Below are 57066 nucleotides of genomic sequence, written 5' to 3' on the forward strand. Positions count from 1 at the left end.
ACGCCCGGTTACATTCCGAACCCGGAAGCTAAGCCTTTCAGCGCCGATGGTACTGCAGGGGGGACCCTGTGGGAGAGTAGGACGCCGCCGAACAACCCGCCCTTTTAGCTCAGTCGGTAGAGCGTCTCCATGGTAAGGAGAAGGTCAACGGTTCGATTCCGTTAAAGGGCTCAGAGAAAAGGCCCCCGCCTCTGGCGGGGGCCTTTTTGCGTTGTCCCGGAAGGCGCGGAGCAGAAATGCGAGGCGGGACCCGGACGGGGGTGGTGCCTCCTCGGTCGGGAGACACCACCCCTGACATCAGCTCGGGTCCGGTTCCTGGAGGCGCATCGTCAGGATGGCCATGTCGTCCGACGCGGGATCCTGGGCGAAGCGCTCGACCGTGCGGAGGATGCGGCCGCCGACCGCGCCGGCCGTCAGGCCCGTACACGTACGAAGAGCGGCGGCGAGACCGTCGTCGCCGAGCATGCGCGTGCCCTCGCGGCGCTCGGTCACCCCGTCCGTGACGCACAGCAGGACGTCGCCCGGATCCAGCGTGAAGGTCTCCTCGTACAGCTCCAGATCCTCCATCACGCCCAGGAGCGGCTGCGGCTCGGCGGCCGGGACCACCGTGCCGTCCGGGCGGAGGCGCAGCGGAAGCGGATGGCCGGCGCAGACGACCTTCAGGACCGCCGAACCGTCGGGCTGCGGGCGGAGCTCCCCGTACAGAAGGGTCAGGAAGCGGCTGCGGGCGCCCTCGTCGAGGATGGCCGCGTTCAACCGCTCCAGGACCGCGGGACCGCCGAAGCCCTCGCGGGCCAGCAGGCGCAGGGCGTGCCGGGCCAGACCCGTCACCGCCGCGGCCTCCGGGCCCGTGCCGCAGACGTCGCCGATGGCGAAGCCGTAGACGTCCTCCCTGATGGGGAAGACGTCGTAGAAGTCGCCGCCGACCTCGTTGCCCTCGCCGGCCGCCCGGTAGATGACGTCCACCTCGACGCCGGGGATCTTCGGGAGGTCCGGGGGGAGGAGGCTGCGCTGGAGGGACTGGCTGATGGCGTTGCGCTCCGAGTACAGGCGCGCGTTGTCCAGGGCCAGGGCGGCCCGGCGCGACAGGTCCTCGGCGAGCTCCAGGATCTCCTGGCGGAAGTGGTCCTCGGCCGGACGGCCCAGGGTGAGCATGCCGATCACGCGGTTGCGGGCCACCAGCGGCAGGACGACCGTCTCGCCGGCCACCGTGCCGGCCGTGGCCAGGGCGGTGTCGATGCCCGACGAGAGCGGGCCGCCGAGGTGTTCGAGCTCGCGGGCCGAGGCGGCGAGAGCGGCCCGGTGGGCGGCCTCGCCGGGAGCCGGCCAGAGGCGGGCGCCGGGCGTCGGCACCGGGTCGGGCGGGGCGATGGAGCCGAGGAGGGCCTTCAGGCCGTCGATGCGGTCCTCGTCCTCGTGCAGCACGTACGAGAGGTACGGGTCGGAGGCCGGGTCGGCGATCGTGTAGACGGCGCACCAGGTGGCCAGGGTGGGGACCGTCATCTGAGCCATCAGGGCCAGCGTCTGGTCGCGGTCGAGAGTGCCGGCCAGCAGGTCGGAGGCCTCGACGAGGAAGCTGAGGGAACCGCGGCGGAGCCGTTCGAGCTCGCCCAGGCGGGCGGACTCCACGGCGAGGGCGATGCGGTCGGCGGCGAACTGGAGACGGAGGGCCTCCTCGTTCGAATAGCGGTTCGCGGCCTCGGCGGCGACGCCCAGGGAGCCGGTGAGACGGCCCTCGACCTTGAGCGGGACCGTGACCACCGAGCGCATGCCGGTGCCTTCGAGGAGCGGGACGGCGCCGGGGACGGCCGCCAGGTCCTCGTGGACGGCGGGCATGCGGGCGGAGCCGTACCGGCTGGCGCCGGTCTCCACCGGGACGCGGGCGAAGCGCTGGCGCGCGGCCGGGAGCCCGGTGGTGGCCCGCACCTCCAGCTCCGTCTCGTCGTCGGTGGCCAGGAGGAGGAAGGCGGCGTCGCCGTCGAGCATGTCGCGGGCCCGCTCGACCGTGCGCTGGAGGAGTCCGTCCAGGTCGTCCGGGGCGGGGGAGCCGATGAAGACCTCGAAGGGATCCGTGGTGCGGCTCTCCGAGCCGGGGTCGGCGGCCGGGCGCTGCGGGGTCTGGAGGACGGCGCGCTCGTCCTCCCGCACCAGCAGGCAGACGGTCGAGGGCTCGCCCTCCGCGTTCCGTACTCGCAGGTGGGAGGCGTACACGGGGATGACGCGGCCGTCGGCGCGGCGGAGCCCGTAACTGCCCTCCCAGCGGGAGTGGCGGAGGGCCTCGGCGAGGCCGGTGCCGATGCCGGGGGTGTGCGGCCAGGCGGCCAGGTCGCCCAGGGGCTTGCCGGTGACCTGCTCGGGGGCGTACCCGAAGAGCTCCTCGGCGTCCTCGTTCCAGGAGGCGATGGCGCCGCCCCGGTCGATCTGGACGACGGCGACGCGGACGCGGCTGTCCGCGACCGGGAGGACGGCGTCGGGGAGGACCGGGCCGGCGGAGCGGGTGCCGACGGGGCGCTGGGGGAGGGAGAGGTGGAACCAGACGTGCTTGCGGGTCGGGGAGTACTCGACGCCCCAGCGGTCGGCGAGGGCGGCGCACAGGAGCAGGCCGCGGCCGCTCTCCCGGTCGGGGCTCGCGACGGTGCGGCCGCTCTGGACGGGGATCTCGCGCTCCGGGTAGCGGTCGGCGACCTCGACGCGGATGCTGTCCTCGGAGCGCAGGCACAGGACGTCGGCGGCGGTGCCGGCGTGCACCACGGCGTTGGTGACCAGCTCGCTGGTGAGGACCACCGCGTCGTCGACCAGCTCGGGGTGGCCCCAGCCCTGGAGGGTGTCCCGGACGAAGGCCCGGGCGGCGGCGACGGACCGGCCGACGGGCTCGAAGGTGGCAGTCGCCCGCGCGGTGATCACAGCACTCCTCGTACGCGTCTCGACGCCCGGCTCTGCCATGCTCGGTCTGTCCCTCCCGCTGCCCGGTGGTCGTACGCTCCACACCGCCCCCGCCGGGCGGACCGGGGCGGCTGGACAGCCGGATGCCAGGTTACTTACCTTCGGCGTCCCCGCGGAGGCCGGTCTCCGCTGTTTCCGCCCTCCGGGGGTGGGGACCTTGTGCGAAGCTGCCGAACTGTTATCGCCTGGTCCGGTCGCGGTGAAACACTGGGGATGCTTCGGCGGGAGCCGGAGTGGAACGGTCGAACCCCTTTCGGGAGGGACACGGTGGAGTCTGGCACGGCGGCGCGGCGCGGCGGCGGCAGCGGTACGCGCACGAGGGGCGGGCGGTCCCGTGGGGGGACGGTGCAGGTGGACGCGGCCGCGCTGGAGCGGTTGCTGTCCGCGCTGGTGTCCATGCGCGACGGGAACCTGCGGAGGCGGCTGACCGTCTCCGGCGACGGGGTGATGGCGGAGATCGCGGCCGTCTTCAACGAGGTCGCGGACCGGCAGATGCACGTGACCGGGGAGCTGTCGCGGGTGCGGCGGGTCGTCGGGCGCGAGGGCAAGCTGTCCGAGCGCCTGGAGGCGGGGGTCACCGAAGGCGCCTGGGCGGCGGCGATCGAGGCGGCGAACGCGCTCGTCGACGATCTGGCGCGGCCGGTGTCCGAGGTGAGCCGGGTGCTGACGGCGGTCGCCGAGGGCGACCTGGAACAGCGGATGGACTTGCGTTCGGAGGGTTCCGACGGGACGGTGCGGCCGCTGCGCGGCGAGTTCCTGAAGGTCGCGCGGACCGTGAACCACCTCGTCGACCAGCTGTCGGTCTTCGCGTCCGAGGTGACGCGGGTGGCCGTCGAGGTGGGCACCGAGGGCATCCTCGGCGGGCAGGCGCACGTGCGGGGCGTGTCCGGGTCCTGGAAGGACCTCACGGACTCCGTCAACACGATGGCGAACCAGCTGACGGCGCAGGTGCGGGACATCGCCCTGGTGACGACGGCGGTCGCCAACGGCGACCTGTCGCAGAAGGTCACGGCGAACGTGGCCGGCGAGATGCTGTCGCTGAAGAACACCGTGAACACGATGGTGGACCAGCTGTCGTCGTTCTCCTCCGAGGTGACCAGGGTCGCCCGCGAGGTGGGTACGGAGGGTGAGCTCGGCGGTCAGGCCGAGGTGGCGGGGGTCGCGGGCGTCTGGAAGGACCTCACCGACTCCGTCAACACGATGGCGGGCAACCTCACCAGCCAGGTGCGGGGGATCGCGGAGGTGACGACGGCGGTCGCCAACGGCGACCTGTCGCAGAAGGTCACCGTGAGCGCGCGCGGTGAGATCGCGCAGCTCGCCGACACCATCAACCAGATGACGGACACCCTGCGGACCTTCGCCGGGGAGGTGACCCGGGTGGCCGGCGAGGTCGGCGGGGAGGGTCTGCTCGGCGGGCAGGCGCAGGTGCCGGGCGCGGCGGGTACCTGGAAGGACCTCACCGACTCGGTCAACACGATGGCGAACCAGCTGACGGCGCAGGTGCGGGACATCGCCCTGGTGACGACGGCGGTCGCCAACGGCGATCTGTCGCAGAAGGTCACGGTGGACGTGGCCGGCGAGATGCTGTCGCTGAAGAACACCGTGAACACGATGGTGGACCAGCTGTCGTCGTTCTCCTCCGAGGTGACCCGGGTCGCCCGGGAGGTCGGCGTGGAGGGCCGGCTCGGCGGCCAGGCGCAGGTGCAGGGCGCGGCCGGCACGTGGAAGGACCTCACCGACTCGGTGAACACCGCGTTCCACAACCTCACCGGGCAGGTGCGGGACATCGCGCAGGTGACGACGGCGGTGGCCAACGGCGACCTGTCGCAGAAGGTCACCGTGGACGTCGCCGGCGAGATGCTGGAGCTGAAGAACACCGTCAACACGATGGTGTCGCAGCTGTCGTCCTTCGCTGACCAGGTGACCCGGATGGCCCGCGACGTGGGCACCGAGGGCCGGCTGGGCGGTCAGGCGCGGGTGGACGGGGTCTCCGGGCGCTGGCGTGAGCTGACCGACTCGGTGAACTTCATGGCGGGGAACCTTACCTCGCAGGTGCGGCAGATCGCGCAGGTGACGACGGCCGTGGCGCGCGGTGACCTGTCGCAGAAGATCGACGTGGACGCGCGCGGCGAGATCCTGGAGCTGAAGAACACCATCAACACGATGGTCGACCAGCTCTCCGCGTTCGCGGACCAGGTGACCCGGGTGGCCCGGGAGGTGGGCACCGACGGACGGCTCGGCGGCCAGGCGCAGGTGCCGGGCGTCGCCGGAGTGTGGCGGGACCTCACCGACTCGGTGAACGGCATGGCCGGGAACCTGACGGCCCAGGTGCGGAACATCGCGCAGGTCGCCACGGCGGTCGCGCGCGGTGACCTGTCGCAGAAGATCGACGTGGACGCGCGGGGCGAGATCCTGGAGCTGAAGAACACCCTCAACACGATGGTGGACCAGCTGTCGTCCTTCGCGGACCAGGTGACCCGGGTGGCCCGTGAGGTGGGCACCGAGGGCATCCTGGGCGGCCAGGCCGAGGTGCAGGGGGTCTCCGGCACCTGGAAGGACCTGACCCAGTCGGTGAACTTCATGGCGAACAACCTGACCTTCCAGGTCCGGAACATCGCCGAGGTCACCACCGCCGTCGCGCGCGGCGACCTGTCGAAGAAGATCACGGTCGACGCCAAGGGCGAGATCCTGGAGCTCGTGACCACCGTCAACACGATGGTGGACCAGCTGTCGAACTTCGCCGACGAGGTGACCCGGGTGGCCCGCGAGGTGGGCACGGAGGGCATCCTCGGCGGTCAGGCCCGGGTGCGCGGGGTCACCGGCATCTGGAAGGACCTGAGCGACAACGTCAACCTGATGGCCAACAACCTGACCAGTCAGGTGCGGAACATCGCCCGGGTCTCCTCGGCGGTCGCCAACGGCGACCTCACGAAGAAGGTGACGGTCGAGGCGCGCGGCGAGGTCGCCGAACTCGCCGAGACCGTGAACACGATGGTGACGACGCTGTCCTCGTTCGCCGACGAGGTGACCAGGGTGGCCCGCGAGGTGGGTACCGACGGCATCCTCGGCGGCCAGGCCCGGGTGCCCGGCGGTTCGGGCACCTGGAAGGACCTCACCGACTCGGTGAACAGCATGGCCGACAACCTCACCGGCCAGGTGCGGCAGATCGCCGCGGTCACCACCGCCATCGCCAAGGGCGACCTCACCAAGAAGATCGACATCGAGGCGCGGGGCGAGATCCAGGAGCTGAAGAACACCATCAACACGATGGTCGACCAGCTGTCGAACTTCGCCGAGGAGGTCACCCGGGTGGCCCGCGAGGTGGGCACCGACGGGCAGCTCGGCGGTCAGGCGCGGGTCCGGGACGTCGAGGGCACCTGGAGCGACCTCACCCTCTCCGTGAACGAGATGGCCGGGAACCTCACCCGGCAGGTGCGCGCCATCGCGGCCGTCGCCACCGCGGTCACCCGCGGCGACCTCAACGTCAAGATCGACGGCGTGGACGCGGCGGGCGAGATCCAGGCGCTCCAGGAGAACATCAACACGATGATCGCCAACCTGCGGGACACCACCCTCGCCAACGACGAGCAGGACTGGCTGAAGTCCAACCTGGCCCGCATCTCCGGCCTCATGCAGGGCCGTCGGGACCTCGACGACGTGGCCTCGCTCATCATGAGCGAGCTGACGCCGGTGGTCTCCGCCCAGCACGGCGCCTTCTTCGTGGCGACGCCGACCGGCTCCGCCGGCCACGACACCGAACTCGTCGGCGAGGGCAGCGGCTCGTACGAGCTGCGCATGCGCGGGAGTTACGGCTACTCGGCCGGGTCCATGCCGACCTCCTTCCGCCCCGGCGAGACGCTCATCGGGACGGCGGCGGAGGAGAAGCGGACCATCCAGGTCAACGTGCCGCCGGGCTACCTGAAGATCTCGTCCGGCCTCGGCGAGGCCTCGCCCGCGCACGTGATCGTGCTCCCGGTGCTCTTCGAGGGCAAGGTCCTCGGCGTGATCGAGCTGGCGTCCTTCCAGCCCTTCACCCAGATCCAGCGCGACTTCCTCAACCAGATCGCCGAGCTGATCGCGACCACGGTCAACACCATCAGCGTCAACACCAAGACCGAGGTGCTGCTCAAGCAGTCCCAGGAGCTCACCGAGCAGCTCAAGGAGCGGTCGGCGGAGCTGGAGCACCGGCAGAAGGAGCTCCAGAACTCCAACGCCGAACTGGAGGACAAGGCCGAGCTCCTCGCCCGCCAGAACCGCGACATCGAGGTCAAGAACACCGAGATCGAGGAGGCCCGGCAGGTCCTGGAGGAGCGCGCCGAACAGCTCGCCGTCTCCATGCGCTACAAGTCCGAGTTCCTCGCCAACATGTCGCACGAGCTGCGCACCCCGCTCAACTCGCTGCTCATCCTGGCGAAGCTGCTCGCGGACAACGCGGACACCAACCTCACGCCGAAGCAGGTCGAGTTCGCCGAGACCATCCACGGCGCCGGCTCCGACCTGCTCCAGCTCATCAACGACATCCTCGACCTGTCGAAGGTCGAGGCGGGCAAGATGGACGTCTCCCCGACCCGGATCGCCCTGGTGCAGCTCGTCGACTACGTGGAGGCGACCTTCCGGCCGCTCACCGCGGAGAAGGGCCTGGACTTCTCGGTCCGCGTCTCGCCCGAACTGCCCGCCACGCTCCACACCGACGAGCAGCGGCTCCTCCAGGTGCTGCGCAACCTGCTGTCGAACGCGGTGAAGTTCACCGACTCCGGCGCGGTCGAGCTGGTGATCCGGCCGGCCGGCGCGGACGTGCCGCAGTCCATCAGGGAGCAGCTCCTGGAGGCCGGGTCGTTGCGCGAGGCCGACGGCGACCTCATCGCGTTCTCGGTGACCGACACCGGCATCGGCATCGCGGCCAGCAAGATGCGGGTCATCTTCGAGGCGTTCAAGCAGGCCGACGGCACCACCAGCCGCAAGTACGGCGGCACGGGCCTGGGGCTCTCGATCAGCCGGGAGATCGCCCGGCTGCTCGGCGGCGAGATCTTCGCGGCGAGCGAGCCGGGCCGCGGCTCCACCTTCACCCTCTACCTGCCGCTGAACCCGACCGAGGTGCCGCCGCACGGGTACGGGCAGGGCGAGGCGGACGAGCCTGAGGCGGAGGCCGAGGACGGCCCGTCCGACCACACCTTCCCGCACTTCCCGCCCGCGCCCGCGCGGAGCGAGGCCCGGTCGGGCGCCGGGGCGCTCTTCCGGCACCGGAGGAAGACGGAGGCCGCGGCGGGGACGCCGGAGAGGGCGGCCACGGGGGAGGCCCGGGGCGGGGTCCCCGGGCAGCAGGGCCCGGAGGACGCGCTCGGGGAGACCGCGGGCGCGCAGCCGGAGCGCGGTGCGCGGCCGCCCCGCACCTACTCCTTCGCCGGTGAGAAGGTCCTCATCGTCGACGACGACATCCGCAACGTCTTCGCCCTCACCAGCGTGCTCGAACAGCACGGGCTCGCGGTGCTGTACGCGGAGAACGGGCGGGAGGGCATCGAGGTCCTGGAGCAGAACGACGACGTGACGGTCGTCCTGATGGACATCATGATGCCGGAGATGGACGGGTATGCGACGACGACCGCGATCCGGCGGATGCCGCAGTTCGCGGGGCTGCCGATCATCGCGCTCACCGCGAAGGCGATGAAGGGCGACCGGGAGAAGGCGATCGAGTCCGGGGCCTCCGACTACGTCACCAAGCCGGTCGACCCCGACTACCTGCTGACCGTCATGGAGCAGTGGATGCGGGGCGAGTGACGCCCGGCCGCCGGGTGCCCGGCACCCGGCGGGGCCGGCGCCCGGCGGTGCGCCGGGCCCGCGCGGGACGGCGCCCGGCGGCGTGCCTCCGGAAAGCGCGGCGTACTGTCGACGTCGGCGTGTGAGGGCGCCGGATTCGGGGAACCTTCTCGACCCGCGCCCCGTTTCCGCACTGTGCACAGTGACATCACGGTGACAGGGTGTGGTGACAGGCGGGGTGCGGCTACGATGACCGGCACAAGGGCGGACGGCACCAGGAAGCCGTCCTCCGGGGCGGCGCCCGGTGCTTCTCCCGGTTCCGGCAGGAGTTCCGGAAGCCGGGTCGAGCCGTTGCCGGGACGAGGAGGACGGGGCATGGTGCAGAAGGCCAAGATCCTCCTGGTCGATGACCGGCCGGAGAATCTGCTGGCGCTGGAGGCCATTCTCTCCGCGCTCGATCAGACGCTGGTGCGGGCATCGTCCGGGGAGGAAGCGCTCAAGGCGCTGCTGACGGACGATTTCGCGGTCATCCTGCTCGACGTCCAGATGCCCGGAATGGACGGCTTCGAGACCGCCGCGCACATCAAGCGCCGCGAGCGGACCCGGGACATCCCGATCATCTTCCTCACCGCGATCAACCACGGCCCGCACCACACCTTCCGGGGGTACGCGGCCGGCGCGGTCGACTACATCTCCAAGCCGTTCGACCCGTGGGTGCTGCGCGCCAAGGTCTCCGTCTTCGTCGAGCTGTACATGAAGAACTGCAAGCTGCGCGAGCAGGCGGCGCTGCTGCGGCTCCAGTTGGAGGGCGGCGGCGAGGGAGGCCAGGGCAAGGAGGCCGCCGGGCTGCTCGCCGAGCTCTCCGCCCGGCTCGCCGCCGTCGAGGAGCAGGCCGAGGCGCTCTCCAAGCAGCTCGACGACGAGTCCGCCGACGCGGCGGCCGTCGCCACCGCCGCCCACCTGGAGCGCAAGCTCACCGGACTGCGCCGAGCCCTCGACGCGCTGGAGCCCGGCACCGGAGGCGCACCCCCGCTGCCCGCGCAGAGCTGAGCCCGCGTCACCCGCGGCGAGCCGCGGTGATCGGTCGTCAGCTCCGGGGCGGGGCAAGGACGACACGTTCGGGTGAGGCGGACAGCCCGGCCGCTCACCGGTAACCTCGACACCATGGCTTCACGTACGTCCGGCAAGGGCTCACAGGGCACCGCACCATCGCGCGCCGGACGGACCACGGGCGCGGCGAGGAAGACCACCGCCAAGACCGCGGCGAAGTCCCCGGGCAAGGCGCCCGCGAAGAAGGCGGCGGCCAAGAAGGCCGCGCCCGCCCGGCGCGCGCCCGCGAAGAAGGCCGCGGCGAAGCGGCCCGCGCCCCGGCCCGCGCCGTCCCCGACCGGCGGGGTGTACAAGGTGGCGAAGGGTGCCGCGCACGGCGTCGGCGCGCTGTTCCGGGGGATAGGGCGCGGCGCGAAGGGGCTCGACCCCGCCCACCGCAAGGACGGGCTCGCGCTGCTGCTGCTCGGCGGCGCTCTGATCGTCGCCGCGGGGACCTGGTCCCACCTGGAGAACCCGGTGGGCGACCTCGTCGAGATGCTGGTCACCGGCGCCTTCGGCCGGCTCGACCTGCTGGTCCCGCTGCTCCTCGGCGCCATCTCCTTCCGGCTCTTCTGCTATCCGGAGCGGCCCGAGGCCAACGGCCGGATCGTCATCGGACTCTCCGCCCTCGTCATCGGCGTCCTCGGACAGGTCCACATCGCCTGCGGTTCGCCCGGCCGGGACTCCGGCGCGGACGCCATGCAGGACGCGGGCGGGCTGATCGGCTGGGCGTCCTCCCAGCCGCTGGTCTTCATGACGGGCGAGGCGCTCGCCGTCCCCCTGCTCGTGCTGCTCACCCTCTTCGGGCTGCTCGTCGTCACCGCCACCCCCGTCAACGCGATCCCGCAGCGGCTGCGCGCCCTCGGCGTCCGGCTCGGTCTTGTCGAGCCCGTGTACGAGGAGACCGCCGAGGAGTACGCCGGACACGACCACGACGCGTACGAGCCGTACGACGACGACCCGCGGCGGGTGCCGCCGCGGGCCGCCCGGCCGGTCAGGCGCCGCGGCGGGTCCGCCGACCCGTACGACGTGGACCGGGCCGAGGCGGAGGCCCTGGAGCGGCGCGGCCGCACCGCCCGGCCCCGTACGCCCGCCCCCGACGCGGATCTCGGCCTGGACCCGGTCGACGTGGCAGCCGCCGCGGCCGCCGCGCTCGACGGCGCGGTGCTCAACGGGATGCCGCCGTCGCCGCTGGTCGCCGACCTCACCCGGGACGTGACCGCCGAACGGGACGCCGCCCCGGCCGAGGGGACCGGCGGGGCGACGGACGAGGCCGCCGGGCCCGTACCGCCGCTGCCGAAGACGCCGCCGAACGTGCCCACCGCGCGAGGCGGGCAGAAGCGGCCCGCGGGCGGTCCCGTACCGGATCTGACCAAGCCGGCGCCGGAGCCGACGGAGCTGCCGGCGCGGGCCGAGCAGCTCCAGCTCGCCGGCGACATCACGTACGCGCTGCCCTCCCTCGACCTCCTGGAGCGGGGCGGGCCGGGCAAGACCCGCAGCGCCGCGAACGACGCCGTCGTCGACGCGCTGTCGAACGTCTTCAGCGAGTTCAAGGTGGACGCCGCCGTCACCGGTTTCACCCGGGGGCCGACGGTCACCCGGTACGAGGTCGAGCTCGGCCCCGCCGTGAAGGTCGAGAAGATCACCGCCCTGACGAAGAACATCGCCTACGCGGTGGCCTCGCCGGACGTGCGGATCATCTCGCCGATCCCCGGCAAGTCCGCGGTCGGCATCGAGATCCCCAACAGCGACCGCGAGATGGTGAACCTCGGGGACGTGCTGCGGCTCGCGGACGCGGCCGGGGACGAGCACCCGATGCTGGTCGCGCTCGGCAAGGACGTCGAGGGCGGCTACGTGATGGCCAACCTGGCGAAGATGCCGCACGTGCTGGTCGCCGGCGCCACCGGCTCCGGCAAGTCCTCCTGCATCAACTGCCTCATCACCTCGGTGATGATAAGGGCGACCCCGGAGGACGTCCGGATGGTGCTCGTCGACCCCAAGCGGGTCGAACTCACCGCCTACGAGGGCATCCCGCACCTGATCACCCCGATCATCACCAACCCCAAGCGGGCCGCCGAGGCCCTCCAGTGGGTGGTGCGCGAGATGGACCTGCGCTACGACGACCTGGCCGCCTTCGGCTTCCGGCACATCGACGACTTCAACCAGGCGATCCGCGACGGCAAGGTGCAGCTGCCGCCCGGCAGCGAGCGCGAGCTCAAGACGTACCCGTACCTGCTCGTCATCGTCGACGAGCTCGCCGACCTGATGATGGTCGCGCCCCGGGACGTCGAGGACGCCATCGTCCGCATCACCCAGTTGGCCCGTGCCGCCGGCATCCACCTGGTGCTCGCCACCCAGCGGCCCTCGGTCGACGTCGTCACCGGGCTGATCAAGGCGAACGTGCCGTCCCGGCTCGCCTTCGCCACCTCCTCGCTCGCCGACAGCCGGGTCATCCTCGACCAGCCCGGCGCCGAGAAGCTCATCGGCAAGGGCGACGGCCTCTTCCTGCCGATGGGCGCGAACAAGCCGACCCGCATGCAGGGAGCCTTCGTCACCGAGGCCGAGGTCGCGGCCGTCGTCCAGCACTGCAAGGACCAGATGACGCCGGTCTTCCGGGACGACGTCACCGTCGGCACCAAGCAGAAGAAGGAGATCGACGAGGAGATCGGCGACGACCTCGACCTGCTGTGCCAGGCGGCCGAGCTCGTCGTCTCGACCCAGTTCGGCTCCACGTCGATGCTCCAGCGGAAGCTGCGGGTGGGCTTCGCCAAGGCCGGCCGGCTGATGGACCTGATGGAGTCGCGGAACATCGTGGGGCCCAGCGAGGGCTCCAAGGCGCGGGACGTGCTCGTCAAGCCGGACGAGCTGGACGGGGTGCTCGCGGTGATCCGCGGCGAGTCGGAGGAGTGACGGGGGGCCGGGGTGCGCGTTCGAGACCTGGCCGAGACTCACTCGTAAGGGAACAGTGGGCAACCGTTTCCCCTCGCCGCACGTCAAGTTGGACGGAGGGGAAGAGGATGTCCCCTCAGAGGCCGTCCTCCCGGTGGACCGACCCCCGGAAGACGTCCGCCGTCGGGATGTACAACCTCATGGCGTACAAACCGCACCCGCCCGGTTGCCCCACCCTTTCGTACCACCCATAGACTGAACGTCCAGCAGGTGGCTACACGCTCGAAAGGCGCTCTCGTGTCCATCGGCAACTCCCCCGAAGACGACCGGACGTTCCCGTCAGACGACCGGGAACCGATCGGTCGCACCCTCCAGCAGGCCCGCATCGCCGCCGGCCTCAGCGTCGAAGAGGTCAGCGCCTCCACCCGTGTCCGGATCCCGATCGTGCACGGCATCGAGGAGGACGACTTCTCGCGCTGCGGCGGCGACGTCTACGCCCGCGGTCACATCCGCACGCTCGCGCGCGCCGTCGGGCTCGATCCGGCGCCGCTGATCGAGCGGTACGACGCCGAGCACGGTGGCCGCCCCTCGCCCACCCCCGCCGCCCCGCTGTTCGAGGCGGAACGCATCCGCCCCGAGCCCCGGCGGCCCAACTGGACCGCGGCCATGGTCGCGGCGATCGTCGCCGTGGTCGGCTTCGTCGGCTTCACGATGTTCAACGGCCCCGACGAGCCGAAGGGGACCACGGCCGCCGAGGGCGGTCCGGCCCCGGCCCCGGAGAAGGCGTCCTCCCCGGCCAAGCCGAAGCCCGTCAAGCCCGCCCCCAAGCCGACCGAGAGCGCCATCGCGGCCGTCCCGGCCGACAAGGTCACCGTCAAGCTCACCGCCGACGGCAAGAGCTGGATCTCGGCCAAGGCCTCCGACGGCAAGATGCTCTTCGACGGCTTCCTCCAGGAAGGCGACACCAAGACCTTCCAGGACGACGAGCAGGTCGACCTCGTCCTCGGCAACGCCGGCGCGATCGAGCTCTACGTCAACGGCAAGAAGGTCTCCGGAAAGTTCGAGGACGGCCAGGTGGAGCGCCTCAGCTACACCAAGGGCGACCCCGAGGCCGGCTGACCCAGCGGGTGCGGTGTGACCTCCGTCGCGCAGGTGAACCCTGAGCGACGGGGGCACGTCCGGGACGAAGTAGTCTTGAGCCCATGCCCGAACGCCGTACCGTCGCCCTTGTCACTCTCGGCTGCGCCCGTAACGAGGTGGACTCGGAGGAGCTCGCAGGCCGCTTGGCAGCGGACGGCTGGGAGCTCGTCGAGAACGCCGAGGACGCAGACGTCGCCGTCGTCAACACCTGCGGCTTCGTCGAAGCCGCCAAGAAGGACTCCGTCGACGCCCTCCTCGAAGCCAATGATCTGAAGGATCACGGCAAGACCCAGGCCGTCGTCGCCGTCGGCTGCATGGCCGAGCGCTACGGCAAGGAGCTGGCCGACGCCCTCCCCGAGGCCGACGGCGTGCTCGGCTTCGACGACTACGCCGACATCTCCAACCGCCTCCAGACCATCCTCAGCGGTGGCAGCGTCGAGGCCCACACCCCGCGTGACCGGCGCCGGCTCCTCCCGCTCTCTCCGGTCGACCGCCAGCAGGCCGCCGCCGAGGTCGCCCTCCCGGGCCACGGAGCCGCCGAGGAGCCGCAGAACGTCCCGGGCGACCTGCCCGAGGGCCTCGCGCCCGCCTCGGGCCCCCGCGCCCCGCTCCGCCGCCGCCTCGACCGCAGCCCCGTCGCCTCCGTGAAGCTGGCCTCCGGCTGCGACCGCCGCTGCTCCTTCTGCGCCATCCCGTCCTTCCGCGGCAGCTTCGTCTCCCGCCGCCCGTCGGACGTGCTGAACGAGACGCGGTGGCTCGCCGAGCAGGGCGTCAAGGAGATCATGCTGGTCTCCGAGAACAACACCTCGTACGGCAAGGACCTCGGCGACATCCGCCTCCTGGAGGGCCTGCTGCCCGAGCTCGCGGCCGTCGACGGCATCGAGCGCGTCCGGGTCAGCTACCTCCAGCCGGCCGAGATGCGCCCCGGCCTCATCGACGTCCTGACCTCCACCGACAAGGTCGCGCCCTACTTCGACCTGTCGTTCCAGCACAGCGCCCCCGACGTGCTGCGCGCCATGCGCCGCTTCGGCGACACCGACCGCTTCCTCGACCTGCTCGCGACGATCCGCGAGAAGGCCCCGACGGCCGGCGCCCGGTCCAACTTCATCGTCGGCTTCCCCGGCGAGACCGAGGCCGACTTCGCCGAGCTGGAGCGTTTCATCACCCACGCCCGGCTCGACGCCATCGGCGTCTTCGGCTACTCCGACGAGGACGGCACCGAGGCCGCCACCTACGAGCACAAGCTCGACCAGGAGGTCGTCGACGCCCGTCTCGCCCACCTCTCCCGCCTCGCCGAGGAGCTCACCGCGCAGCGCGCGGAGGAGCGGATCGGGGAGATGCTGGAGGTACTGGTGGAGACCGAGGACGAGGAGGACGGCTGGATCGGCCGCGCCGCCCACCAGGCCCCCGAGACGGACGGCCAGGTGATCCTCACCGACGGTGGTGGCGCGGGCCTCGACCTCGCCCCGGGCCGTATGGTCAGGGCGAAGGTCGTGGCCAGTGAAGGCGTCGACCTCGTGGCGGAGTGTGTCGAGGAGGTGGGCAGATGACCGGAGTCCCGGCATCCGCGACGGGCGGGACCGGCAGGCCGGCGCCCCGCGGCAAGCTGGGCTCGGCGGCCGTGAACCCCGTCAGCGTCTGGAACATCGCCAACATCCTCACCATGATCCGGCTGGTCCTCGTGCCGGGCTTCGTGGTGCTGCTCCTCCAGGACGGAGGGCACGATCCCGTCTGGCGGGCCTGGGCCTGGGCGGCGTTCGCCGTCGCCATGATCACGGACGTCTTCGACGGACATCTCGCCCGCACGTACAACCTGGTCACCGACTTCGGGAAGATCGCCGACCCGATCGCCGACAAGGCGATCATGGCCGCCGGCCTGATCTGCCTGTCGGCCCTCGGCGATCTGCCGTGGTGGGTGACGGCGGTGATCATGGCGCGCGAGCTGGGGATCACCCTGATGCGGTTCTGGGTGATCCGGCACGGGGTCATCCCGGCCAGCCGGGGCGGCAAGATGAAGACGCTCGCCCAGGGCACCGCCGTGGGCATGTACGTGCTCATGCTGACCGGTCCGCTGGCGACGCTGCGCTTCTGGGTGATGGCGGTGGCGGTCGTGCTGACCGTCGTCACCGGTCTGGATTATGTGCGACAGGCCGTCGTCCTGAGGCGCAGGGGGCTGGCGGCCGAGCGGGCCGCGGCCCGCTCGGAGGCGGCGGAGGCCTCGGCGCGATGAGCGCGGTGGCCGCCCGCGTCCTCGGTCTGCTCACGGAGCGCGGCCAGACGTTGGCCGCCGCCGAATCGCTGACCGGCGGCCTCGTGGCCGCCGAGCTCACCGGGACGCCCGGCGCGTCCCGAGCCTTCCGCGGCTCCGTCACCGCGTACGCGACCCCCCTCAAGAACGAGCTCCTGGGGGTGGACGCCGGCCTGCTGCGGGAGCGCGGGGCGGTGGATCCCGAGGTCGCGCTGCAGATGGCACGGGGTGTGCGCGAGCGGCTCGGAGCCGACTGGGGGATGGCGACGACCGGTGTCGCGGGACCCGATCCGCAGGACGGACAGCCCGTGGGGACCGTCTACGTGGCGGTCGCCGGACCCGCCACGACAGGCGCGGCGGCCGGGAAAGTGGTGTCGTTGAGATTGAACGGCGACCGCGCGGACATTCGTAGAGAGAGCGTGCGGAGCGTCCTGGAACTGCTCCACGCGGAACTCTCGGGAAATGCGCGGGCACAGGATACGGAACAGAACGGGGGGAATGGATGTTTGCAGCCCTGAGTGAACACGACATCGCTCCCCGCACGGCCGCGGCGCGAGGCGGTACGGTGGGGCGAGAAGGATGCGGCTACGCGGTCCGAGGAGGGAGCCACCGATGATTCTGCTCCGTCGCCTGTTGGGTGACGTGCTGCGTCGGCAGCGCCAGCGCCAGGGCCGTACTCTGCGCGAAGTCTCCTCGTCCGCCCGAGTCTCGCTCGGCTATCTCTCCGAGGTGGAGCGGGGGCAGAAGGAGGCTTCCTCCGAGCTGCTCTCCGCTATTTGCGACGCGCTGGACGTACGGATGTCCGAGCTCATGCGGGAAGTGAGCGACGAGCTGTCACTGGCCGAACTGGCCGCGTCGGCGGCTTCGAGTGAACCGGTGCCTGCACCGGTCCGTCCGATGCTCAACTCGGTGTCGGTGACGTCGGTGGCCGGTGTGCCCACCGAGCGGGTGACCATCAAGGCGCCCGCGGAGGCCGTGGACGTCGTCGCCGCCTGATCCCCCGAACGGGTCTGAGCCCCGGTCGGTGTCCCTTGACGGGGCATCGGCCGGGGCTTCGACGTGATCGCTCCTCCGTTGACGTGATGTTCTTTCGCTTCGAAGCGATTGTTCGCGCTTCAGGTCCTTTGTTTGAGATGTCGCATTCCGGACAGGCGTGCCATGGTGGGGGAGACGTTCGACTGGTTGGAGATTTCGCATGTCTGTCGTGAAGAGCCCGCTGTCCGAGGCCGACCTCAAGACGGTCGGCGACGCCCTCCAGGGCGCCCTCGTCGACCTCGTGGACTTGGCACTGGTCGCCAAGCAGGTGCACTGGAACGTCGTGGGGCCGCGGTTCCGCTCCGTCCACCTGCAGCTGGACGACGTGGTGGACACCGCACGGCTCCACTCCGACACCGTGGCCGAGCGGGCCTCGGCGCTCGGGGTCAACCCCGACGGGCGGGCGGCCACGGTGGCCGCCGGCAGCGCCATCGGCGCCGTCCCGGAGGGCTGGATCAAGGATGCCGACGCGGTACGGATCCTGGTGGACTCGCTCGGCGCCGTCATCACCCGGATGCGGGAGCGGGTCGAGGCCACCGGCGAGCCCGACCCGGTCAGCCAGGACATCCTCATCGGCCTCACGGCCGACCTCGAGAAGCACTCGTGGATGTTCCAGGCCGAGAGCGCCTAGGCGGCCGCCATGGCGATACGTGGCCTGGGGGCTGCTGACCCGAGCGTGCCCGGTGCCGGGCGCGGGGGCGTCCGCCGGATCGCGCGCGGGGTGTGCGCCGGGGCTGACACCGGTGCGCCCTCCCGCAGGGTGATCCGGCCGGTCTAGCGTCGAGCGCAGGAGGCGGCCATGGTACGGCGACGGGTTCCGCTGGTGACGCTCACGCTGATCGCGGTCGGGCTGGTGGTCGGGGGGCTCTGGTGGTGGGCGGTGCTGCGCCTGTTGCTGGTGCCGGGGGATTCCGGACCGGTCGAGGGGGCGGTGGCCGCGGGCGGCTGGGGGCTGAGCCTGCTGCCGGTGCACGTGGCCGCCTCTTCCCGCTCCGAGCGTCTCACCAAGGCGTGGCGCCGGCGCCGTTCGGGCGCGGAATCGGCCCCGTCATGAACGCGGGAACGACTAGGCGGCGCAGGCGACAGGGAGGACCGCTCGGACGACGTCCTCCGGCTCGCCGCGCCGCCGTGGCGGTGTGTGAGGGGCCCTCGCGTCCTCGGTGCGCTCCCCGTGCGCACTTGGGCCGAGGGCCTGCTTGCGTGACACCGGAACTGACGAGCGGTCAACTTCGGGAAGTGGGGCGGTCCGAGGGGGTTTCCGTGGGGCCGTGCTGGCAGCCCGGACACCAGTAGGTGACGCGGTCGCCGAGCTCCGCCTTGCGGACCGGGGTGCCGCAGCGCAGACAGGGGCGGCCCGCACGGCCGTAGACGTGGAGCGCGGTGCGCGGGTGGCGGGCGGTCGTGGTGCGGCGTTCGGGGCGGTCCTTGTTCGCCTCCAGGAGGCGGTGGGCGGTCGCCATCAGGCGGGGCGGGATCTCGGGGTCCAGCTCGCCGACGGGAAGCCACGGGGTGACGGCCGCCAGGAACGCGAGCTCCGACTTGTAGACGTTCCCGATGCCCGCGAGGTTGCGCTGGTCGAGCAGAGCCTCGCCGAGGGAGCGGGACGGATCGGCGAGCAGGCGGCGCGTCGCCTCCTCCGGGTCCCAGTCCGGGCCGAGCAGGTCGGGGCCGAGATGGCCGACCACCCGGGCCTCCTCGGCGGTCCGGAGCAACTCCAGGACCGGGAGGCGGTAGCCGTACGCGGTCTCCTCCTCGTTCCCGAGCACGGCGCGGATCTGGTACTCGGGGCCGCCGCGCGGGCGCTCCCCGGTCGGGTACACCTTCCACGCGCCGTCCATCCGCAGGTGCGAGTGGAGGGTGAGCCCGCCCTCGATCCGGGTCAGGAGGTGCTTGCCGCGCGGCGTGACGTCCAGGACCGCGCGGCCGGTGAGGTCGGCGGTCGCGAAGCGGGGCACCCGCAGGTCGGCGTGGGTCAGCACCCGCCCGGCGAGCGCGGCGTGCAGCCGGTGGGCGGCGTGCCAGATGGTGTCTCCTTCGGGCATGGGGCCATGATGCCGGTCGGGTGGGAGTTGTGGGTGTGAGGGGGGCGGGCCTGGAGGGGGCGGATCGGACGGCGGGCGTGGGGTGTGGGCGTCGGTGCGGCTGGGTGCGGGCGCGGGTGGGGGTGCAGGTGGGGGTGGGGGTGCGGAGGCGGCGGGTGGTCCACGGGTCGCGGGCCGTGATCGCGGGCTCCGGGTGGGTCAGGGTCTGAGGCGGAGGCCTCGGGGGGTGGCCAGGAAGCCGGCAGCCTCCAGGGGGCGGGCCAAGGGGGAGGTCAGGGACGCCGCGCCGTTGATGCGCTCGACCGTGACCGTGCCCAGGGCGCCCGCACGGGCCGCCTCGGCCAGCGCGTCGGACGCCGCAGCCAGGGCAGGGGCGTCCGGTTCCGTCGGCCAGGACAGCACCGACTTGCCGCCGCGCTCCACGTACAGGGCCAGCTCGCCGTCGACCAGGACGACCAGGGCGCCCGCCTTGCGGCCGGGCTTGTGGCCGGCGCCGGTCGGCGGTTCCGGCCACGGCAGGGCCGCCCCGTACGCGTTCGCCGGGTCGGCGGCGGCCAGCACCACGGCCCGGGGGCCCGCGGCGGCCTCGGCGCCCCGGTCCCGGGCGGTCGCGGCCGCCCGCAGCCGGTCCACGGCCCCGTCCATCGCGAACTGCGCCGCGCCCAGCCCCTCCACGACATAGCCGCGCCGGGCCTGGCCGCTGTCCTCGAAGGCGGACAGGATCCGGTAGACCGCCGAGAAGCCGCCCTCGACGCCCTCGGCGGCCACGGCGCCGCGGGTCACGACCCCGTGCCGGTCGAGCAGGGTGCGGGCCAGCGCGTGCGCCCGATGGGTCGGCTCGGGCTCGGCGGGCGGCAGCAGCGCCCAGCGGCCCGAGACCGTCGGCGGGCCCGAGCGGGAGGCGGGGCGGGTGGCGCCCAGGGTGCCGTACCGCCCGCGCGGCACCGTGCGCCGGGCGCGGTGGGCGGTCGAGCCGGCGGTGCGGCCCGAGCCGAGGACGGCGCGCAACGGTGCCAGGGTGTCGTTGGTGAGCCGGCCCGACCAGGCCAGGTCCCAGAGGGCGTCGGCGAGCTGGGGGTCGGTGGCGTCCGGATGGGTGGTGATCCGGACCTGGTCGGCGATCTGGCGGAAGAAGAGCCCGTAACCACCGGCCAGGACGGTCAGGACCGATTCGTGGAGCGCGGTGAGCTCCAGCGGGTGCGGTGGCGGCAGCAGCAGCGGGGCCGCGTCCGCGAGGTAGAGCGAGACCCAGCCGTCCTTGCCGGGCAGCGAGCCCGCCCCGGCCCAGATCACCTCGCCGGTGGTGGTCAGCTCGTCGAGCATCGCCGGGGAGTAGTCCCGGACCCGGGACGGCAGGACCAGCTTCTCCAGGGCGGACGCCGGCACGGGCGCGCCCTGGAGCTGCTCGATCGCGCGGGCCAGGCCGTCGATCCCGCGCAGACCGCCGCCGCCCAGGTGCTGCCACTGGGGGAGGAAGGTCGCCAGGGCGGCCGGGGGCACCGGTTCCAGCTCGTGCCGCAGCGCGGCCAGGGAGCGGCGGCGCAGCCGGCGCAGGACGGCGGCGTCGCACCACTCCTGGCCGATGCCCGAGGGGTGGAACTCGCCCTGGACGACCCTTCCGGACGCGGCGAGGCGCTGGAGGGCGCCGTCGGTGACGGCGGCGCCGAGCCCGAAGCGGGTGGCGGCCTGGGAGGAGGTGAAGGGGCCGTGGGTGCGGGCGTACCGGGCGAGGAGGTCGCCGAGCGGGTCCTTGACCGGCTCGGTGAACGCTTCGGGGACGCCGACCGGCAGCGCCGTACCGAGGGCGTCACGGAGCCGGCCCGCGTCCTCGATCGCCGCCCAGTGCTCGGTGCCCGCGATCCGCACCGCGATCGCGCGCCGGGAGCGGGCCAGCTCCCGCGCCCAGCCCTCCTCGGCGCCGCGCGCGGTCAGCTCGGCGTCGGTCAACGGGCCGAGGACCCGCAGCAGGTCCGCCACGCCCTCGACGTCCTTGATCCGCCGGTCCTCGGTGAGCCACTGGAGCTCCCGCTCCAGCTCGGTCAGCACCTCCGGGTCGAGCAGCTCGCGCAGCTCCGCCTGGCCGAGGAGCTCCGCCAGCAGCCGGGAGTCCAGGGAGAGCGCGGCCGCCCGCCGCTCGGCGAGCGGGGAGTCGCCCTCGTACAGGAACTGCGCCACATAGCCGAAGAGCAGGGAGCGGGCGAAGGGGGACGGCTCGGGGGTGGTGACCTCGACGAGGCGGACCCGGCGGGCCTCGATGTCGCCCATCAGCTCGGTGAGGCCGGGGACGTCGAAGACGTCCTGGAGGCACTCGCGGACGGCTTCCAGGACGATCGGGAAGGATCCGAACTCGCTCGCCACCTGAAGCAGTTGGGCGGCCCGCTGGCGCTGCTGCCAGAGCGGGGTGCGCTTTCCGGGGTTCCGCTTCGGCAGCAGCAGGGCGCGGGCGGCGCACTCCCGGAAGCGGGAGGCGAACAGGGCGGAGCCGCCCACCTGGTCGGTGACGATCTGCGCCACCTCGCCCTTGTCGAAGACGGTGTCCGCCGCGCCCACCGGCGCCTGGTCCGCGTCGTACGCCGTGTCCTGGTGGCGGCCGGGGTCGACCGGTTCGTGGTCCAGCAGGTCGAGCCCCATGTCGAGGCCCATCAGATCGGCGTCGGGTAGGCGCAGCACGATGCCGTCGTCGGCGTGCATCACCTGCGCGTCCATCCCGTACCGCTCGGCGAGCCGGGCGCCGAGTGCCAGCGCCCACGGCGCGTGCACCTGCGCCCCGAAGGGGGAGTGGACGACGACGCGCCAGTCGCCCAGCTCGTCGCGGAAGCGCTCCACCAGGATCGTGCGGTCGTCCGGCACGTGGCCGCAGGCCTCGCGCTGCTCCTTCAGGTACGCCAGGACGTTCTCCGCCGCCCAGGAGTCCAGGCCCGCGGTGATCAGCCGCAGCCGGGCGTCCTCCTCGCCGAGAGCGCCCAGCTCGCGCAGGAACGCGCCGACCGCGCGGCCCAGTTCGAGCGGGCGGCCCAGCTGGTCGCCCTTCCAGAACGGCAGCCGCCCCGGCACGCCCGGCGCCGGCGACACCAGGACCCGGTCGCGGGTGATGTCCTCGATCCGCCAGGAGGTGGTGCCCAGCGTGAAGACGTCGCCGACCCGCGACTCGTACACCATCTCCTCGTCCAGCTCGCCGACCCGGCCGCCGCCCTTCTTCGGGTCGGACCCGGCGAGGAACACCCCGAACAGGCCCCGGTCCGGGATGGTGCCCCCGGAGGTGACCGCGAGCCGCTGGGCCCCCGGCCGGCCGGTGACCGTGCCCGCCACCCGGTCCCAGACCACGCGCGGGCGCAGTTCGGCGAAGGCGTCCGAGGGATAGCGGCCGGCGAGCATGTCGAGCACGCCCGTGAAGGCCGATTCGGGGAGCGAGGCGAAGGGGGCGGCGCGGCGGACCAGCGCCAGCAGGTCGTCCACCTGCCAGGTGTCGAGGGCGACCATCGCGACCAGCTGCTGGGCGAGCACGTCCAGCGGGTTGGCCGGGATCCGCAGCGACTCGATGGAGCCGGAGCGCATCCGCTCGGTGACCACGGCCGCCTGCACCAGGTCGCCCCGGTACTTGGGGAACACCACGCCCGTGGAGACCGCGCCGACCTGGTGGCCCGCGCGGCCGACGCGCTGGAGGCCGGAGGCCACCGAGGGCGGCGACTCGACCTGGACGACGAGGTCGACCGCGCCCATGTCGATGCCGAGCTCCAGGCTGGAGGTGGCGACCACGGCGGGCAGCCGGCCCGCCTTCAGGTCCTCCTCGACCTGGGCGCGCTGCTCCTTGGAGACCGAGCCGTGGTGGGCGCGGGCGAGCAGCGGAGGCGCACCCTGCGCGGCGCCCGACTGGGCCATGATCTCGGCGGGCGGGGCGCCTTCGGGGGCGGGCTCGCCGGTGGCCCGCTCGTAGGCGATCTCGTTCAGGCGGTTGCAGAGGCGCTCGGCGAGGCGCCGGGAGTTGGCGAAGACGATCGTCGAGCGGTGGGACTGGACGAGATCGGCGATCCGCTCCTCGACGTGCGGCCAGATCGACGGCTTGTCGCCGCCCTCCTTGCCCTCGGAGGCGGGGGAACCGCCCAGCTCGCCCATGTCCTCCACGGGCACCACGACGGAGAGGTCGAACTCCTTGCCCGACGGGGGCTGGACGATCTCCACCTGACGGCCGGGGGAGAGGAAGCGGGCGACCTCGTCGACCGGGCGGACCGTGGCCGACAGGCCGATCCGGCGGGCGGGGCGCGGCAGCAGCTCGTCGAGCCGCTCCAGGGTGAGGGCCAGGTGCGCGCCGCGCTTGGTGCCCGCGACCGCGTGGACCTCGTCCAGGATGACCGTCTCCACCCCCGACAGTGCCTCCCGGGCCGCCGAGGTCAGCATCAGGAAGAGGGACTCGGGGGTGGTGATCAGGATGTCCGGCGGCCTGGTGGCGAGCGCGCGGCGCTCGGCGGCCGGGGTGTCGCCGGACCGGATCCCGACCCGCACGTCCGGCTCGGGAAGTCCGAGGCGCACGGCCTCCTGGCGGATGCCGGTCAGGGGCGAGCGGAGATTGCGCTCCACGTCGACGGCGAGCGCCTTCAGCGGGGAGACGTACAGCACCCGGCAGCGCTTCTTCGGTTCGGCCGGGACCGGCACGGACGCCAGCCGGTCCAGGGAGGCGAGGAAGGCGGCGAGCGTCTTGCCCGAGCCGGTCGGGGCCACGACGAGCACGTCCGAGCCCGCGCCGATGGCCCGCCAGGCGCCCTCCTGGGCGGCCGTGGGCGCGGTGAACGCCCCGGTGAACCACCCGCGGGTGGCCGGGGAGAAGTCTTCGAGCGCGGACGTGACCATGCCCCCCATCGTGCACCCGACCACCGACAACCGCCGTGACCTGTGGAGAACCCGGCCCGGTCCGGGCACGGCCTCACCCCGACGGGTGGTTTCCCGTTCGTCGCCCCGGCCGGCGCGAGCGCAGAATGGAGGCATGGCGAGGGGCGAGCGGGCACGGTACTGGCAGTACGCCGAGCTGCCGGGGGTCGACCTGCTGCACGCCCGCTACATCCAGAAGACCTTCTCCCGCCACACCCACGAGACCTTCGTCTACGCCGCGATCACCGAGGGCGTCGAGTCGTTCCACTCGGGGAGCGAGCTCGTCCACGCCGGGCCCGGGCAGATAGCCCTGGTGAACCCCGACACCCCGCACACCGGCTACGCCGGCGTCCCCGAGGGCTGGACCTATCGCACGATCTACCCGGACGCGGAGCTCATCGGCTCCATCGCCGCCGACGCCCTCGGCGTCCGCGCCCCGGTCGGCTTCACCCGGCCCGTCGTCGACGACCCCTACGCCGCCCAGCTCGTGATCGGCGTCCACCGGGCCGCCGAGGAGGGCAATGCCCTCGCCGCCGACAGCCTGCTCCGGCTCGTCACCGCCCGGATGCTGCGCAGCCACGGCGGCCGGCTCCGCCCGTCGGCGCCCGCCGGCGCGGGGGCCGGGGACGCGGCACGGGCGCGCGAGGTCCTGGAGGAGCGGATGGCCGACCCGCCCACCCTGGAGCGGCTCGCCGCCGACCTCGGCACCAGCCCCTTCGCGCTGTTGCGGGCCTTCCGCGCCCGGTACGGCATGCCGCCGCACACCTGGCTCACGGACGCGCGCGTCCGGCGGGCCCGGAGGCTCCTCGACGCGGGGACGCCGCCGGCCGAGGCGGCCGTCGCCGTCGGCTTCACGGACCAGCCCCATCTCAACCGGCACTTCACCCGCAGCGTCGGCGTCCCGCCCGGCGCCTACCAGCGCTCCCGGGGCGTGGACGTCCGCCGGGCCGGGCGCAAGAACGTACAAGACGGGTCGCGAGCCGGCTCGTAACGTCTCCGACGTGGCAGAACAGACAGCACACCCCGCCACGGGGGACATACGTGACCGATCATCCGACGGGAGCGCCGGTGGCGCGGGCAAGCGGGACTCCGCCGTCGTCAGGGACGCGCTCGGCGTCGGCGTCGCCGTCGGCCTCTCCGGCTTCGCCTTCGGCGTGACCTCGGCGGGCGCCGGGCTCACCCTGCTCCAGAGCTGCGCGCTCAGCCTGCTCGTCTTCACGGGCGCCTCGCAGTTCGCTCTGGTCGGCGCCCTCGCCGGCGGAGGCAACCCCTTCACGGCCGCCGCCGGGGCCTTCTTCCTCGGCACCCGCAACGCCTTCTACGGGCTGCGCCTCTCCCAGCTCCTCGCCCTGCCGCGGTCCGCGAAGCCGTTCGCCGCGCAGTGGGTCATCGACGAGACCACCGCCGTCGCGCTCGCCCAACCGGACCGCAGGTCCGCCCGGCTCGGCTTCACCGTCACCGGGCTCACCCTCTACGTCCTGTGGAACCTCACCACCCTGCTCGGCGCGCTCGGCGCCGAGGCCATCGGCGACACCGCCGCCTGGGGCCTCGACGCCGCCGGGCCCGCGGTCTTCCTCGCGCTACTCGCCCCGATGCTGAGGTCCACGACCGAGCGGGCCACCGCCGGCGTCGCCGTCGTCCTCGGCCTGGGCCTGCTGCCCGTGCTCCCGGCCGGCGTCCCCGTCCTGGTGTCGGCGCTCGCCGCCCCGGCCGTCCTCTGGCTCCAGGGCCGGCGGACGCGGAACGAGGGGGCCGCCCGATGAACGGCACGCAGGTCTGGATCGCGATCGGCCTCACGGTCGTCGGCTGCTACCTGGTCAAACTGATCGGCCTGCTCGTCCCGGCGCAGACCCTGGAGCGTCCGCTCGTCCAGCGGCTCGCCGCGCTGCTGCCCGTCGCCCTGCTCGCGGCGCTCACCGCCCAGCAGACCTTCGCCACGGGCACGGACCTGGTCCTGGACGCCCGGGTCGCGGGCGTCGCCGCCGCGGCGCTCGCGCTCGTCCTGCGCGCCCCCTTCCTGGTCGTCGTGGGCGCCGCCGTCCTCGTGACGGCGGGGGTGCGGGCCCTGGGCGGCTGAGGACGGAGCCGTACGGGGCGGCCCCACGCGCGCGTGGGGCCCGTGATCAGCCCTCCAGCGGACGCCCGTAGGCGCGCAGGGTGCGCAGGGCTTCGATCGTGACGATCGGCCGCCACTCCAGGGCCGAGCCCGGCGCCCAGGCCCGCCACCGGATCGGCCAGCCGCCGTCCTCGCCCTGCTCCGCGGCGAGGAAGTCCAGCGAGCGGGACATCTCCTCGTCGGTGAACCACCCCCGGGCCAGGGAGTCCGGCACGCGCGCGTAGTCGTGCGGATAGTGGTGCTCGCCGGGCGCGTACCCGTCGGCCACCGGGAATTCGTCCGGGCGGTCCGGGTCGAGGACGGCGAGCCGCTGTTCGCGCACCAGCCGCCCGAGCCGGTCGGCCGCCGCCTCGGCGCGCGACCGGTCCGGTGCCGAGTCGAGGAAGGCCACCGCCGCCTGCACCTCGTACGGATGCGACTTCTCCAGCGACTCCACGGCCGCCCAGCAGAACTCGGTGGCCCGGAACAGCCAGGCGTGCCAGACCTGGTTGCGGTGGAGCGTGCCCACCACCGGGCCCGTGGACAGCAGCTCGCCCGGCGGGTCGTCGACGACCGGGACGAACGGCGCGGACGGATAGCCGCGCTGGGAGGGATGGATCGCCGGCAGCGCGCCTTCGTGCGTGGACACCGCCGTGAGATAGCGGCAGATCCTTTCCACCCGCAGCCCGCCGCAGCGCCCGATGGAGTCCAGGACCCGCAGGGCGTGCGCGGTGTGCAGCGGCTGGCTGACCGGACCGCGCAGGTCCGGTTCGAGCCCGTGGCCGTAACCGCCGTCCTCGTCGAGGTACGCGGTCAGGGCCGCCTCCACCTGGTCCGCGCCGCCGCGCAGGAAGTGGTAGGCGAATCGGCGCTGTTCGAGCACCCGGGCCGTCAGCCAGACGAACCGCTCGGCGCGTGCCAGCGGCGACCCGGGGGCCGCCGTGGGAGAGGGCGGGGAGGAGAGGGGTTTCTCGGCCATGCTCAGACCGTAGGGCGGAACCGCGCGGTGACAAGCCCCGTCGGGCGGGCTGCACTCTTGGGAGCGGGATACTGGAGTCATGCGGTTGACGATTTTCTGGGAACGGATGGCCGACCACTTCGGCGCCGGGTACGCCGACTCCTTCGCGCGCGACCACGTCCTGTCCGAACTGGGCGGCCGGACCGTCCACGAGGCCCTCGACGCCGGCTGGGAGGCCAAGGACGTGTGGCGGGTGGTCTGCGGCGCCATGGACGTCCCGGCCGAGAAGCGCTGACGGCGCACCGCGGCGATCCGGTCCGACTCCGGGCCGATTGTCCGTCGGGTGCGCGAGACTTGCGGGGTGGCCCCGACTGACGAGACCGAGATGACCGCCCGGAACACACCCGTGACGCCCGCCGCACCCGTGAGACCCGAGACGCCGGCCGCCGCCGACGGGCCGTCCGACGCGAGCGCCTCGCCCGGCGGGCCCGCTGCCGGATCGGGAGGGCAGCCGCCCGCCGAGGCCGCCGCCACCGCGTCCGGCGCGCGCATGCCCCGCTGGCTGCCCCGGGCGATGGTCCTGGCGCTCGCCCTCTACGCCTGCTTCCTGCTCGGCGACTGGGCCTTCCACCAACTCGTCGGACTGCTCGTCAACATCCTGCTCGCCTTCTTCCTCGCGCTCGCCATCGAACCGGCCGTCGGCCGGATGGCGGCCCGCGGCATGCGCAGGGGACTCGCCACCTTCCTCGTCTTCTTCGGCGTCCTCGCCGCCGGCATCGGCTTCGTCGTCCTGCTCGGCTCGATGCTGGCCGGCCAGATCGTCGACATGGTTGAGAACTTCCCCAAGTACCTCGACTCGCTCATCAACTGGATCAACGAGAACTTCCACACCGACCTCTCCCGGGTCGAGGTCCAGGACAGCGTGCTCAAGTCGGACTGGCTGCAGAAGTACGTGCAGAACAGCGCCACCGGAGTCCTCGACGTCTCCGCCACCGTCCTCGGCGGGCTCTTCCGGCTGCTGACGATCTTCCTCTTCGCCTTCTACTTCGCCGCCGACGGACCCCGGTTCCGCCGCGCGCTCTGCTCCGTCCTGCCGCCGGCCCGGCAGGCCGAGGTGCTGCGCGCCTGGGAGATCGCGGTCGACAAGACCGGCGGCTACCTCTACTCGCGCGGTCTGATGGCCCTCATCTCGGGCGTCGCGCACTTCGTGCTCTTCGAGATCCTCGACGTGCCCTACGCCCCCGCGCTCGCGGTCTGGGTCGGCCTGGTGTCGCAGTTCATCCCCACCATCGGCACCTACCTGGCCGGTGCCCTGCCGATGCTCATCGCCTTCACCGTGAACCCCTGGTACGCGCTGTGGGTGCTCGGCTTCGTCGTGATCTACCAGCAGTTCGAGAACTACGTCCTCCAGCCCAAGCTCACCTCCAAGACGGTCGACATCCACCCGGCGGTGGCCTTCGGTTCGGTGATCGCGGGCACCGCCCTCCTCGGCGCCGTCGGCGCGCTGATCGCCATCCCGGCCGTGGCCACCCTCCAGGCCTTCCTCGGGGCGTACGTGAAGAGGTACGACGTCACGGACGACCCGCGGGTGCACGGCCACCGACGGTACGGCGAGGCCGTCGTGGCCCGGCTCCAGAAGGCCCTCCAGCACAAGAAGGAGAACCAGGGCGCCGAGGACGCCTGACGGGCCCGCGACCGCGGGCTCACAGGTGCGCGGAGCCGGTGACGCGCCCCCGAAAGGGGTGCCGGACCCCTGCCCGGACCGCTGCGAGCGGCGCCGACGCGCCTACCCGGAGCGTCGGCGCTGGTACCGGGCGGGAGACGCCCGGGTACCCGACTGCCCTATAGTCAAGAAATTGAATAGGTCGTTGGGTGGGTGCGGCGGAGAAGAGGGTGGCCGACGGATGGGTGCGCACGGATACAGGCGGTACGTGGCCCTCGGCGACAGCCAGACCGAGGGCGTGGGCGACGGGGACGACCTCACCGGGCTGCGCGGGTGGGCCGACCGGCTCGCCGAGCACCTCGCCCGGACCGACCCCGGGATCCGGTACGCCAACCTCGCCGTGCGGGGGCGCCTGGCCGGTGACGTGCGGACCGGACAGCTCCCGGCCGCCCTCGCGCTCCGCCCCGACCTCGCCACCGTCGTCGCGGGGGTGAACGACCTGCTGCGGCCCGGCTTCGACGCCGACGAGACGGCCGGCCACCTGGAGGCCGTCTTCGCCGCCCTGACCGCCCAGGGCGCCCGCGTGGTCACCCTCACCTTCCCGGACGTCGGCCGCATCACTCCGCTGGCCCGGCCGCTCGCCCCGCGCGTCCACGCCCTCAACGACCGGATCCGGCAGGCTGCCGGGAGGCACGGCGTGACCGTCGCCGAGACCGCCCGCCACGAGGTGGTCACCGACCCCCGGCTGTGGAGCGCCGACCGGCTCCACGCCTCCCCCCTCGGGCACGCCCGCATCGCGGCCGCCGTCGCCGACGCGCTCGCCCTGCCGGGCAGCGACGACACCTGGACCCGGCCGCTGCCGCCGCTCCCCGTCCCCACCCGCCTGGGCGCCGCCGCCGGTGAACTCGCCTGGGCCGGGTCCTTCCTCGGGCCCTGGATCGCGCGCCGGGTGCGCGGCCGGTCCTCAGGGGACGGCCGGGTCGCCAAGCGCCCCGCCCTCCTGCCCGTGGAGCGGCGCGGGGAGTAGCCCGGCGGTCTCGCGTGCGCCGGAGCGCCCGGCGACGCGCACGGAGCGTTCCAGGGCGGTCACCGCACCTCCTCCGTGGCCCGCTCTCCCCGCCGCCACGGCCAGGGGGATCAGGCGCGGAGCGGGCCGGTGCGGGCGTGTCGGGAGTTGTCCACAGGCGGGGCGTGGCGCGCTTGACACGAAAATCGAACATCTATTCTCATGAAGGTTCCGGCCCCTGGAATCGCGGGCATCTCGGCGAGTTGTCCACAGGTCGGAGAGACGCGAGGGCCCATTGTCAGTGGCAGGGGTTAGCGTCTTTCACATGAAGCGATCGACTCAAACACCCCGGGTGGAACCCATGGCAGGAACCGACCGCGAGAAGGCGCTCGACGCCGCGCTCGCACAGATTGAACGCCAATTCGGCAAGGGCGCCGTGATGCGCATGGGCGACCGCACCCAGGAGCCGATCGAGGTGATCCCCACCGGTTCGACCGCCCTCGACGTCGCCCTCGGCGTCGGCGGCCTGCCGCGTGGCCGCGTCGTGGAGATCTACGGCCCGGAGTCCTCCGGCAAGACGACCCTGACCCTGCACGCCGTGGCCAACGCGCAGAGGGCCGGCGGACAGGTCGCCTTCGTCGACGCCGAGCACGCCCTCGACCCCGAGTACGCCCGAAAGCTGGGCGTCGACATCGACAACCTCATCCTGTCCCAGCCGGACAACGGCGAGCAGGCCCTCGAGATCGTCGACATGCTGGTCCGCTCCGGCGCCCTCGACCTCATCGTCATCGACTCCGTCGCGGCGCTCGTCCCGCGCGCGGAGATCGAGGGCGAGATGGGCGACTCCCACGTGGGTCTCCAGGCCCGACTGATGAGCCAGGCCCTCCGGAAGATCACCAGCGCGCTCAACCAGTCCAAGACCACCGCGATCTTCATCAACCAGCTCCGCGAGAAGATCGGCGTGATGTTCGGCTCGCCGGAGACCACGACCGGTGGCCGCGCGCTCAAGTTCTACGCCTCGGTGCGCATCGACATCCGCCGCATCGAGACCCTCAAGGACGGCACCGAGGCGGTCGGCAACCGAACCCGCTGCAAGGTCGTGAAGAACAAGGTCGCGCCCCCGTTCAAGCAGGCCGAGTTCGACATCCTCTACGGCCAGGGCATCAGCCGCGAGGGCGGTCTGATCGACATGGGCGTGGAGCACGGCTTCGTCCGCAAGGCCGGCGCCTGGTACACGTACGAGGGCGACCAGCTCGGCCAGGGCAAGGAGAACGCCCGCAACTTCCTGAAGGACAACCCCGACCTCGCCGACGAGATCGAGAAGAAGATCAAGGAGAAGCTGGGCGTCGGCGTCCGTCCCGACACCGCGAAGGCCGACCCGGCCGCCGCCGACGCGGCGGATTCGGCGGACCCGGCCGCCGCGGACGACGCCAAGGCGGCCCCGGCCACCGCGGCCAAGACCGCCAAGGCGACCAAGGCCACCGCGGCCAAGAGCTGAACCGGTGACCGGTCGCACCGAATGGCCGGGTGACAGCCCCGACTCGTCGAGGGCCGAGAAGGAGCTGTCACCCCAGGATCCGGCTGAGCGGGCGCGGGCGATCTGCCTGCGCCTGCTCACCGGAACCCCCCGCACGCGCAGGCAGCTGGCCGATGCCCTGCGCAAGCGGGAGATCCCCGACGAGATCGCCGAGGAGGTCCTCGCCCGCTTCGAGGACGTGGGACTCATCGACGACGCCGCCTTCGCGGACGCCTGGGTGGAGTCCCGCCACCACGGGCGGGGCCTCGCCCGCCGCGCCCTCGCCCGCGAGCTGCGGACCAAGGGCATCGACCCCGGCGTCGTGCAGGAGGCCGTGGGGCAGCTGGACTCCGAGCAGGAGGAGGCCACCGCGCGCGAGCTGGTGGCGCGCAAGCTCCGCGCCACCCGTGGTCTCGACCGCGACCGCCGGCTCAGACGCCTCGCCGGCATGCTCGCCCGCAAGGGCTACCCCGAGGGCATGGCCCTGCGGGTGGTCCGCCAAGCCCTGGAAGCGGAGGGCGAGGCCACCGACGGCCTGGAGGAGGGCTACTAGAGCCCTCCGGCGGACCAGGCCGCCCGGGGTGCGCCGCTCGCGGCTGGACCCGGGGACGGAGTTCGCCCGGGGTGCGCCGCTCGTGGCCGACCCCCGGCCGGATCCGGGGACCGGGCGAGACCGGAGCCCGTGCCGAGCGGGCCCCGGACCCGACGCCGAGGGGGGCGCCGGGCGCGGGGGCGAGCGCCGGTGGACCGGGTCAATGAGCGGTGGTCGGGTGACTGTCGGGGGGCAGTTCACCCGGCGGGAGGACCGGGAGGCCGGCCGCCTTCCAGGCCTGGAAGCCGCCGATCAGGTCGGTCGCCCGGTGGAGGCCCAGGCGGCGGAGGGATTCCGCCGCCAGCGAGGAGGCGTAACCCTCGTTGCAGAAGACCACCACCCGCAGGTCGTGACCGGTGGCGAGCGGGGAGCGGTGGCTGCCCAGGGGGTCGAGCCGCCACTCCAGCTCGTTCCGCTCCACGACCAGCGCGCCCGGCACCAGTCCGTCCCGTTCGCGCAGGGCCGCGTAGCGGGTGTCGACCAGGAGCGCCTCGCCCGAGGCGTACTCCTCGTACGCGGTGCGGGCGTCGACCCGGTCGAGACCGGCCCGCACCTGCTCCAGGAGTTCGTCGATGCCGACGCGGTCGCCGCTCACTGCCAGTCCTCCGGGCGCTCGACCTGCTCCAGGCGCAGCACCGGGCCGGTCCGGCTGAAGCGGCGGATCAGCGGGAGCGGCGGGTAGTAGGCGTGGACCGAGATCGCGTGGGTGTCGGGGGAGGCGTTCAGCACCTCGTGCAGGTGGTCGCGGCCGAAGGCGCGGCCGTCGCCCGCGTCGAGCCGGCGGGAGCGGTCGAGGTCCTCGGCCAGCTCCAGGGTCTTCCAGCCGCCCGCCGGGAGCCGGACCGCGAGCGAGTGCTCGGTCAGGCTGCCGCGGGCGGTCGCGAAGGCGCCGACGGACTCGGCGTGGTCGTGCCAGCCGGTGCCGGTGCCGGGCGGCCAGCCGATCAGCCAGGCCTCGCTGCCGCCCGGGCCGTCCAGGCGCACCCAGGTGCGGCCTTCCGGATCGAGCGGCAGGGAGTCGACGAGGGCCTGGTCGGCGGCGGTGCGGAGGACGAAGTCGAGCAGTTGGGCCGAGGTCGGGCGACCGGCGGACGGGGGAGCGGGGGAGGGGGAAGGGGTGACAGAAGACACGGGCACGGGTGACCGTCCTGGAATCGCTGGGGTGCGCGCCGCGAAGGGAGAACGGCGGGTTCGCCGAGGAAGCCGGACCGAGGACAGCCGCGGGACGGAGGTCCGGGGCGGGGCGGGTCGGGCGGACGCGCGGGAAAGGGGAAGCGAGTTCAGAAGGACGGGCGACACACGCAGCCCGCATAGCGGATCAGGTCCATGTGGACCCTCCGCCACAGGCGTACATCGGTGTCGGTCACGCTCCGGAGTACACCACGAGCGCCCGCGCGAATCAATGGACTTCCACCGTCCGGTCGCGGGCCGACGACGCTTCGGCAGGGGCCGGGACGTCGAGGGAGAGCGCTTCCTCGGCCGTGGCGGGAAGGCGCGGGGGCTCCTCATCGGCGGGATCGGCCGGTTCCTCCGGGGCGTTGCCGCGGGCTGCCTCGGCCGCCGCGTGGAGCTCCTCGGGGTGCACGCCCGCGAAGGCGGCGACCAGGTGCCCGTCGGGGCGGACGAGCAGGACCGCGTGGGCGGGCGCCCCGGGATAGGCGTCGGTGACCAAGACCTCGGCCGCCACCGGGAGGGCTTCGGCGGCCTCCTCCAGGCGGGGCATCAGGCCGGCCGTGCGCCAGTGCCGGCGCTCCCACACCCCGGAGCCGGGGGCGACGAGCAGGACCAGGAAGCGGCCCTGCCCCAGCCGGTCCCGGAGCCGTACCGTCGTGTCGTCGGGGGCGGTCACCCGGACGTCCTCGACGGGCGCGCCGAGCGGGGTGCCCACGGGGACCATGCCCTCGCTGAAGGGCGCGGCGAGCGGCGAGTGCGGATAGGCGGGGGAGGCGCCCAGCGGGCCCCGGCCCAGGTGCCCGTCGGCCAGCAGGGCCTCGTGGCCCCGCATGGCGCCCGGCAGGTAGCTGCGCAGCCCGCCGCCGCCCCGCAGCGCCGGCAGGGCCCGGTCGGCGGCGCGCAGCCGGGCCGCGATCGCCGTGCGGCGTTCGCTCTGGTAGCTGTCGAGCAGGGCGTCGGGGGCGGACCGGTGCCAGGTGAGGGCGAGCTTCCAGGCGAGGTTGTCGACGTCGCGGAGTCCCTCGTCGAGGCCCTGGGTGCCGATCGCGCCGAGCAGGTGGGCCGCCTCTCCGGCGAGCAGCACCCGGTCGACGCGCCAGCGGCGGGCCAGCCGGTGGTGCAGGGTGTGGACGCCGGTGTCGAGGAGCTCGTACGGCGGGGTGGTGCCCTCGCACCAGCCGGCCAGGGTCTCGCGGATCCGGGTCACCAGGGCGTCCGGGGTGACGAGTTCGCCGCGCGGTGGCAGCAGCCAGTCGATCCGCCACACCCCGCCGGGCAGCGGGCGCGCGGTGATCTCCTCGCCGGCGCCGCGCCACGGCGGCTGACGGTGCAGCAGGGACTGGCCGGGCCAGGGGAGTTCGGTGCGCAGCGCGGCGACCGCGTGCCGCTCGACCGCGGTGCGGCCGGGGAAGCGGACGCCGAGCAGCTTGCGGACCGTCGAGCGGGCGCCGTCGCAGCCGACGAGGTGGCTGCCCCGCCACCAGGTGCCGTCCGGGCCGCGGGTGTGCGCGGTGACCCCGGTGCGGTCCTGCTCGACGGTGTCCAGGCGGGCGTCGGTGATGAGCCGGACGAGGGGTTCGCGGGCGATGGCCTCGCGCAGCCCGCGGGCGAGCGCGTGCTGGGTGATGTGCAGGGGCGCGGCCGGAGCGGCGGGGGAGTCGGGGTCCTCGGACCACTCCTCGGTGCCGCCGAGCCCCAGGTCGAAGGCGACCTCGCGGGTCGGCCGGCGGCGCTGCGTCCCGCGCCAGCCGACCCAGCGCAGCCCCTCGTCGCGGACGGTGGCGCAGCCCAGCCGCTCGACCAGCGCTGCCATGTCGGCGCGCAGCACGACGGTCCGCGCCGGGCGCGGCTCCTCCTGGCCGGAGGTCTCGTCGAGCACGACGCTGGGCACGCCCTGCGCGGCGAGCGCGAGGGAGAGCGCGAGGCCGACCGGCCCCGCGCCCACGATGATCACCGGGTCCACGGCGCGGCTCCAAAAGGCCGGAAAGTCATGGGGGCAGCACAGCAGAGTGTGGCACGAGCCCGGTGCTTGATCACAGACCGTATGCAACCCAGTCAGGGTGTTTTGCGTCAAGCGACGTGGTGGGCGTGGTGCGGCTGTTGTCAGGTCGGGGGCCGTTTCCCGGCGCCCGGGCCGCCCCGCGTACCGCTTCCGGCCCCATCAGAACCTCCGGCCCCGCCGGTTCCACCGGAAGCGGATGCTCCGGGGGAGCCGGACGGGGCCGGAAGCGGACGGGCGCGGGACTGGGGGGATTCCGGCCGGTCGGGGTGGTGGTCGTGCGGATGCCTCGGCGGTTCAGGCGCCGGTGCCCCCCGCGCCCGCCTCGACGGCCGTCGTCAGGGTGGGCGCGTCCTTCACCGCGGAGGCCTTGCGGCCCTGCCGGAGCCGCTTCTCCAGTCGGGCGGCGAGGTGGGTGAGGAGGGCGTTGAGCACGATGTAGATCAGGGCGATGACGGTGAAGGCGGCGATCGTGTTGGCGCCGTAGTTGGCGGTGATCTGCCGGTTCTGGCTGAGCAGTTCGCCGAAGCCGAGCAGCGCGCCGCCGAGCGCGGTGTCCTTCACGATGACGACGAGCTGGCTCACCAGGGCGGGGAGCATGACCGTCACGGCCTGCGGCAGCAGCACGTACAGCATGGTCTGGCCCTTGCGCATGCCGAGCGCGACGGCCGCGTCGCCCTGGCCCCGGGGGAGCGAGAGGACGCCCGCGCGGACGACCTCGGCGATGACGGAGGCGTTGTAGAGCACCAGGCCGGTGACGACCGCGTACAGGGGGCGGAAGTCGGAGCTGACGGGCGTGTACGCGGCGTACACGGCGTTGGCGAACATCATCAGCAACAGCACCGGGATGGCGCGGAAGAACTCCACGACCGCGCCGACCGGGACGCGCACCCAGCGGTGGTCGGAGAGCCGGCCGATGCCCAGGGCCGCGCCGAGCGGCAGCGCGATCAGGATGGAGAGCGCGGCGGCCTTCAGGGTCTCCATCAGGCCGGGGATCAGATACGTCGTCCAGACCTGGGAGTCGGTGACGAACGGGGTCCACTTCTCCGCCGCCAGCTGGTTCTTGTCCGCCATGGCGGAGAGCACCCAGAAGGCCACCAGGCCCAGGACGGCGAGGAAGACGATCGTGTAGAGGACGTTGCGCCGCTTGGCCTTGGGGCCGGGGACGTCGTAGAGGACGGAGCTCATCGCTTCACCGCCAGTCGCTTGGCCGCCCAGCCCAGGACCAGGCCGGTGGGGAGGGTCAGGACGATGAAGCCGAAGGCGAAGATCCCGAAGACCACGAAGAGGGCGTCGGCCTCGTTCTCGATCATCGCCTTCATCAGGAACGCGGCCTCGGCGGCGCTGATCGCGGCCGCCACCGTGGTGTTCTTGGTGAGGGCGATGAGGACGTTGGCCAGCGGGGTGATCGCCGCACGGAACGCCTGGGGGAGGATCACCACGGTCAGCACCTGCGTGAAGCTCATGCCGAGAGCGCGGGCGGCCTCGGCCTGGCCCGCCGGGACCGTGTTGATGCCGGAGCGCAGGGCCTCGCAGACGAAGGTGCCGGTGTACGCGCTGAGGCCCAGGATCGCGAGCCGGAAGCCGATCTCCTCGAAGGTCCCGCCGCCGAGCTTGATCTGCAGGGTCTGGGCGAGGACGAAGGAGCAGGCCAGGATGACGACCGTCAGCGGCGTGTTGCGGACGAGGTTCACGTACGCGGTGCCGAAGGCGCGCATCAGCGGGACCGGGCTGACCCGCATGGCGACCAGGGCGGTGCCCCAGACCAGCGAGCCGATCGCCGAGTAGAGGGCGAGCTGCGCCGTCACCCAGAAGGCGCCGAGCAGGTCGTACTGCCCGGAATCAAGAAAGTCGAACACGATGCTCCGCGCTCTCCCCTGGTGGTCGGTCGGTGGGACGGCCGGTGCGTCGGCAGCGGCCGCTGGCGCCGTGACGGCCGCCCGGGTGGGCGGCCGTCACGGCAGTGCGCGAGGTCAGCCCGCGATCTTCGGGGCGGGCTCGTTCTTGTAGCCGGACGGGCCGAAGTGCTGCTTCACGAGCTTGTCCCAGGTGCCGTCGGACACCATCTTCTCCAGGGCCTTGTTGATCTTGCCCTTGAGCTCGGAGTCGCCCTTCTTGAGGCCGATGCCGTAGTTCTCGTCGCTCATCGAGAGGCCGACGAGCTTGAACTTGCCCTGGTGCTCCTTCTGCGAGGCGTAGCCCGCGAGGATGGAGGCGTCCGTGGTGAGGGCGTCGACCGCCTTGTTCTCCAGGCCGGTGAGGCACTCGGAGTAGCCGCCGAGCTGCTGGAGGTCGGCCTTCGGGGCCAGCTTCTCCTTGACGTTCTGCGCGGAGGTCGAGCCGGTGACCGAGCAGAGCTTCTTGGTGTTGAGGTCCTCGACCTTGGTGATCGAGGTGTCGTCGGCGCGGACCAGCAGGTCCTGGTGGGTCAGGAAGTACGGACCCGCGAAGTCGACCTCCTTCAGGCGCTTCTCGTTGATCGAGTAGCTCGCGACGACGAACTTCACGTCGCCGTTCTTGATGAGGTTCTCGCGCTCGGCGGAGGGCGCCTGCTTCCAGTTGATCTTGTCCTCGGCGAAGCCCAGCTCCTTGGCGACGTAGCGGGCGACATCGACGTCGAAGCCGGCGTACGAGCCGTCCGGGGTCTTGAGGCCGAGACCCGGCTGGTCGAACTTGATGCCGATGGTGATCTTGTCGCCGTTGCTGCCCGAGTCCGAGCCGGTGCCGCAGGCGGTGGCGGTCAGGGCGAGGACGACGGCGGCCGCGGCGGCAGCGGAGGTGGTACGAAGCTTCATGGGTGAACGTCCCTTGGGTAGCGTTGAGTTGCGAAGACTAGGTCGTCGACTCGCTCAGTGGTGCAGGATTTTGGAGAGGAAGTCCTTCGCCCGGTCGCTGCGCGGGTTGCTGAAGAACTCCTCCGGGGTGGCCTGTTCGACGATCCTGCCGTCGGCCATGAAGACGACCCGGTCGGCCGCGGAGCGGGCGAAGCCCATCTCGTGCGTCACGACCACCATCGTCATGCCCTCCCGGGCCAGCTGCTGCATGACCTCCAGGACCTCGTTGATCATCTCCGGGTCCAGGGCCGAGGTCGGCTCGTCGAAGAGCATCACCTTCGGACCCATGGCGAGCGCGCGGGCGATCGCCACGCGCTGCTGCTGGCCGCCGGAGAGCTGCGCCGGGTACTTGTCGGCCTGCGCCGCCACTCCCACCCGCTCCAGCAGGGTGCGGGCCTTGGTCTCCGCCTCGGCCTTCGCGGTGCCGCGGACCTTGATCTGGCCCAGCATCACGTTCTCGAGCACCGTCTTGTGCGCGAAGAGGTTGAAGGACTGGAAGACCATGCCGACGTCCGACCGCAGCCGGGCCAGCTCCCTGCCCTCCGCGGGCAGCGGCTTGCCGTCGATCGTGATCGTGCCCGCGTCGATGGTCTCCAGGCGGTTGATCGTCCGGCACAGCGTCGACTTGCCCGACCCCGACGGCCCGATGACGACGACGACTTCACCGCGGCCGATCGTGAGGTCGATGTCCTGCAGCACGTGCAGCGCGCCGAAGTGCTTGTTCACTCCCGAAAGGACGACCAGGTCCTCCGGGGCCCGCGGGGCGTCCTCGTGATCCTTGGACACTGCCACTCCGCTCATCGGCCTCTTGCTCCGTCCTCCTCGGTTGGGAGGACACTAGAGACCCGTCCGGATGACAGTCATCACATCTGAGCGGAAATTGAGGATAACGATAGGGCGACACTCGGACACTCTGGGTGAAGACGGTCCAGGGGGCCGTACCGGGTGGATAACGGAAGCGGGGCCTCCGCAGGGGGACACTTGACTGTGAGGTCGGTGATCGGCGTTCATGGGGCGTTCATGTCCCGAACGCGGGACACCCCGGGGAACGAAAGGAGAAGACCATGCGACTGCTGCTCGTCGAGGACGACGACCACGTGGCCGCGGCCCTCTCCGCGATCCTCGCCAAGCACGGCTTCGCCGTCACCCACGCCCGCAACGGCGAGGAGGCCCTCCAGGCCGTCCTCCCCACCGCGCAGGGCGAGCGCCCCTCGTACGGCGTGATCCTGCTCGACCTCGGCCTCCCCGACCAGGACGGCTACCAGGTCTGCGCCCGCATCCGGAAGCTCACCGCCACCCCGGTGATCATGGTGACGGCCCGCGCCGACGTGCGCTCCCGGATCCACGGCCTCAATCTCGGCGCCGACGACTACGTCGTCAAGCCCTACGACACCGGCGAACTGCTCGCCCGCATCCACGCCGTCTCCCGGCGCACCACCGGCCCCGGCGGCGAGGACACCTCCTCCGGCGGTACGGGCTCCGCCGCCGACGCCACCGTGCTCCGCCTCGGGTCCGTCGCCGTCGAGCTGCCCACCCGGCGCGTCAGCGTCGACGGCCGGCCCGTCGCCCTCACCCGCAAGGAGTTCGACCTGCTCGCCCTCCTCGCCCAGCGGCCCGGCGTCGTCTTCCGCCGCGAGCAGATCATCTCCGAGGTCTGGCAGACCAGTTGGGAGGGAACCGGCCGCACCCTGGAGGTGCACGTCGCCTCGCTCCGCTCCAAGCTGCGGATGCCCGCCCTGATCGAGACCGTGCGGGGCGTCGGCTACCGCCTGGTCGCCCCGGCCGCGTAACGCCCGGCCGCCCTGCCCGTGCGCACCCGACTCCTCCCCCTGCTCATCGTCCTGATGGCGGGGGTCCTGCTCGCCCTCGGCTTCCCGCTCGCCGCCAGCATCGCCGCCGCCCAGCAGCAGCGGGTCGTCGTCGACCGCCTCGACGACGCCGCCCGCTTCGCCGCCCTCGCCCAGTTCGTCGGCGACCTCGCCACCGGCAGGGACGAGCGCCGCACCACGCTCAGCGGCGAGCTCGCCAGCTACCACGACGTGTACGGCATCCGGGCCGGCATCTTCTACCGCGACAACCGCGCCATGGCCGCCGCCCCCGAAGACTGGGTCGTCCCCTACGACGGCGAGAGCCGCCGCGCCTTCAACGAGGCCCTGCTCGGCCGCCGCAGCCACGACCCGCCACAGGTCTGGCCCTGGCAGCCGCACGCCCGCCTCACCATCGCCTCCCCGGTCGTTCGCGACGGGGACGTCATCGCCGTCGTCGTCACCGACTCGCCCACCGGCGCGCTGCGCGCCCGCATCCTCCGCGGCTGGCTGGTGATCTTCGCCGGCGAGGCCGCCGCGATGCTGCTCGCCGTCGGCGCCGCCGTACGCCTCACCGGCTGGGTCCTGCGCCCGGTCCGGGTCCTGGACGGCGTCACCCACGACATCGCCACCGGCCGGATGAACTCCCGGGTCGCCGAGGCCGGAGGGCCGCCCGAACTGCGCCGCCTGGCCCGCTCCTTCAACGAGATGGCCGACCACGTCGAGGAATCCCTCGAACAGCAGCGGGCGTTCGTCGCCGACGCCTCCCACCAGCTCCGCAACCCGCTCGCCGCCCTGCTGCTCCGCATCGAGCTGCTCGCCCTCGAACTGCCCGAGGGGAACGAGGAGATCGCCTCCGTGCGCACCGAGGGCAAGCGGCTCGCCCAGGTCCTCGACGACCTCCTCGACCTGGCCCTCGCCGAGCACGCCGACGCCGATCTGCGGCTCACCGACGTGGGCGCGCTCGCCGCCGAGCGGATCGCCTCCTGGCGGCCGGTCGCCGACGACAAGGGCGTCGTCCTGGTCGGGGAGTGCGGAGCGGCGACCGGCTGGGCGGACCCGGTGGCCCTGTCCAGCGCGCTCGACGCGGTCGTCGACAACGCGCTGAAGTTCACGCCGGCCGGGGAGCGGGTCACCGTACGGGTCCTGCCGGGGAAGGACGCCGTCGAGGTCGTCGTCGCCGACCTCGGTCCCGGCCTCACGGAGGAGGAGCTGACCCGGGTCGGCGACCGCTTCTGGCGCTCCGGGCGCCACCAGAACGTCAAGGGCTCGGGCCTCGGCCTCTCCATCGCCCGCGTCCTGCTGACCGCCACCGGCGGCGGCATCGCCTTCGCCCCGAACGAACCGCACGGCCTGAAGGTGACGGTCACGGTGCCGCGCCACGACCCGACGGACCGCTCGGGAGTGACGTACGGGCCGTGAGGGACGGGTCTACGGGGCCACGGGCCTACGGACTGGTCGCGGTGCGCTCGGGGGCGGGGGCCGGGGCGGAGCCCGTACGCGTCAGGGCTTGACCGAGCGGTAGTAGCGGCGGGCGCCGTCGTGGAGGGTGAGGGGCTCGGTGTAGACGGCCGTCCGCAGGTCCACCAGCTGGGCCGGGTGCACCTGCCCGCCGATGGCGTCCCGGCTGTCGATGACCGACCGGGTGACGCCCTCCACCAGGTCCGGATCGGTCTCCACCGTCGTCACCATCAGGTTCGCCACGGCCAGCGTCTCCACCTCCTGGCCGTTCTGCGCGGCCGCGTACGCGTCGGCCGGGACGACCGCCGAGCGGTAGTGCCGGGTCGAATCGCCGACGTCCCGCAACGCCTCCACCAGCCGCGCGTCCATCGGGATCAGCCGGATCGGTATCCGCTCCGACAGCGTCTGCACGGCCTGGGTCGGCAGCCCGCCCGACCAGAAGAAGGCGTCGATCCCGCCCTTCTCCAGCATCTCGGGCATCGCGTCGATGCCGACCGGCACCGCGGTCACGTCCGTGGACGTGGTGAGCCCGGCCGCCGCCAGCACCCGGTCCGCTATCAGCCGCACCCCGGAACCTTCCTGCCCCACGCCGACCCGCAGTCCGCGCAGGTCGGAGACGCTCTGGACGGTCGAGCCCTGGCGGACGACGAGCTGGACGTAGTCGTCGTAGAGCCGGGCGCAGCCGCGCAGCCGCTCGAAGCCGGGCCGGCGGTCACGGATGTACTGCGCCACGGCGTCGGCGGTCGCGACCGTGAAGTCGGCCTTCCCGGAGGCGACCCGCGTCAGGTTCTGCTGGGAGCCCTCGCTGTCCGTGAGTCTGACCGAGACCTCGGGGAGGTCCTTCGCCATGGCCTGCTTGAGCAGCGCGCCGTACCGCTGGTACACCCCGGTCCGAACCCCGGTGCTGAAGGTGATCGAACCGCTGGGCGTCGAGGCGCCGAACGGTGCCAGCCACCACAGCAGCATTCCGCACACCACGGCCAGCACGGCCGCGAGCGCGAGGACGCGGCGGCGGGCGGCGCGGGTGAGGGAGGCGAACATGCCATCGATCCTGCCAGGTGGCCGAGGCCCCTGGCCAGGGCGACGGGACGCAGGCGGCTGTGATGTCCGCTGCGCGGGGCGTGGGCGCTGCGCGGGATGTGCGGGGTGGGTGGGATGTACGGGCCGTGGGGGGCGTACGCGCCCCGCCGGGGGTACGGGCCGTGCCGGGGGTACGGGCCGCGCCGGGGGTGCAGGCTGGGCCGGGCGTACGGGCCGCGCCGGGCGTACGCGCTGCGCCGAAGCGGTGAGCGGTTCCCGGTGGTCGGCTCCGGCCGTGTGTCCTGTCGTGGTGCCGGGGCCCCTGCGGCTAGCGTCGGGAGGCGCCCGGTGATCTTGAGGGCAGTCCCCTCTGCCCGCCCCTGGCCCCCCGCCGGGCGCGCGACCCGCCTCCGTCCCGAGGGAGTTTTCGCATGTTCAGGACCCCGGTGTCCGTTCTCGCCGTTCCCGCCGCTGACTGGCCCCTGGACTGAGAGCGCCGCGCGGGTGAGGGTGGGGCGGTGCGCACTCCCGGGAGTCGGGAGGCTCGGAAGTCGAGGAGCCGGGAGGCCGGGGAACCGTGAGGCCGAGGCGTCGCCCAGTCCTGGGGGGCCTGGAGGTCCGAAGGCCCCGGTCCCCGGAAGCCGCCGACGCCTCCGGTCGCCGAAGCCCTCCGGCCGCCGACGTCTCCGCGGTGCGCGCCCCGTCCCAGCCTGCACGCCCCCGAGGAGCCGTCGATGCCGTCCGCCCCGCCCGTCACCCCGCCCCGCGTCGCCGTCCTCGCCGACGACCTGACCAGCGCGGGGGATGGGGCGGCGCCGTTCCGCCGGGGCGGCCACCCCGCCCGGGTCCTCCTCGCGGGGAGCCCGCTCGCCGCGCACGGGCGGGAGGACGGGGTGCTCGCCGTCGACCTCGGCACCCGGCTCCTGGACGAGGCCGGGGCCGAGGCCCGTACCCGGGAGGCGGCCCGCGCCCTCGCCGGGGCGGGGCTGCTGCTCAAGACCGTCGACTCGACCCTCCGGGGCCACGTGGCCCCGGAGATCCGCGCCGCGCGCGAGGGCTCGGGGCGGCGCGCCGTCGTCGTCTCGCCCGCCTTCCCGGCCGAGGGGCGCACCACCCGCGAGGGCGTGCAGTACGTCCGCGGAGTCCGCGTGGACGAGAGCGAGTTCGCCCGCGACCCCGCCCACCCCGTCCGCACGGCCGACCTCGCCCGTCTCCTTCCGGAAGCCGTCCGGGTCGACGCCGACCGACCGGAGGCCCTCGCCGAACTCCTGCCCTCCGGCGGCTTGTTCGTCTGCTCCGCCGCCACCGACGCCGACCTCGACCGGATCGTCGCCGCCGTCCCCGACCACCGGTCCGTCCTGTGGGTCGGCTCCCCGGGGCTCGCCGCCGCCCTCGCCCGCCACCACGCGCTGCCCGGGGGTGACGCGGACGCGGAGGAACTCCCGCCCGCGAGAAGCCCCCTGGTCGCCGTCGGCAGTGCCAACCCCGCCACCCGCCGGCAGCTCGCCCTGCTGGCCGCCCGGCCGGGCGCGGTGGCGGCCGTCGCCGCCGAGCCGTTGGCGACGGCCACCGACACCCTCGTACGGATCATCCACACCCCGCACGAACGGCGGGCGGACCCGATGGAGTTGACCCGGGAGCTCGCCGCGTCCGTGGCGGCCCTCGCCGCCCGCGCGCCCTTCGACGGACTCGTGCTCACCGGCGGGGAGACCGCCGAAGCGGTGCTGCGCGCCCTCGGCGCCCACGGCATCGACCTCCACGACGAACCCGAGCCCGGCATCGCTCGCGGCACCCTGGCCGGGCCGGCCGGCGTGCCCCGCGTCCCCCTCGTCATCAAGGCGGGCGGCTTCGGCGACGACCGCACCCTGCTGCGCCTTCACGCCCTGTTGACCGCCACCGGCCCGGCGTGACCGCCACGGGCGTGACCGCCCCGGCCCGGCCTGACCGCCGCAGGCCCGCCCTGACCGCCACCGGCTCGCCCCGACCGGCGCGGGCCCCGCACGAGTGTCAGGCCTCCAGATAGCGCAGGACCGCGAGGATCCGGGGGCTGTGGCCCTCGGTCCCGCGCAGGTCCAGCTTGTCGAAGACCGCGTTGAGGTGCTTCTCCACCGCGCTCAGCGACAGGTGCAGCCTCCGGGCGATCGCCGTGTTCGTGTACCCCTCCGCGAGCACCTGGAGCACCTCCCGCTCGCGCGGGGTCAGCCGGGCCAGCGGATTGGCGTGCGCGCTGCGCACCACCAGCTGCCGTACGACCTCCGGGTCGATCGCCGCCCCGCCCGCGTGGACCCGCTCCAGCGCGTCGAGGAACTCCTCGACCTGCGCCACCCTGTCCTTCAGCAGATAGCCGACGCGCTCGGCGCCGGCGGCGAGCAGCCGGGCCGCGTAGCTTCGCTCGACGTGCTGCGAGAGGACCAGGACCCCCGTCCCGGGCAGCCGCTCGCGGATCGCCACGGCCGCCCGCAGTCCCTCGTCGGTGTGGGTCGGCGGCATCCGGATGTCCACGACGACCACGTCGGGCCGGAGCGCCTCGGTCTCGGCGACCAGCGTCGCCGCGTCGCCGAACGCCCCGACGACCTCGTGCCCCTCCTCCGCGAGCAGGCGGGACAGTCCCTCCCGCAGCAGGGTCGAGTCCTCGGCCAGGATCACACGCACGGCAGCTCCGCGACGATGGTGGTGGGTCCCCCGAGGGGGCTGTCGATCCGCAGGGAGCCGTCGAGCGCGGCGACCCGCCCGCGCAGCCCGGTCAGGCCGCCGCCCGCCGGATCCGCGCCGCCCCGGCCGTCGTCCTCGACCCGTACGGTCAGCGGGCCGCCGGGCGCCCGCGCGACCCGCACCGAGACGGCCGACGCGGCGGAGTGCTTGGCCGCGTTGGTGACGGCCTCGGAGACGACGAAGTACGCCGCCGTCTCCACCGGGCGCGGGAGGGGGCCCGTCACCTCGTACGCGATCCGCAGCGGCAGCGCGCACCGCTGGGCGACGCCGCCGAGCGCCTCCTCCAGGCCGAGGCTGTCCAGCGCCGACGGGTACACCCGCCAGGCCACCTCGCGGAGTTCGGCCAGCACCTCCTGGGCCTCCCGGTGCGCCTGGCCGAGCAGCCCGGCCGCCCGCTCCGGGTCGCTCCGGCCGCTCCTGCGGGCCCGCCCGATCAGCATGGCGAGCGCCACGAGCCGCTGCTGGACCCCGTCGTGGAGGTCCCGCTCGATCCGCCGCCGCTCCGCGTCCACGGCCCCGACGACGGCGGCCCGGCTCAGTGACAGCTCCTCGATCCGCCGGCGCAGCAGCTCCCGCTCCGACGGCCCGAAGCACTCGCGGGCGAGCCGGGCGTCCAGCGCGGTCAGCGCGAACAGCCCCTGGAGGCCCAGGAACAGCAGGACGCCCCCGAGGACCAGCTGCGTCAGCAGCTCCGCCGCCCCGATCGTCCCGCGCGCCAGACCACCGACCAGCAGCACCGCCAGCACCGCGCCGAAGCCGAGCAGCGCGAGCACCACCGCGCACACCAGCCCCGTCGCGGACCGGACGGCCAGATACCGCAGGGCGTCGCCCTCACCCTCGTACGCCTCGGGGAACCGGTCGCCGAAGAAGCGTTCCCGCCGCCTCCGCTCGACGCCCCCGAGCCATCGGGCCCCGGAGCCCAGCACCCCCAGCGCGTACGCCCGCGTCCGCGGCCACAGCAGGAAGGCACCGAGCGCGACCCCGGCCACCAGGAGGTACAGCAGCCCGAGCGGCGCCGTCAGACACCCGGCCACCACTCCCACGACCCGCCGCGCTGCGAACCGCCCCCCGCCCCGTTCCGCCTCCACGCGCCCACCCTAGGGCCTGTCGTCGAACTCCCGCCTGCCCCGCGACGCCATGCCCGCACTCTCGCCGCACCGGGCACAAGGCCAAGTACGTCCCGTACGAGGCCTCGCGCCCGGCATGCCGAGAGCACGCACCTGACGCCGCGGGGCCGCCCTCCGGGCGACGCCGGGAGTTTGACGACAGGCCCTAGGCGCGCCGGTGCCGGGGCTCCGCCCCGCGCCGCCGGAACCGGACGACGAGCCAGGTCGCGGCGGCGGCCAGGACCAGGACGAGGACGGCCTTGGAGACCACGCCCACGTACGCCTCGACCAGCTCCCAGCGGTCGCCGAGGACGTAGCCGGCGAGAATCAGGACGCTGTTCCAGGCGAGGCTGCCGACGGTGGTCAGCAGCAGGAAGAGGGGGACCGGCATCCGCTCCACCCCGGCCGGGACCGAGATCAGACTGCGGAAGATCGGCACCATCCGGCCGAAGAGGACCGCCTTCGTGCCGTGCCGCCGGAACCACGCCTCGGTCCGCTCCAGGTCCGCGACCTTCACCAGCGGCAGCCGCGCCCACAGCGCGTGCATCCGCTCCCGGCCGAACAGCGCGCCGATCCCGTAGAGGGCGAGCGCGCCCACCACCGAGCCCAGCGTCGTCCAGAACAGCGCGGAGGCGAGGCTCAGCACGCCCTGGCCGGCGGCGAATCCGGTCAGCGGGAGGATCACCTCGCTCGGCAGCGGAGGGAAGAGGTTCTCCAGGGCGACTGCGAGTCCCGCGCCGGGCCCGCCGAGCGTGTCGACGAGGTCGGCGGCCCAGCCGGCGATGCCGTCGGCCGGAGCGCCGTCGGGCTTCTGGGCGAGAACGGTCGTGAGCGGTGTCATGAGCCCTCCATGGTGACGGGGACGGTTCCCCCGGAAGGTCCCCTGGCCGACCCGGCCGGGGGACCCTCCCCACGCTAGGAAGGCCGGCTCGGAGCCGGTATGCGCGTTCCCGCCCGTCGCCCTGCGGAAAACCGCAGGGGGCGCTCGGCCCGGTCCCACGACCTTGCGGGAGAACCGCAGGGGCCGCTCGGCCCGGTCCCACGGCCCCTGCGGAGTACCGCACGGGCCGCTCGGCCCGGCCCCGCCGGTCCCGGCTCAGGCCCGCAGGTCCGCCGCCGTCGGCACCACGACCGCGAAGACGTCCGTAAGCCCGGTCAGCGCGGCCCGCTTCAGCTCGGCGGCGGGCACGACCGTCCCGTCCGGCGCGGCGAGGGCGCGGGTGGCCGTCGCCTCGGCGACCACGGTGGGCCGGTAGCCCAGGTTGAAGGCGGCCTGGGCGGTGTAGGTGACGCACATGTGCGTCATGAAGCCGGCGAGCACCAGCTCCTTCCCGTCGCCCGCGGCGAAGCCGAGGCCCGTCAGGACCTTCTCCAGGTCGGTGGCGTGGAAGGCGTTCGGGAAGTTCTTCACCACGACCGGCTCGCCCTCCACCGGCGCCACCTCGTCGCAGATCGCGCCGACCGGCGCCGTGAGGTCGTAGGGGGAGCCCTCGCCGCTGTCGTGCTGGATGTGGACGACCGGAGTGCCGGCCGCGCGGGCCCGGGCGAGGAGCCGCGCCGCCTCGGCGACGGCCTCCTCGGCGCCTTCGAGGGCCATGACGCCGGAGCGGTAGGTGTTCTGGACGTCGATGAGGACGAGCGCCGCCTCGGAGAGCCGGGCCGGCTCGTCGCTCAGACCGGAGAGGGAACGGAGGGGGGTGGAGGGAGTGCTGCTCATTTTTTCTTGACCTTTCTTATGAAATGCGGTGAGGAAGGGTGAAAAGGGGTGCCGTGTGGGCGTGGTGAAGCCACCCACGGCGGGGGGGAAGGGATGGCGGGGGAGGGGGACGGCGGGAGGAGGGACGGTGGGAGGGAGAGGCGGCCTGGGGGGCGAGTAGGCAGGGCGGGAAGGAAGGGCGGCCTGGGGGCGGAGGGACCGCGGAGGAAGGGGCGGCGCGGGGAAGGGCCGTCAGCCGGCGCCGGTGCGGAAGCGTCGCCGGTACGCCGCCGGCGTCGTCGCGAGCTGGCGGCGGAAGGCCCGGTGCAGGGTCTCCACCGAACCGAGTCCCGCCCGCGCCGCCACCTCGGCGAGCGGCGCGTCCGAGGTCTCCAGGTGGCGCCGGGCCACCTCGATCCGGGCCGCCTCCACGTAGGCGGCGGGGCTCGACCCCGTCTCCTGCGCGAAGACCCGGGCGAAGTGCCGCTCGCTGAGGCACATCCTGCCGGCGAGCCGCTCCGCGGACAGGTCCTCGTGGAGGTGGTCCGCGATCCAGAGCCGCAGCTCGTCGATGTCCCGCCGACCGGCCGCCGGGCGGCTCAGCGGTACCGAGAACTGGCTCTGGCCGCCCTGCCGCTTCAGGTACATGACGAGCTGCCGCGCCACCGCCAACGCCGTCTCCTCGCCCAGGTCCTCCGCCACCAGGGCGAGGGACAGGTCGAGGCAGGCGCTGATCCCGGCCCCGGTCCACAGCCGCCCCCGGTCCGTCCGTACGAAGATCGGATCGGGGTCGACGGTGACCTCCGGGTGGTCGGCGGCCAGCTGCGCCGCCGTCGACCAGTGGGTCGTCGCCGGCCTCCCGTCGAGCAGGCCCGCCGCGGCGAGCACGTGCGCGCCGACGCAGACCGACGCCACCCGCCGGGCGTGCGGCGCGGTCTCCCGCACCCAGCGCACGACCTCCGGGTCGAGCCGGGCGACGACCCCGCCGTCCTCGCCGGGGTCCACCGCCCCCGGCACGAGCAGGGTGTCGACGTCCGCGCCGACCTCGTCGAAGCCGAGGTCCGCGAGCAGCCGCACCCCCGCCGAGGTCCGCACCGCGCCGGCGCCGCCGGGCGCGGCGAGCCGCACCCGGTAGCGCTCGTGGCCCGACTCCCGGTTGGCCAGCGCGAAGACCTCGGCCGGCCCGGTGACGTCGAGGAGGTCCACGTCGGGGAAGACCGCGACGACGACCCGGTGCACCGGGTGCGCGGGGCGCCCTGCGGTGGTCGCGGAGGCGGTGGTCTCGGACATGCCTCCACCTTCGCCCGCCCCGCGCCGTGACGGCAATGACGATTCCCTGTCACATCCCGACATCGGCCGGGCTCCGGCGTCCGGCCCGGAGCCCGCGGCGGACCGCCTACTCTTGAAGACTCCATACCCTGGAAAACACGACCAGCAGCAGCGACCGGAGTCTCACAGTGGGCATCGAAGGACCGAAGACCTACGACATTCGCACCTACGGGTGTCAGATGAACGTCCACGACTCCGAACGGCTCTCCGGTCTGCTGGAGGAGGCGGGCTACGTCCGCGCGCCCAAGGACGCCGACGGCGCCGACGTCGTCGTCTTCAACACCTGCGCGGTCCGCGAGAACGCCGACAACAAGCTGTACGGCAACCTCGGCCACCTGGCCCCGATGAAGACCGCCCGCCCCGGCATGCAGATCGCCGTCGGCGGCTGCCTGGCGCAGAAGGACCGCGACACCATCGTGAAGCGGGCCCCGTGGGTCGACGTCGTCTTCGGCACCCACAACATCGGCAAGCTGCCGGTCCTCCTGGAGCGCGCCCGCGTGCAGCAGGAGGCCCAGGTCGAGATCGCCGAGTCCCTGGAGGCCTTCCCCTCCACCCTGCCGACCCGCCGCGAGTCGGCGTACGCGGCCTGGGTGTCGATCTCGGTCGGCTGCAACAACACCTGCACGTTCTGCATCGTCCCCGCCCTGCGCGGCAAGGAGGAGGACCGCCGGCCCGGCGACATCCTCGCCGAGATCGAGGCGCTCGTCGCCGAGGGCGTCTCCGAGATCACCCTGCTCGGCCAGAACGTGAACGCGTACGGCTCCGACCTCGGCGACCGCGAGGCCTTCAGCAAGCTGCTGCGCGCCTGCGGCGCCATCGAGGGCCTGGAGCGGGTCCGCTTCACCTCCCCGCACCCGCGCGACTTCACCGACGACGTCATCGCCGCCATGGCCGAGACGCCGAACGTGATGCCGCAGCTGCACATGCCGCTTCAGTCCGGCTCGGACACCGTCCTCAAGGCCATGCGCCGCTCCTACCGCCAGGAGCGCTTCCTCGGGATCATCGAGAAGGTCCGCGCCGCGATCCCGCACGCCGCCATCTCCACCGACATCATCGTCGGCTTCCCCGGCGAGACCGAGGAGGACTTCGAGCAGACCATGCACGTGGTCCGCGAGGCCCGCTTCGCGAACGCCTTCACCTTCCAGTACTCCAAGCGCCCCGGCACCCCGGCCGCCGAGATGGAGGGGCAGATCCCCAAGGAGGTCGTGCAGGCCCGCTACGAGCGCCTCGTCGCCCTCCAGGAGGAGATCTCCTGGGACGAGAACAAGAAGCAGGTAGGCCGCACGCTGGAGGTCATGGTCGCCGAGGGCGAGGGCCGCAAGGACGGCGCCACCCACCGCCTCTCCGGCCGCGCGCCCGACAACCGGCTCGTCCACTTCACCAAGCCCGACGAGGACGTCCGCCCCGGCGACGTGGTGACCGTCGAGATCACCTACGCCGCCCCGCACCACCTCCTCGCCGAGGGCCCCACCACCGCCGTCCGGCGCACCCGCGCGGGCGACGCGTGGGAGAAGCGCACCGCCGCGGCCGCCGCCAAGCCGGCCGGCGTCCTGCTCGGCCTCCCCAAGATCGGCGCCCCCGCCCCGCTCCCGGCCGCCGAAGCCCCGGCCTGCGGCGTCGCCCACTGATACCCGCTCCGGATCATCAGTGCCGGGGTCGGCGAGTAGGGGCGCCCATGCCACGGTCGGTGAGCGGGGGCGTCCGCGCGGTCCGGTGAGCGTGGGGCGGCCGTACCCGGCCTCCCGCTGACGTCTGGCCGGCGCCGACGCTCGGCCCGTACGCCCCCGGCCCGCGCCCCGTCCCGGTCCGCACCCGCTCCCCGCGGCGCACGCCACCGCCCCGCGGTGTCGAGCCGTCGGCCCCGCGCTCCCGGCTGGGTGGGGCAGTAGGCTGCGGATCATGCTTGTCGCCGCCGCCGTGTGCCCCTGCCCGCCGCTGCTCGTGCCCGAGGTCGCGAGCGGTGCCGCCCCCGAGATGGACGCCGCGCGGGCGCACTGCGCGGACGCCCTCGGGGTGCTCGCCGCCGCCCGGCCCGATCGCCTGTACGTCGTCGGGGTGGCGTCCGGGGACGCCTCGGGCGTCTTCCCGGCGGGTTCCGCCGGCTCCTTCGCCGGTTTCGGCGCCGACCTCGCCGTGCGGCTCGGCGAGGGTCCCGGGGGCGACCGCCCGCTGCCGGCGTCGCTCGCCGTGGGCGCCTGGCTGCTCTCCCGTACCGGTGCGTCCGGCGCGGCCGTGGAGGGGCTCGGGGTCGACGAGGAGGCTTCCGCCGAGGAGTGCGCGGAGTACGGGCGGCGGCTCGCCGCCTCGGCCGAGCGGGTCGCCCTGCTCGTCCTCGGGGACGGCAGCGCCTGCCGCACCGTGAAGGCCCCCGGCTACTTCGACGAGCGCGCCGCCGGTTTCGACGCCGAGGCGGCCCGTGTCCTGGGCTCGGCCGACGTGCCCGGCGTCCTCGCGCTCGACGCGGACCTCGCCCGGGAGCTGAAGGCCGCGGGACGCGCCCCCTGGCAGGTCCTCGCGGGCGCCGCCGAGGGCGCGGACCTGACCGGCCGGCTGCTGCACGAGGGCGCGCCGTACGGCGTCGAGTACCTGGTCGCCGTCTGGTCCTGAGCGCGGTCCCGCCCCACGACGGACGCGGCCCGCGGAGCGCGTACTGCCGCTCCGCGGGCCGAGTCCGTCGTACGGTCAGTGCCTAGGCGGCCGGCGGCGGAGTCGGCGGGGTCGGCGGCGTGCCGTCGGTGCCGGGCCTGCCGTCGTCCTTCTGCCCGATCCGGTCGAGGGCCTCCTTGGCCTTGCCGGTACCGGACCGGATCGTGCCGCTGTACTTGCCCTTGGTCTTCTCGTCGACGATCCTCGCCGCCTTGTCCAGACCCTGGTCGATCTTGTCCCCGTGCTGCTGCGCGAGGTCCGAGACCTTGCCCTTGGCCGGGCCGAGCTTGGCCTTCAGTGAATCCAGGAAGCCCATGGGGCACCTCTCCGTCTCCGTGTCGTGCCTATGTGCGGGCGGCTTCCCCGGTCTCGCCCGCCGCGTCCGCGGCGGTGTCCGCGGCGGTGTCGGCCGACTGCTGCCGGGGGATCTCCACGACCTCCGCGACGGCCTCCGTCGCCTCGGAGGCCTCGGCGGACGACTCCTCCGGGACGGTCACTCCCGGGACGGCCACCCGCGTCACCGTCCCACCCGCCCCCGACCCGGAGCCCGGCTCGGACCCGGATCCCGACCCGGAAACGGGCGCCGACCCCGCCCCCGACCCGGTTCCGGACTCGGATCCGGCTTCGTTGAGCTCCGCCGAGACCTGCTCACCGGACTCCTCCGCCGACTGCTTCTTCCGGCGAAACCTTGAGAAAACACCCATATTCACTCCTCAGCCTACTCGTCAGGGGTGCCGTGCGCGGGGAACCACGGCCGGGGAACGGCCGCGAACACGGCCCGGACCACGCACGGGCAACGAACCCCCCGACCCCGTGTCACGTCGCTCGTTCGGGGACGCCTCCGGAGGTTTGCGAGACTGGGACGGTGAGAAGCGCAGCTCCCGCACCGCGGGTCATCGCCGTCGTCGGCCCCACGGCAGCCGGAAAGTCCGATCTGGGTGTGTTCCTGGCCCAGCAGCTCGGCGGCGAGGTCGTCAACGCCGACTCGATGCAGCTCTACCGAGGGATGGACATCGGCACCGCCAAACTGACGCCCGAGGAGCGCGGCGGCGTCCCGCACCACCTCCTCGACATCTGGGACGTCACCGAGGCCGCCAGCGTCGCCGAGTACCAGCGGCTCGCCCGCGCCGAGATCGACCGGCTGCTCGCCGAGGGCCGCACCCCCGTCCTCGTCGGCGGCTCCGGCCTGTACGTACGCGGCGCCGTGGACGCCCTGGAGTTCCCCGGCACCGACCCCGGGATCCGCGCCCGCCTGGAGGCGGAGCTGGAGGAGCGCGGCTCCGGCGTCCTGCACGCCCGTCTGGCCGCCGCCGACCCCGAGGCGGCCCGCGCGATCCTCCCCAGCAACGGCCGCCGGATCGTCCGCGCCCTGGAGGTCATCGAGATCACCGGCAAGCCCTTCACGGCCAACCTCCCCGGCCACGAGTCCGTCTACGACACCGTCCAGATCGGCGTCGACGTGGCCCGCCCCGAACTCGACGAGCGGATCGCCTCCCGGGTGGACCGCATGTGGGAGGCCGGCCTCGTCGACGAGGTCCGCGCGCTGGAGGCGCTCGGACTGCGCGAGGGCCGCACGGCCTCCCGCGCCCTCGGCTACCAGCAGGTGCTCGCGGCGCTCGCCGGGGAGTGCACCGAGGACGAGGCGCGCGCCGAGACCGTGCGCGCCACCAAGCGCTTCGCCCGCCGCCAGGACTCGTGGTTCCGCCGCGACCCGCGCGTCCACTGGCTCAGCGGGGCCGCCGATCACCGCGCGGAACTCCCGGGGGAGGCGCTGTCGTTGGTCGAACGAGCGGTTACAGCCTGATCACGTGATGGCATCGGGACGCCCTGCCCGTCATTTCCGCGGTCGGGAGCGTGCCATCATCGAGCATCGATCGACCAAGGTGGAGTCCGAGTGGGGAGGGCGCGTGGCGATGGAGGCCGGCCCTCGCGACAGAGAACAGCACGAGGCGGTCCCCGGGAGTGCCCCGGGGCTGACCCCGGACGGTCCCGACGACGCCGAGGGCTCCGCGATCGAGATCGCCGACGAGGTCGAGGTCGAGCTGCGCCCGCGGCGGCTGCTGAGGTTCTGGCAGCTCGCCCCGATCGTGGGGCTCGCCGCCGTCGGCTCGCTGATGTTCGCCTTCCCGCTCGCCTTCGGCTCCGGGGACGCCGGCGCGGTCGTCGCCATGCTGGGACTCCTCATCAGCTTCTGCGCCGCCGGCTGGGGCGTCATGGCCGCCCGCAGGGTCGGGTACACCTGGCCGGGGCTGCCGCAGCGCGGCTCCGGCGAGCGCCCGGACTGGCGGGTCCTCGCCCTGTACGTGACGTCCATCGCGGCCCTCGTCGCCCTCGCCGTCTGGCGCGTCGCCCGCCTCCGCTGAACCGCGCGGGACCGCGACCGGGCCGCCCTGTGGACGACCGGAACGGGTGTCGGGGCGGCACCGTACAGTTGATCCCGTGACCAGCACGCAGACCACCCCGCTCCGTTACCTCAAGGGCCACGGCACCGAGAACGACTTCGTGATCGTCCCCGACGCGGAGAACGAGATCGACCTGCCCCCCGCGCTCGTCGCCCGGCTCTGCGACCGCCGCGCCGGCCTCGGCGGCGACGGCGTGCTGCACGTCGTCCGCAGCGCCGCCCACCCCGACGCCCGCGCCATGGCCGACGAGGCCGAGTGGTTCATGGACTACCGCAACGCCGACGGCACGGTCGCCGAGATGTGCGGCAACGGCGTCCGGGTCTTCGCCCGCTACCTGGAGCACGCCGGCCACGTCACCGCCGGCGAGGTCGCCGTCGCCACCCGGGGCGGCGTCAAGCGCGTCCACCTCGACAAGGACGGTTCCGTCACCGTCTCCATGGGCCGCGCCGTCCTCCCCGAGGAGGGCGTCACGGTCGCCGTCGACGGCCGCAGCTGGCCCGCGCGGAACGTGAACATGGGCAATCCGCACGCGGTCGCCTTCGTCGAGGACCTCGCGCACGCGGGCACGCTGTACGACGAGCCGCCGTACGAGCCCGCGTCGGTCTACCCGGACGGGGTCAACATCGAGTTCGTGGTGGACCGGGGCCCCCGCCACGTCGCCATGCGGGTGCACGAGCGCGGCGCCGCCGAGACCCGCTCCTGCGGCACCGGCGCCTGCGCGGTGGCCGTCGCCACCGCCCGCCGCGACGGGGCCGACCCGGCCGTGACCGGCGCCCCCGTCACGTACACCGTGGACGTCCTCGGCGGCACCCTGGTCATCACCGAGCACCCCGACGGCGGCATCGAGATGACCGGTCCCGCCGTCATCGTCGCCGAAGGCACCCTGGAGCCCTCCTGGCTCGCCGCCGGCTGAGCCCCCTCCGGTTCGTTCCGACGGCCCCTCCCTGCGGCCCAATCGAAACTGTCAACGACTCACGTATCGCTCGAATGGGTGATCCGGTTCACGCTGGGCGAGAGCGGGACTGCCCCGCGTGGTGGGGTCGGTAGCATCAAGCACCGGCCCCCCGGGCTCTCCTCGCCCGTCCACCGCCGGTCGACGCCGCCGGAGGTTGCCCATGAGCGCAGAGGCCACGAACCCCGTGAGCGCGGCCGAGACGGCCGCCACCGACCCCCGCGTCCGCAGGCGCGCACGTGCCCGGCTCGACCTGCGCAGGATCGGCCGCGCGGCCCTGCTCGGCGCCACCGCCGGTCCCGCCTCCCGCGACCGGCTGCCGGACGCCATCAGCCACGTCGCCGAGGCGCACCGCGCCCACCACCCCGAGGCCGACCTGTCGGTGCTGCGCCGGGCGTACGTGCTCGCCGAGTCCTCGCACCGCGGCCAGTTCCGCAAGAGCGGCGAGCCGTACATCACCCATCCGCTCGCCGTCACGCTCATCCTCGCCGAGCTGGGCGCGGAGACCACCACCCTGACCGCCTCGCTCCTCCACGACACCGTCGAGGACACCGAGGTGACGCTGGATCAGGTCCGCCGGGAGTTCGGCGACGAGGTCGCGTACCTCGTCGACGGCGTCACCAAGGTGGAGAAGATCGACTACGGTGCCGCCGCCGAACCCGAGACCTTCCGCAAGATGCTCGTCGCCACCGGCGACGACGTCCGCGTCATGTCCATCAAACTCGCCGACCGGCTGCACAACATGCGCACCCTCGGCGTGATGCGGCCCGAGAAACAGGCCCGCATCGCCAAGGTCACCCGCGACGTCCTCATCCCGCTCGCCGAACGGCTCGGCGTGCAGGCCCTCAAGACCGAACTGGAGGACCTGGTCTTCGCCATCCTCCACCCCGAGGAGTACGAGGCCACCCGCGCGCTCATCGCCGAGGCCACCGGCTCCGGATCGCCGGACGCGCTCGCCGCCGTCGCCGAACAGGTCGGCACCGTCCTGCGCGAGGCGGACATCGCCGCCGAAGTCCTCGTCCGGCCCCGCCACTTCGTCTCCGTCCACCGCGTCCGCCTCAAGCGCGGCGAGCTGCGCGGCTGCGACTTCGGGCGGCTCCTCGTCCTCGTCGCCGAGGACGCCGACTGCTACGCGGTCCTCGGCGAGCTGCACACCTGCTTCACCCCGCTGATCTCGGAGTTCAAGGACTTCATCGCGGCCCCCAAGTTCAACCTGTACCAGTCGCTGCACACCGCGATCGCCGCCCCCGACGGCGCCGTCGCCGAGGTCCTGATCCGGACCCACCGCATGCACAAGGTCGCCGAGGCGGGCGTCGTCGCCCTCGGCAGCCCCCTCGGGGCGGCCCCGGACGCCGTCGACCCGTCCGAGGCCGCCGAGGACGGCGAGCGCACCGACCCCACCCGTCCCGGCTGGCTCGCCCGCCTCCTCGACTGGCAGGAGTCCGCGCCCGACCCCGACACCTTCTGGAGCTCGCTCCGCGCCGACCTCGCCGAGGACCACGAGATCACCGTCTTCCGCGCCGACGGCGGGACCCTCGGCCTGCCCGCCGGCTCCACCTGCGTCGACGCCGCCTACGCCCAGCACGGCGAGGCCGCCCACGCCTGTCTCGGCGCCCGCGTCAACGGCCGCCTCGCGCCCCTGGGCACCGTCCTCTCCGACGGCGACACCGTGCAGCTGCTCCTCGCCCAGGACGCCGGCTCCGGGCCCTCCCCGGAGTGGCTGGACCACGCCAGGACCCCGGCCGCGCGGATCGCGATCACCGCCTGGCTCCAGGCGCACCCGCAGGCCGCCGCCCCGCCCGCCGCGGCCCCCCGCCCGCCGCTCAGCGTCGCCGCCGACCGCAGCTCGGGCGCCGAGCTCCACGCCGACCTCGACGGCGCCCCCGCCGCCCCGGTCCGGCCGGCCGGCTGCTGCACCCCCGTGCCCCCCGACGCCATCACCGGCTTCCGGGTCCGGGGCGGCGCCGTCACCGCCCACCGCACGGGCTGTCCGGCCGTGGACGTCATGCGCCGCCTCGGCCGTGCCGCCGTCCCCGTCCGCTGGGGCGACGCCGCCCACTGCCGGGTGACGCTGGTAGCCGAATCGTTCGGCCGCCCC

At 73.4% G+C, this 57066-nt stretch carries 47 protein-coding genes, 1 tRNA gene and 1 rRNA gene (1 of these 49 only partly in view); 29 read left to right on the forward strand and 20 right to left on the reverse strand.

What is annotated here, in order from left to right:
- Positions 1–93 (forward strand): 5S ribosomal RNA (rrf, locus tag ACFZCF_RS24320); the annotation flags it as partial.
- 5 nt (positions 94–98) lie between these two features.
- Positions 99–171, forward strand: a tRNA-Thr gene (locus ACFZCF_RS24325).
- Positions 172–297: 126 nt separating this feature from the next.
- Here ACFZCF_RS24325 and ACFZCF_RS24330 read toward each other — a convergent pair.
- Positions 298–2943: a SpoIIE family protein phosphatase gene (locus ACFZCF_RS24330; protein WP_388450458.1), complete on the reverse strand. Its 2646-nt coding sequence runs from the start codon at positions 2941–2943 to the stop codon at positions 298–300.
- A 267-nt stretch (positions 2944–3210) separates the two neighbouring features.
- Here ACFZCF_RS24330 and ACFZCF_RS24335 point away from each other — a divergent pair, with 267 nt between their 5' ends.
- The 10 genes from ACFZCF_RS24335 (at position 3211) to ACFZCF_RS24380 (ending at position 18152) form a co-directional block, all read left to right on the forward strand.
- Entirely contained in the window at positions 3211–8718 is a 5508-nt protein-coding gene (locus tag ACFZCF_RS24335; protein ID WP_391288746.1) for a HAMP domain-containing protein, read from the forward strand.
- 354 nt (positions 8719–9072) lie between these two features.
- On the forward strand, positions 9073–9747 hold the full coding sequence (locus ACFZCF_RS24340) for a response regulator (RefSeq protein WP_351848603.1): 675 nt from the start codon (positions 9073–9075) through the stop codon (positions 9745–9747).
- A gap of 114 nt (positions 9748–9861) precedes the next feature.
- Positions 9862–12696: a DNA translocase FtsK gene (locus ACFZCF_RS24345; protein ID WP_391288748.1), complete on the forward strand. Its 2835-nt coding sequence runs from the start codon at positions 9862–9864 to the stop codon at positions 12694–12696.
- Between the two features lie 276 nt (positions 12697–12972).
- Positions 12973–13794 (forward strand): helix-turn-helix domain-containing protein, encoded by an 822-nt coding sequence (locus ACFZCF_RS24350; RefSeq protein WP_388450450.1) that lies wholly within the window; start codon positions 12973–12975, stop codon positions 13792–13794.
- A gap of 83 nt (positions 13795–13877) precedes the next feature.
- Complete coding sequence (gene rimO, locus ACFZCF_RS24355; RefSeq protein WP_388450448.1) at positions 13878–15365, forward strand: 30S ribosomal protein S12 methylthiotransferase RimO; 1488 nt, start codon at positions 13878–13880, stop codon at positions 15363–15365.
- Positions 15362–16045, forward strand: coding sequence for a CDP-diacylglycerol--glycerol-3-phosphate 3-phosphatidyltransferase (pgsA, locus tag ACFZCF_RS24360; RefSeq protein ID WP_388450446.1), 684 nt, complete (start codon positions 15362–15364; stop codon positions 16043–16045). Before rimO ends, pgsA begins: the two co-directional genes overlap by 4 nt.
- On the forward strand, positions 16042–16581 hold the full coding sequence (locus tag ACFZCF_RS24365; protein WP_388450444.1) for a CinA family protein: 540 nt from the start codon (positions 16042–16044) through the stop codon (positions 16579–16581). Before pgsA ends, ACFZCF_RS24365 begins: the two co-directional genes overlap by 4 nt.
- A 94-nt stretch (positions 16582–16675) precedes the next feature.
- Positions 16676–17059 carry a helix-turn-helix domain-containing protein gene (locus ACFZCF_RS24370; RefSeq protein ID WP_169094215.1) on the forward strand — a complete coding sequence of 128 codons (384 nt, stop codon included), beginning with the start codon at positions 16676–16678 and terminating at the stop codon, positions 17057–17059.
- Positions 17060–17258: 199 nt separating this feature from the next.
- On the forward strand, positions 17259–17729 hold the full coding sequence (locus ACFZCF_RS24375) for a Dps family protein (RefSeq protein WP_388450441.1): 471 nt from the start codon (positions 17259–17261) through the stop codon (positions 17727–17729).
- A gap of 168 nt (positions 17730–17897) precedes the next feature.
- On the forward strand, positions 17898–18152 hold the full coding sequence (locus ACFZCF_RS24380) for a hypothetical protein (RefSeq protein WP_388450438.1): 255 nt from the start codon (positions 17898–17900) through the stop codon (positions 18150–18152).
- Positions 18153–18321: 169 nt separating this feature from the next.
- On the opposite strand, the gene ACFZCF_RS24385 is transcribed toward ACFZCF_RS24380, so the two are convergent.
- Positions 18322–19140, reverse strand: coding sequence for a DNA-formamidopyrimidine glycosylase family protein (locus tag ACFZCF_RS24385; RefSeq protein WP_391288753.1), 819 nt, complete (start codon positions 19138–19140; stop codon positions 18322–18324).
- 198 nt (positions 19141–19338) lie between these two features.
- Entirely contained in the window at positions 19339–23985 is a 4647-nt protein-coding gene (locus ACFZCF_RS24390; protein ID WP_391288755.1) for a DEAD/DEAH box helicase, read from the reverse strand.
- 133 nt (positions 23986–24118) lie between these two features.
- Between ACFZCF_RS24390 and ACFZCF_RS24395 the strand changes: the two genes are divergently transcribed.
- The 3 genes from ACFZCF_RS24395 to ACFZCF_RS24405 are packed head-to-tail and all read left to right on the forward strand — an operon-like array spanning position 24119 to position 26080.
- Positions 24119–24994: an AraC family ligand binding domain-containing protein gene (locus ACFZCF_RS24395; protein ID WP_391288757.1), complete on the forward strand. Its 876-nt coding sequence runs from the start codon at positions 24119–24121 to the stop codon at positions 24992–24994.
- A 10-nt stretch (positions 24995–25004) separates the two neighbouring features.
- Complete coding sequence (locus ACFZCF_RS24400) at positions 25005–25766, forward strand: AzlC family ABC transporter permease (protein WP_391288759.1); 762 nt, start codon at positions 25005–25007, stop codon at positions 25764–25766.
- Positions 25763–26080 (forward strand): AzlD domain-containing protein, encoded by a 318-nt coding sequence (locus ACFZCF_RS24405; RefSeq protein WP_388450428.1) that lies wholly within the window; start codon positions 25763–25765, stop codon positions 26078–26080. Before ACFZCF_RS24400 ends, ACFZCF_RS24405 begins: the two co-directional genes overlap by 4 nt.
- A gap of 46 nt (positions 26081–26126) precedes the next feature.
- Here the strand turns inward: ACFZCF_RS24405 and ACFZCF_RS24410 are convergent, their stop codons facing one another.
- On the reverse strand, positions 26127–27077 hold the full coding sequence (locus tag ACFZCF_RS24410) for a hypothetical protein (RefSeq protein WP_388450426.1): 951 nt from the start codon (positions 27075–27077) through the stop codon (positions 26127–26129).
- 79 nt (positions 27078–27156) lie between these two features.
- Here ACFZCF_RS24410 and ACFZCF_RS24415 point away from each other — a divergent pair, with 79 nt between their 5' ends.
- From ACFZCF_RS24415 to recX, 5 genes are all read left to right on the forward strand, one after another.
- A complete protein-coding gene (locus ACFZCF_RS24415; protein ID WP_189952904.1) occupies positions 27157–27351 on the forward strand; it encodes a DUF3046 domain-containing protein in 195 nt (64 codons plus the stop codon).
- 255 nt (positions 27352–27606) lie between these two features.
- Positions 27607–28740: an AI-2E family transporter gene (locus ACFZCF_RS24420; RefSeq protein ID WP_388450461.1), complete on the forward strand. Its 1134-nt coding sequence runs from the start codon at positions 27607–27609 to the stop codon at positions 28738–28740.
- 220 nt (positions 28741–28960) lie between these two features.
- Complete coding sequence (locus ACFZCF_RS24425; RefSeq protein WP_391288762.1) at positions 28961–29746, forward strand: GDSL-type esterase/lipase family protein; 786 nt, start codon at positions 28961–28963, stop codon at positions 29744–29746.
- Positions 29747–30086: 340 nt separating this feature from the next.
- Complete coding sequence (gene recA / locus ACFZCF_RS24430; RefSeq protein WP_391288764.1) at positions 30087–31223, forward strand: recombinase RecA; 1137 nt, start codon at positions 30087–30089, stop codon at positions 31221–31223.
- A gap of 4 nt (positions 31224–31227) precedes the next feature.
- Positions 31228–31794 carry a recombination regulator RecX gene (gene recX, locus ACFZCF_RS24435; RefSeq protein WP_391288766.1) on the forward strand — a complete coding sequence of 189 codons (567 nt, stop codon included), beginning with the start codon at positions 31228–31230 and terminating at the stop codon, positions 31792–31794.
- 199 nt (positions 31795–31993) lie between these two features.
- Here recX and ACFZCF_RS24440 read toward each other — a convergent pair whose 3' ends face one another.
- The 8 genes from ACFZCF_RS24440 to ACFZCF_RS24475 all read right to left on the reverse strand — a co-directional run bounded on the left by ACFZCF_RS24440 (position 31994) and on the right by ACFZCF_RS24475 (position 38640).
- Entirely contained in the window at positions 31994–32428 is a 435-nt protein-coding gene (locus tag ACFZCF_RS24440) for a rhodanese-like domain-containing protein (protein ID WP_388450418.1), read from the reverse strand.
- A complete protein-coding gene (locus ACFZCF_RS24445) occupies positions 32425–32970 on the reverse strand; it encodes a cysteine dioxygenase (protein ID WP_388450416.1) in 546 nt (181 codons plus the stop codon). Before ACFZCF_RS24445 ends, ACFZCF_RS24440 begins: the two co-directional genes overlap by 4 nt.
- 143 nt (positions 32971–33113) lie before the next feature.
- Positions 33114–33161, reverse strand: a complete 48-nt coding sequence (locus ACFZCF_RS24450) for a hypothetical protein (protein ID WP_373305425.1) — start codon at positions 33159–33161, stop codon at positions 33114–33116.
- 71 nt (positions 33162–33232) lie between these two features.
- Positions 33233–34969: an FAD-dependent monooxygenase gene (locus ACFZCF_RS24455; protein WP_388450414.1), complete on the reverse strand. Its 1737-nt coding sequence runs from the start codon at positions 34967–34969 to the stop codon at positions 33233–33235.
- Between the two features lie 333 nt (positions 34970–35302).
- Entirely contained in the window at positions 35303–36193 is an 891-nt protein-coding gene (locus tag ACFZCF_RS24460; RefSeq protein ID WP_391288770.1) for an ABC transporter permease subunit, read from the reverse strand.
- Complete coding sequence (locus ACFZCF_RS24465) at positions 36190–36864, reverse strand: ABC transporter permease subunit (RefSeq protein WP_391288772.1); 675 nt, start codon at positions 36862–36864, stop codon at positions 36190–36192. The genes ACFZCF_RS24460 and ACFZCF_RS24465 overlap by 4 nt, the downstream gene beginning before the upstream one ends.
- A gap of 114 nt (positions 36865–36978) precedes the next feature.
- Positions 36979–37800 carry a transporter substrate-binding domain-containing protein gene (locus ACFZCF_RS24470; protein WP_391288773.1) on the reverse strand — a complete coding sequence of 274 codons (822 nt, stop codon included), beginning with the start codon at positions 37798–37800 and terminating at the stop codon, positions 36979–36981.
- Between the two features lie 54 nt (positions 37801–37854).
- Entirely contained in the window at positions 37855–38640 is a 786-nt protein-coding gene (locus ACFZCF_RS24475; protein ID WP_388450405.1) for an amino acid ABC transporter ATP-binding protein, read from the reverse strand.
- Between the two features lie 263 nt (positions 38641–38903).
- Here ACFZCF_RS24475 and ACFZCF_RS24480 point away from each other — a divergent pair, with 263 nt between their 5' ends.
- Both ACFZCF_RS24480 and ACFZCF_RS24485 read left to right on the forward strand, forming a co-directional pair.
- Entirely contained in the window at positions 38904–39629 is a 726-nt protein-coding gene (locus ACFZCF_RS24480) for a response regulator transcription factor (RefSeq protein WP_388450403.1), read from the forward strand.
- An 18-nt stretch (positions 39630–39647) separates the two neighbouring features.
- On the forward strand, positions 39648–41066 hold the full coding sequence (locus tag ACFZCF_RS24485) for an ATP-binding protein (RefSeq protein ID WP_388450401.1): 1419 nt from the start codon (positions 39648–39650) through the stop codon (positions 41064–41066).
- A gap of 81 nt (positions 41067–41147) precedes the next feature.
- Here ACFZCF_RS24485 and ACFZCF_RS24490 read toward each other — a convergent pair whose 3' ends face one another.
- Positions 41148–42146, reverse strand: a complete 999-nt coding sequence (locus ACFZCF_RS24490) for a TAXI family TRAP transporter solute-binding subunit (RefSeq protein WP_391288777.1) — start codon at positions 42144–42146, stop codon at positions 41148–41150.
- Between the two features lie 713 nt (positions 42147–42859).
- On the opposite strand from ACFZCF_RS24490, the gene ACFZCF_RS24495 reads away from it, so the two are divergent.
- Complete coding sequence (locus ACFZCF_RS24495; protein ID WP_391288779.1) at positions 42860–44035, forward strand: four-carbon acid sugar kinase family protein; 1176 nt, start codon at positions 42860–42862, stop codon at positions 44033–44035.
- 97 nt (positions 44036–44132) lie between these two features.
- Here ACFZCF_RS24495 and ACFZCF_RS24500 read toward each other — a convergent pair whose 3' ends face one another.
- The 5 genes from ACFZCF_RS24500 to ACFZCF_RS24520 all read right to left on the reverse strand — a co-directional run bounded on the left by ACFZCF_RS24500 (position 44133) and on the right by ACFZCF_RS24520 (position 48929).
- Positions 44133–44777, reverse strand: a complete 645-nt coding sequence (locus ACFZCF_RS24500; RefSeq protein ID WP_391288781.1) for a response regulator — start codon at positions 44775–44777, stop codon at positions 44133–44135.
- Positions 44768–45925, reverse strand: coding sequence for a histidine kinase (locus ACFZCF_RS24505; protein WP_391288784.1), 1158 nt, complete (start codon positions 45923–45925; stop codon positions 44768–44770). The genes ACFZCF_RS24500 and ACFZCF_RS24505 overlap by 10 nt, the downstream gene beginning before the upstream one ends.
- A 184-nt stretch (positions 45926–46109) precedes the next feature.
- Positions 46110–46784: a VTT domain-containing protein gene (locus tag ACFZCF_RS24510; protein ID WP_391288786.1), complete on the reverse strand. Its 675-nt coding sequence runs from the start codon at positions 46782–46784 to the stop codon at positions 46110–46112.
- Between the two features lie 255 nt (positions 46785–47039).
- Positions 47040–47660 (reverse strand): cysteine hydrolase family protein, encoded by a 621-nt coding sequence (locus ACFZCF_RS24515; protein WP_388449495.1) that lies wholly within the window; start codon positions 47658–47660, stop codon positions 47040–47042.
- 231 nt (positions 47661–47891) lie between these two features.
- Positions 47892–48929, reverse strand: a complete 1038-nt coding sequence (locus tag ACFZCF_RS24520) for a GlxA family transcriptional regulator (protein ID WP_388449494.1) — start codon at positions 48927–48929, stop codon at positions 47892–47894.
- Between the two features lie 173 nt (positions 48930–49102).
- Between ACFZCF_RS24520 and miaB the strand changes: the two genes are divergently transcribed.
- Positions 49103–50596, forward strand: a complete 1494-nt coding sequence (gene miaB / locus ACFZCF_RS24525; RefSeq protein WP_391289074.1) for a tRNA (N6-isopentenyl adenosine(37)-C2)-methylthiotransferase MiaB — start codon at positions 49103–49105, stop codon at positions 50594–50596.
- A gap of 271 nt (positions 50597–50867) precedes the next feature.
- The gene (locus tag ACFZCF_RS24530; protein WP_391288789.1) at positions 50868–51575 is read left to right on the forward strand and encodes a class III extradiol dioxygenase subunit B-like domain-containing protein; all 708 of its coding nucleotides are present in this window, start codon (positions 50868–50870) and stop codon (positions 51573–51575) included.
- A gap of 82 nt (positions 51576–51657) precedes the next feature.
- Here ACFZCF_RS24530 and ACFZCF_RS24535 read toward each other — a convergent pair whose 3' ends face one another.
- A complete protein-coding gene (locus ACFZCF_RS24535) occupies positions 51658–51930 on the reverse strand; it encodes an Rv0909 family putative TA system antitoxin (RefSeq protein ID WP_391288790.1) in 273 nt (90 codons plus the stop codon).
- Between the two features lie 28 nt (positions 51931–51958).
- Positions 51959–52126, reverse strand: a complete 168-nt coding sequence (locus ACFZCF_RS24540; RefSeq protein WP_388449491.1) for a gliding motility protein — start codon at positions 52124–52126, stop codon at positions 51959–51961.
- 353 nt (positions 52127–52479) lie between these two features.
- On the opposite strand from ACFZCF_RS24540, the gene miaA reads away from it, so the two are divergent.
- The 4 genes from miaA to ACFZCF_RS24560 all read left to right on the forward strand — a co-directional run.
- A complete protein-coding gene (gene miaA / locus ACFZCF_RS24545) occupies positions 52480–53418 on the forward strand; it encodes a tRNA (adenosine(37)-N6)-dimethylallyltransferase MiaA (protein ID WP_388449490.1) in 939 nt (312 codons plus the stop codon).
- 109 nt (positions 53419–53527) lie between these two features.
- Complete coding sequence (locus ACFZCF_RS24550) at positions 53528–53977, forward strand: hypothetical protein (RefSeq protein ID WP_388449500.1); 450 nt, start codon at positions 53528–53530, stop codon at positions 53975–53977.
- 76 nt (positions 53978–54053) lie between these two features.
- On the forward strand, positions 54054–54929 hold the full coding sequence (gene dapF, locus ACFZCF_RS24555) for a diaminopimelate epimerase (protein ID WP_388449489.1): 876 nt from the start codon (positions 54054–54056) through the stop codon (positions 54927–54929).
- A gap of 202 nt (positions 54930–55131) precedes the next feature.
- On the forward strand, positions 55132–57066 hold the 5' portion of the coding sequence (locus ACFZCF_RS24560; protein ID WP_388449488.1) for a RelA/SpoT family protein. Its footprint extends 201 nt past the window's final position; the window shows 1935 of its 2136 coding nt (coding positions 1–1935); the start codon lies at positions 55132–55134; its stop codon lies beyond the right edge, outside the window.

The organism is Streptomyces sp. NPDC007945 (assembly GCF_042958885.1).
Taxonomy (GTDB): domain Bacteria; phylum Actinomycetota; class Actinomycetes; order Streptomycetales; family Streptomycetaceae; genus Streptomyces.

Excerpts from the sequence above, each read along its gene's own strand:
- ACFZCF_RS24470 (WP_391288773.1), bottom strand. The coding sequence starts at position 37,800 with ATGAAGCTTCGTACCACCTCCGCTGCCGCCGCGGCCGCCGTCGTCCTC.
- ACFZCF_RS24535 (WP_391288790.1), bottom strand. The coding sequence starts at position 51,930 with ATGGGCTTCCTGGATTCACTGAAGGCCAAGCTCGGCCCGGCCAAGGGC.
- recA (WP_391288764.1), top strand. The coding sequence starts at position 30,087 with ATGGCAGGAACCGACCGCGAGAAGGCGCTCGACGCCGCGCTCGCACAG.
- rimO (WP_388450448.1), top strand. The coding sequence starts at position 13,878 with ATGCCCGAACGCCGTACCGTCGCCCTTGTCACTCTCGGCTGCGCCCGT.
- ACFZCF_RS24420 (WP_388450461.1), top strand. The coding sequence starts at position 27,607 with ATGCCCCGCTGGCTGCCCCGGGCGATGGTCCTGGCGCTCGCCCTCTAC.
- ACFZCF_RS24475 (WP_388450405.1), bottom strand. The coding sequence starts at position 38,640 with ATGAGCGGAGTGGCAGTGTCCAAGGATCACGAGGACGCCCCGCGGGCC.
- ACFZCF_RS24495 (WP_391288779.1), top strand. The coding sequence starts at position 42,860 with ATGCCGTCCGCCCCGCCCGTCACCCCGCCCCGCGTCGCCGTCCTCGCC.
- ACFZCF_RS24515 (WP_388449495.1), bottom strand. The coding sequence starts at position 47,660 with ATGAGCAGCACTCCCTCCACCCCCCTCCGTTCCCTCTCCGGTCTGAGC.
- ACFZCF_RS24395 (WP_391288757.1), top strand. The coding sequence starts at position 24,119 with ATGGCGAGGGGCGAGCGGGCACGGTACTGGCAGTACGCCGAGCTGCCG.
- pgsA (WP_388450446.1), top strand. The coding sequence starts at position 15,362 with ATGACCGGAGTCCCGGCATCCGCGACGGGCGGGACCGGCAGGCCGGCG.
- ACFZCF_RS24530 (WP_391288789.1), top strand. The coding sequence starts at position 50,868 with ATGCTTGTCGCCGCCGCCGTGTGCCCCTGCCCGCCGCTGCTCGTGCCC.
- ACFZCF_RS24365 (WP_388450444.1), top strand. The coding sequence starts at position 16,042 with ATGAGCGCGGTGGCCGCCCGCGTCCTCGGTCTGCTCACGGAGCGCGGC.
- ACFZCF_RS24480 (WP_388450403.1), top strand. The coding sequence starts at position 38,904 with ATGCGACTGCTGCTCGTCGAGGACGACGACCACGTGGCCGCGGCCCTC.
- ACFZCF_RS24385 (WP_391288753.1), bottom strand. The coding sequence starts at position 19,140 with ATGCCCGAAGGAGACACCATCTGGCACGCCGCCCACCGGCTGCACGCC.
- ACFZCF_RS24345 (WP_391288748.1), top strand. The coding sequence starts at position 9,862 with ATGGCTTCACGTACGTCCGGCAAGGGCTCACAGGGCACCGCACCATCG.
- ACFZCF_RS24510 (WP_391288786.1), bottom strand. The coding sequence starts at position 46,784 with ATGACACCGCTCACGACCGTTCTCGCCCAGAAGCCCGACGGCGCTCCG.
- ACFZCF_RS24425 (WP_391288762.1), top strand. The coding sequence starts at position 28,961 with ATGGGTGCGCACGGATACAGGCGGTACGTGGCCCTCGGCGACAGCCAG.
- ACFZCF_RS24410 (WP_388450426.1), bottom strand. The coding sequence starts at position 27,077 with ATGGCCGAGAAACCCCTCTCCTCCCCGCCCTCTCCCACGGCGGCCCCC.
- ACFZCF_RS24330 (WP_388450458.1), bottom strand. The coding sequence starts at position 2,943 with ATGGCAGAGCCGGGCGTCGAGACGCGTACGAGGAGTGCTGTGATCACC.
- ACFZCF_RS24405 (WP_388450428.1), top strand. The coding sequence starts at position 25,763 with ATGAACGGCACGCAGGTCTGGATCGCGATCGGCCTCACGGTCGTCGGC.
- ACFZCF_RS24550 (WP_388449500.1), top strand. The coding sequence starts at position 53,528 with ATGGAGGCCGGCCCTCGCGACAGAGAACAGCACGAGGCGGTCCCCGGG.
- ACFZCF_RS24390 (WP_391288755.1), bottom strand. The coding sequence starts at position 23,985 with ATGGTCACGTCCGCGCTCGAAGACTTCTCCCCGGCCACCCGCGGGTGG.
- ACFZCF_RS24415 (WP_189952904.1), top strand. The coding sequence starts at position 27,157 with ATGCGGTTGACGATTTTCTGGGAACGGATGGCCGACCACTTCGGCGCC.
- ACFZCF_RS24370 (WP_169094215.1), top strand. The coding sequence starts at position 16,676 with ATGATTCTGCTCCGTCGCCTGTTGGGTGACGTGCTGCGTCGGCAGCGC.
- ACFZCF_RS24460 (WP_391288770.1), bottom strand. The coding sequence starts at position 36,193 with ATGAGCTCCGTCCTCTACGACGTCCCCGGCCCCAAGGCCAAGCGGCGC.
- ACFZCF_RS24375 (WP_388450441.1), top strand. The coding sequence starts at position 17,259 with ATGTCTGTCGTGAAGAGCCCGCTGTCCGAGGCCGACCTCAAGACGGTC.
- ACFZCF_RS24340 (WP_351848603.1), top strand. The coding sequence starts at position 9,073 with ATGGTGCAGAAGGCCAAGATCCTCCTGGTCGATGACCGGCCGGAGAAT.
- ACFZCF_RS24520 (WP_388449494.1), bottom strand. The coding sequence starts at position 48,929 with ATGTCCGAGACCACCGCCTCCGCGACCACCGCAGGGCGCCCCGCGCAC.
- ACFZCF_RS24490 (WP_391288777.1), bottom strand. The coding sequence starts at position 42,146 with ATGTTCGCCTCCCTCACCCGCGCCGCCCGCCGCCGCGTCCTCGCGCTC.
- ACFZCF_RS24380 (WP_388450438.1), top strand. The coding sequence starts at position 17,898 with ATGGTACGGCGACGGGTTCCGCTGGTGACGCTCACGCTGATCGCGGTC.